At 40.4% G+C, this 57,671-nt stretch carries 52 protein-coding genes, 2 tRNA genes and 2 pseudogenes; 20 read left to right on the forward strand and 36 right to left on the reverse strand.

Annotation, left to right across the window (positions count from 1 at the left end):
• Nucleotides 1–220: pseudogene (locus tag N518_RS0108865) on the forward strand (IS4 family transposase); the annotation flags it as partial.
• 768 nt (nucleotides 221–988) lie between these two features.
• Here N518_RS0108865 and N518_RS0108880 read toward each other — a convergent pair.
• On the reverse strand, nucleotides 989–1,276 hold the full coding sequence (locus N518_RS0108880) for a DUF2798 domain-containing protein (RefSeq protein ID WP_005017339.1): 288 nt from the start codon (nucleotides 1,274–1,276) through the stop codon (nucleotides 989–991).
• Nucleotides 1,277–1,468: 192 nt separating this feature from the next.
• Between N518_RS0108880 and argS the strand changes: the two genes are divergently transcribed.
• Nucleotides 1,469–3,259: an arginine--tRNA ligase gene (gene argS / locus N518_RS0108885; RefSeq protein WP_005023692.1), complete on the forward strand. Its 1,791-nt coding sequence runs from the start codon at nucleotides 1,469–1,471 to the stop codon at nucleotides 3,257–3,259.
• Between the two features lie 21 nt (nucleotides 3,260–3,280).
• Nucleotides 3,281–3,904, forward strand: coding sequence for an SPOR domain-containing protein (locus tag N518_RS0108890; protein ID WP_026444154.1), 624 nt, complete (start codon nucleotides 3,281–3,283; stop codon nucleotides 3,902–3,904).
• Nucleotides 3,905–3,972: 68 nt separating this feature from the next.
• On the opposite strand, the gene N518_RS0108895 is transcribed toward N518_RS0108890, so the two are convergent.
• The 3 genes and pseudogenes from N518_RS0108895 to guaA form a co-directional block, all read right to left on the reverse strand.
• Nucleotides 3,973–4,626, reverse strand: coding sequence for a glutathione S-transferase (locus tag N518_RS0108895; RefSeq protein ID WP_005017346.1), 654 nt, complete (start codon nucleotides 4,624–4,626; stop codon nucleotides 3,973–3,975).
• 99 nt (nucleotides 4,627–4,725) lie between these two features.
• Nucleotides 4,726–5,607, reverse strand: a pseudogene (locus N518_RS0108900) (pirin family protein); the annotation flags it as partial.
• Between the two features lie 253 nt (nucleotides 5,608–5,860).
• The gene (guaA, locus tag N518_RS0108905) at nucleotides 5,861–7,429 is read right to left on the reverse strand and encodes a glutamine-hydrolyzing GMP synthase (RefSeq protein ID WP_005017353.1); all 1,569 of its coding nucleotides are present in this window, start codon (nucleotides 7,427–7,429) and stop codon (nucleotides 5,861–5,863) included.
• Between the two features lie 308 nt (nucleotides 7,430–7,737).
• On the opposite strand from guaA, the gene N518_RS0108910 reads away from it, so the two are divergent.
• A complete protein-coding gene (locus N518_RS0108910; RefSeq protein ID WP_005023700.1) occupies nucleotides 7,738–8,388 on the forward strand; it encodes a DedA family protein in 651 nt (216 codons plus the stop codon).
• Between the two features lie 395 nt (nucleotides 8,389–8,783).
• Here N518_RS0108910 and N518_RS0108915 read toward each other — a convergent pair whose 3' ends face one another.
• The 3 genes from N518_RS0108915 to N518_RS0108925 all read right to left on the reverse strand — a co-directional run bounded on the left by N518_RS0108915 (nucleotide 8,784) and on the right by N518_RS0108925 (nucleotide 10,094).
• Nucleotides 8,784–9,176 carry a hypothetical protein gene (locus N518_RS0108915; RefSeq protein WP_005017358.1) on the reverse strand — a complete coding sequence of 131 codons (393 nt, stop codon included), beginning with the start codon at nucleotides 9,174–9,176 and terminating at the stop codon, nucleotides 8,784–8,786.
• Between the two features lie 201 nt (nucleotides 9,177–9,377).
• Nucleotides 9,378–9,767: a SirB2 family protein gene (locus tag N518_RS0108920; RefSeq protein ID WP_005017360.1), complete on the reverse strand. Its 390-nt coding sequence runs from the start codon at nucleotides 9,765–9,767 to the stop codon at nucleotides 9,378–9,380.
• 18 nt (nucleotides 9,768–9,785) lie between these two features.
• The gene (locus N518_RS0108925; RefSeq protein ID WP_005017362.1) at nucleotides 9,786–10,094 is read right to left on the reverse strand and encodes a BolA family protein; all 309 of its coding nucleotides are present in this window, start codon (nucleotides 10,092–10,094) and stop codon (nucleotides 9,786–9,788) included.
• Nucleotides 10,095–10,365: 271 nt separating this feature from the next.
• On the opposite strand from N518_RS0108925, the gene N518_RS0108930 reads away from it, so the two are divergent.
• From N518_RS0108930 to N518_RS0108940, 3 genes are all read left to right on the forward strand, one after another.
• A tRNA-Gly gene (locus tag N518_RS0108930) sits at nucleotides 10,366–10,441 on the forward strand.
• A 39-nt stretch (nucleotides 10,442–10,480) separates the two neighbouring features.
• Nucleotides 10,481–10,556 (forward strand) — tRNA-Gly (locus tag N518_RS0108935).
• Between the two features lie 492 nt (nucleotides 10,557–11,048).
• Nucleotides 11,049–12,422 (forward strand): phosphomannomutase/phosphoglucomutase, encoded by a 1,374-nt coding sequence (locus N518_RS0108940; protein WP_026444156.1) that lies wholly within the window; start codon nucleotides 11,049–11,051, stop codon nucleotides 12,420–12,422.
• A 46-nt stretch (nucleotides 12,423–12,468) separates the two neighbouring features.
• Here N518_RS0108940 and galE read toward each other — a convergent pair whose 3' ends face one another.
• From galE to tviB, 20 genes are all read right to left on the reverse strand, one after another.
• Nucleotides 12,469–13,488, reverse strand: a complete 1,020-nt coding sequence (gene galE, locus N518_RS0108945) for a UDP-glucose 4-epimerase GalE (protein ID WP_026444157.1) — start codon at nucleotides 13,486–13,488, stop codon at nucleotides 12,469–12,471.
• Nucleotides 13,481–15,157, reverse strand: coding sequence for a glucose-6-phosphate isomerase (gene pgi / locus N518_RS0108950; RefSeq protein ID WP_005017370.1), 1,677 nt, complete (start codon nucleotides 15,155–15,157; stop codon nucleotides 13,481–13,483). The genes galE and pgi overlap by 8 nt, the downstream gene beginning before the upstream one ends.
• Nucleotides 15,154–16,419 (reverse strand): UDP binding domain-containing protein, encoded by a 1,266-nt coding sequence (locus N518_RS0108955; protein ID WP_005017373.1) that lies wholly within the window; start codon nucleotides 16,417–16,419, stop codon nucleotides 15,154–15,156. Before N518_RS0108955 ends, pgi begins: the two co-directional genes overlap by 4 nt.
• A gap of 13 nt (nucleotides 16,420–16,432) precedes the next feature.
• On the reverse strand, nucleotides 16,433–17,311 hold the full coding sequence (gene galU / locus N518_RS0108960) for a UTP--glucose-1-phosphate uridylyltransferase GalU (protein ID WP_005017376.1): 879 nt from the start codon (nucleotides 17,309–17,311) through the stop codon (nucleotides 16,433–16,435).
• Between the two features lie 14 nt (nucleotides 17,312–17,325).
• Nucleotides 17,326–19,200: a polysaccharide biosynthesis protein gene (locus N518_RS0108965; RefSeq protein WP_005017380.1), complete on the reverse strand. Its 1,875-nt coding sequence runs from the start codon at nucleotides 19,198–19,200 to the stop codon at nucleotides 17,326–17,328.
• A 160-nt stretch (nucleotides 19,201–19,360) separates the two neighbouring features.
• Complete coding sequence (locus N518_RS0108970) at nucleotides 19,361–20,536, reverse strand: DegT/DnrJ/EryC1/StrS family aminotransferase (RefSeq protein ID WP_026444158.1); 1,176 nt, start codon at nucleotides 20,534–20,536, stop codon at nucleotides 19,361–19,363.
• 30 nt (nucleotides 20,537–20,566) lie between these two features.
• Entirely contained in the window at nucleotides 20,567–21,220 is a 654-nt protein-coding gene (locus N518_RS0108975; RefSeq protein ID WP_026444159.1) for an acetyltransferase, read from the reverse strand.
• Entirely contained in the window at nucleotides 21,220–21,828 is a 609-nt protein-coding gene (locus tag N518_RS0108980) for a sugar transferase (RefSeq protein ID WP_026444160.1), read from the reverse strand. The genes N518_RS0108975 and N518_RS0108980 overlap by 1 nt, the downstream gene beginning before the upstream one ends.
• The gene (locus N518_RS0108985) at nucleotides 21,829–22,971 is read right to left on the reverse strand and encodes a glycosyltransferase family 4 protein (protein ID WP_026444161.1); all 1,143 of its coding nucleotides are present in this window, start codon (nucleotides 22,969–22,971) and stop codon (nucleotides 21,829–21,831) included.
• Nucleotides 22,968–24,107: a hypothetical protein gene (locus tag N518_RS0108990; RefSeq protein WP_026444162.1), complete on the reverse strand. Its 1,140-nt coding sequence runs from the start codon at nucleotides 24,105–24,107 to the stop codon at nucleotides 22,968–22,970. The genes N518_RS0108985 and N518_RS0108990 overlap by 4 nt, the downstream gene beginning before the upstream one ends.
• A gap of 2 nt (nucleotides 24,108–24,109) precedes the next feature.
• Nucleotides 24,110–25,459: a phenylacetate--CoA ligase family protein gene (locus N518_RS0108995; protein WP_026444163.1), complete on the reverse strand. Its 1,350-nt coding sequence runs from the start codon at nucleotides 25,457–25,459 to the stop codon at nucleotides 24,110–24,112.
• Nucleotides 25,460–25,470: 11 nt separating this feature from the next.
• The gene (locus tag N518_RS0109000; protein WP_026444164.1) at nucleotides 25,471–26,601 is read right to left on the reverse strand and encodes a glycosyltransferase; all 1,131 of its coding nucleotides are present in this window, start codon (nucleotides 26,599–26,601) and stop codon (nucleotides 25,471–25,473) included.
• A 34-nt stretch (nucleotides 26,602–26,635) separates the two neighbouring features.
• Complete coding sequence (locus N518_RS0109005) at nucleotides 26,636–27,667, reverse strand: NAD-dependent epimerase (RefSeq protein ID WP_026444165.1); 1,032 nt, start codon at nucleotides 27,665–27,667, stop codon at nucleotides 26,636–26,638.
• Nucleotides 27,664–28,833: a nucleotide sugar dehydrogenase gene (locus N518_RS0109010; RefSeq protein WP_026444166.1), complete on the reverse strand. Its 1,170-nt coding sequence runs from the start codon at nucleotides 28,831–28,833 to the stop codon at nucleotides 27,664–27,666. The genes N518_RS0109005 and N518_RS0109010 overlap by 4 nt, the downstream gene beginning before the upstream one ends.
• 1 nt (nucleotide 28,834) lies before the next feature.
• A complete protein-coding gene (locus N518_RS0109015; RefSeq protein ID WP_026444167.1) occupies nucleotides 28,835–29,959 on the reverse strand; it encodes an ATP-grasp domain-containing protein in 1,125 nt (374 codons plus the stop codon).
• 14 nt (nucleotides 29,960–29,973) lie between these two features.
• Nucleotides 29,974–31,053, reverse strand: a complete 1,080-nt coding sequence (locus N518_RS0109020; RefSeq protein ID WP_026444168.1) for an NAD/NADP octopine/nopaline dehydrogenase family protein — start codon at nucleotides 31,051–31,053, stop codon at nucleotides 29,974–29,976.
• Nucleotides 31,050–32,192: a CapA family protein gene (locus N518_RS16175; protein ID WP_051531896.1), complete on the reverse strand. Its 1,143-nt coding sequence runs from the start codon at nucleotides 32,190–32,192 to the stop codon at nucleotides 31,050–31,052. The genes N518_RS0109020 and N518_RS16175 overlap by 4 nt, the downstream gene beginning before the upstream one ends.
• Before the next feature lie 2 nt (nucleotides 32,193–32,194).
• Nucleotides 32,195–33,430, reverse strand: a complete 1,236-nt coding sequence (locus tag N518_RS0109030) for an oligosaccharide flippase family protein (RefSeq protein ID WP_026444169.1) — start codon at nucleotides 33,428–33,430, stop codon at nucleotides 32,195–32,197.
• Nucleotides 33,427–34,455 carry an NAD-dependent epimerase/dehydratase family protein gene (locus N518_RS0109035; protein WP_026444170.1) on the reverse strand — a complete coding sequence of 343 codons (1,029 nt, stop codon included), beginning with the start codon at nucleotides 34,453–34,455 and terminating at the stop codon, nucleotides 33,427–33,429. Before N518_RS0109035 ends, N518_RS0109030 begins: the two co-directional genes overlap by 4 nt.
• An 18-nt stretch (nucleotides 34,456–34,473) precedes the next feature.
• Nucleotides 34,474–35,751, reverse strand: coding sequence for a Vi polysaccharide biosynthesis UDP-N-acetylglucosamine C-6 dehydrogenase TviB (tviB, locus tag N518_RS0109040; protein WP_034593857.1), 1,278 nt, complete (start codon nucleotides 35,749–35,751; stop codon nucleotides 34,474–34,476).
• A gap of 362 nt (nucleotides 35,752–36,113) precedes the next feature.
• Here tviB and N518_RS0109045 point away from each other — a divergent pair, with 362 nt between their 5' ends.
• The 5 genes from N518_RS0109045 to N518_RS0109065 all read left to right on the forward strand — a co-directional run bounded on the left by N518_RS0109045 (nucleotide 36,114) and on the right by N518_RS0109065 (nucleotide 41,474).
• Nucleotides 36,114–37,193 carry a polysaccharide biosynthesis/export family protein gene (locus tag N518_RS0109045; protein ID WP_026444172.1) on the forward strand — a complete coding sequence of 360 codons (1,080 nt, stop codon included), beginning with the start codon at nucleotides 36,114–36,116 and terminating at the stop codon, nucleotides 37,191–37,193.
• 2 nt (nucleotides 37,194–37,195) lie between these two features.
• The gene (locus tag N518_RS0109050) at nucleotides 37,196–37,624 is read left to right on the forward strand and encodes a low molecular weight protein-tyrosine-phosphatase (RefSeq protein ID WP_017401310.1); all 429 of its coding nucleotides are present in this window, start codon (nucleotides 37,196–37,198) and stop codon (nucleotides 37,622–37,624) included.
• Between the two features lie 17 nt (nucleotides 37,625–37,641).
• A complete protein-coding gene (locus N518_RS0109055) occupies nucleotides 37,642–39,825 on the forward strand; it encodes a polysaccharide biosynthesis tyrosine autokinase (RefSeq protein ID WP_026444173.1) in 2,184 nt (727 codons plus the stop codon).
• A gap of 208 nt (nucleotides 39,826–40,033) precedes the next feature.
• Nucleotides 40,034–40,738 carry an FKBP-type peptidyl-prolyl cis-trans isomerase gene (locus N518_RS0109060; RefSeq protein WP_005023763.1) on the forward strand — a complete coding sequence of 235 codons (705 nt, stop codon included), beginning with the start codon at nucleotides 40,034–40,036 and terminating at the stop codon, nucleotides 40,736–40,738.
• A 46-nt stretch (nucleotides 40,739–40,784) separates the two neighbouring features.
• Complete coding sequence (locus tag N518_RS0109065; protein ID WP_005017411.1) at nucleotides 40,785–41,474, forward strand: FKBP-type peptidyl-prolyl cis-trans isomerase; 690 nt, start codon at nucleotides 40,785–40,787, stop codon at nucleotides 41,472–41,474.
• Here the strand turns inward: N518_RS0109065 and N518_RS16180 are convergent.
• Entirely contained in the window at nucleotides 41,466–42,560 is a 1,095-nt protein-coding gene (locus N518_RS16180; protein ID WP_005023766.1) for an RNA-guided endonuclease InsQ/TnpB family protein, read from the reverse strand. The two genes, N518_RS0109065 and N518_RS16180, sit on opposite strands and share 9 nt — an antisense overlap.
• Nucleotides 42,561–42,580: 20 nt before the next feature.
• Between N518_RS16180 and tnpA the strand changes: the two genes are divergently transcribed.
• A complete protein-coding gene (tnpA, locus tag N518_RS0109075) occupies nucleotides 42,581–42,994 on the forward strand; it encodes an IS200/IS605 family transposase (RefSeq protein WP_005023768.1) in 414 nt (137 codons plus the stop codon).
• 142 nt (nucleotides 42,995–43,136) lie between these two features.
• Here tnpA and murJ read toward each other — a convergent pair whose 3' ends face one another.
• Together murJ and ampD are read right to left on the reverse strand one after the other, a co-directional pair.
• A complete protein-coding gene (murJ, locus tag N518_RS0109080; RefSeq protein WP_026444174.1) occupies nucleotides 43,137–44,678 on the reverse strand; it encodes a murein biosynthesis integral membrane protein MurJ in 1,542 nt (513 codons plus the stop codon).
• A gap of 69 nt (nucleotides 44,679–44,747) precedes the next feature.
• The gene (gene ampD, locus N518_RS0109085; RefSeq protein WP_026444175.1) at nucleotides 44,748–45,326 is read right to left on the reverse strand and encodes a 1,6-anhydro-N-acetylmuramyl-L-alanine amidase AmpD; all 579 of its coding nucleotides are present in this window, start codon (nucleotides 45,324–45,326) and stop codon (nucleotides 44,748–44,750) included.
• A gap of 145 nt (nucleotides 45,327–45,471) precedes the next feature.
• On the opposite strand from ampD, the gene nadC reads away from it, so the two are divergent.
• Nucleotides 45,472–46,317 carry a carboxylating nicotinate-nucleotide diphosphorylase gene (gene nadC / locus N518_RS0109090; RefSeq protein WP_026444176.1) on the forward strand — a complete coding sequence of 282 codons (846 nt, stop codon included), beginning with the start codon at nucleotides 45,472–45,474 and terminating at the stop codon, nucleotides 46,315–46,317.
• Between the two features lie 8 nt (nucleotides 46,318–46,325).
• Here nadC and N518_RS17220 read toward each other — a convergent pair whose 3' ends face one another.
• The 5 genes from N518_RS17220 to N518_RS0109115 form a co-directional block, all read right to left on the reverse strand.
• Nucleotides 46,326–46,469, reverse strand: coding sequence for a hypothetical protein (locus N518_RS17220; RefSeq protein WP_016801140.1), 144 nt, complete (start codon nucleotides 46,467–46,469; stop codon nucleotides 46,326–46,328).
• 356 nt (nucleotides 46,470–46,825) lie between these two features.
• The gene (locus tag N518_RS0109100; RefSeq protein WP_026444177.1) at nucleotides 46,826–48,988 is read right to left on the reverse strand and encodes a phosphocholine-specific phospholipase C; all 2,163 of its coding nucleotides are present in this window, start codon (nucleotides 48,986–48,988) and stop codon (nucleotides 46,826–46,828) included.
• Between the two features lie 284 nt (nucleotides 48,989–49,272).
• Complete coding sequence (gene rph / locus N518_RS0109105; protein WP_005017425.1) at nucleotides 49,273–49,989, reverse strand: ribonuclease PH; 717 nt, start codon at nucleotides 49,987–49,989, stop codon at nucleotides 49,273–49,275.
• Between the two features lie 69 nt (nucleotides 49,990–50,058).
• Complete coding sequence (locus N518_RS0109110) at nucleotides 50,059–51,231, reverse strand: fatty acid desaturase family protein (protein WP_026444178.1); 1,173 nt, start codon at nucleotides 51,229–51,231, stop codon at nucleotides 50,059–50,061.
• Between the two features lie 32 nt (nucleotides 51,232–51,263).
• Nucleotides 51,264–52,283 (reverse strand): flavin reductase family protein, encoded by a 1,020-nt coding sequence (locus N518_RS0109115; RefSeq protein ID WP_005023781.1) that lies wholly within the window; start codon nucleotides 52,281–52,283, stop codon nucleotides 51,264–51,266.
• 173 nt (nucleotides 52,284–52,456) lie between these two features.
• Here N518_RS0109115 and N518_RS0109120 point away from each other — a divergent pair, with 173 nt between their 5' ends.
• Nucleotides 52,457–53,092, forward strand: coding sequence for a TetR family transcriptional regulator (locus tag N518_RS0109120; RefSeq protein ID WP_026444179.1), 636 nt, complete (start codon nucleotides 52,457–52,459; stop codon nucleotides 53,090–53,092).
• A gap of 136 nt (nucleotides 53,093–53,228) precedes the next feature.
• Nucleotides 53,229–53,864 (forward strand): TetR/AcrR family transcriptional regulator, encoded by a 636-nt coding sequence (locus N518_RS0109125; protein ID WP_005017430.1) that lies wholly within the window; start codon nucleotides 53,229–53,231, stop codon nucleotides 53,862–53,864.
• 79 nt (nucleotides 53,865–53,943) lie between these two features.
• On the opposite strand, the gene N518_RS0109130 is transcribed toward N518_RS0109125, so the two are convergent.
• Nucleotides 53,944–54,561 carry a thiol:disulfide interchange protein DsbA/DsbL gene (locus N518_RS0109130; protein WP_005023783.1) on the reverse strand — a complete coding sequence of 206 codons (618 nt, stop codon included), beginning with the start codon at nucleotides 54,559–54,561 and terminating at the stop codon, nucleotides 53,944–53,946.
• A gap of 182 nt (nucleotides 54,562–54,743) precedes the next feature.
• On the opposite strand from N518_RS0109130, the gene ubiG reads away from it, so the two are divergent.
• From ubiG to N518_RS0109150, 4 genes are all read left to right on the forward strand, one after another.
• On the forward strand, nucleotides 54,744–55,463 hold the full coding sequence (gene ubiG, locus N518_RS0109135; RefSeq protein ID WP_005023784.1) for a bifunctional 2-polyprenyl-6-hydroxyphenol methylase/3-demethylubiquinol 3-O-methyltransferase UbiG: 720 nt from the start codon (nucleotides 54,744–54,746) through the stop codon (nucleotides 55,461–55,463).
• Nucleotides 55,460–56,155: an HAD family hydrolase gene (locus N518_RS0109140; RefSeq protein WP_005017436.1), complete on the forward strand. Its 696-nt coding sequence runs from the start codon at nucleotides 55,460–55,462 to the stop codon at nucleotides 56,153–56,155. Before ubiG ends, N518_RS0109140 begins: the two co-directional genes overlap by 4 nt.
• 29 nt (nucleotides 56,156–56,184) lie before the next feature.
• Nucleotides 56,185–56,931, forward strand: a complete 747-nt coding sequence (locus N518_RS0109145; protein ID WP_005017438.1) for a YciK family oxidoreductase — start codon at nucleotides 56,185–56,187, stop codon at nucleotides 56,929–56,931.
• Between the two features lie 339 nt (nucleotides 56,932–57,270).
• Complete coding sequence (locus N518_RS0109150) at nucleotides 57,271–57,648, forward strand: RcnB family protein (RefSeq protein WP_005023793.1); 378 nt, start codon at nucleotides 57,271–57,273, stop codon at nucleotides 57,646–57,648.
• The last annotated feature ends 23 nt before the right edge of the window (nucleotides 57,649–57,671 follow it).

A 57,671-nucleotide genomic window follows, 5' to 3' on the forward strand; every position in this document is an offset into this window, starting at 1 on the left:
CTTCTGTTGGTGTTACTTAACGGGTGAATGGCAACATGATCAAAAAAAAGCGATAAAAATAAAGAAGCATGGACGACTCTCAATGAGTTTATTTCGCTATGGTTTAGACTATGTTCAAATGGCGATTCAGCGTTTAATTGGTTTTGGGAAAAAAGAAGAGTTTAAGGAAATTTTGGCAATTTTAAGAAGGCAGAACCCTGATAGGATAAGGGTTCTGTGAAATTTGTCGTGTACAGAGGCGTTTTTTATATAAAATGGGTATTTCGAACAGTGATACTGATATTGAGAGTATTTACATAGAGAATAAGAAAGTTGTCGAAGACTGGATCTGGTTTTATATTGTCCTGAACAGGATTCTGATGAAACTTTATTTTGTTATACTTCTGTGCTATTTAACTCTCTGAAAATAATAGTGACTAATAATAAAGCTCTACTTTTTGATTTTATTGATGATTAGTGTTTTTCTGGCTGCAGATGGCAACTATTGAGCCATTTCAAAAATAAGGGAAGATTTAAGCTCTGTTTTGATATAAAAGAATTATTAAATTTTGCCCCAAAGGCATAAGAGATATTCATAAAATTACTCTCAATCCATTGGGGCAGCTCAGTGACACATTCTGAAGAATCCAGCAGGTTTATATAAAAAAGAGAAAGTTTAAATTCTTCAAAACAAACCTGAGCAAAATTATATTTTATCTTTTGAGTTCAATGGTCAGATAGCTTATCAAAAGCTGGTTTTCTATTTGTATGAGCAGCAGTGAATAAGTCTAGACTAATAAACTAGAGACTAGACAGATCCGGCTCTTCTCTTACCCGACAATAAAAACTGCCAATCCCTTTGCGCTTTATCATCTTCCAGAAGCGGAATATGTTCAAACAAAAGTCCAAAATAATAAAAATTAATAAAGTCTACTATTCCCGCAACCTTTATACCTTTCATCTTAACCACGCTGAACTGCTAGAAAAACCACTGACCGCACGGAATTAATTAACGCTGAGGTGGAGATGGCGGGGTCATATCAACTAACAGGCCGGCTATACGGCGTACCAGTGGCAATAGGATCAGTACCGCTGGAAATGCAGCCAGCCAAGATAACATCCAGGCACTAAACCAGAGATGAAAGAAATTTTCGACCCAACCTAAACTGCGTAAAAGATTAATCATGGAAATTATTCCACTCATCAGACAGGATAAAATAAGAGGTATTATCCAGGCAGCGCATGCTGCCGGTAGCTTCGGGATACTGCCGATAATGGTCGCACGCGTTTGGTTCATGGCATAACTCTAGGTTTTTAATATAAATTTATAAAATATTTTCCAGATTTCTTGAGGAAAATAAGCAGCATTATAGCATTTCCTGTAATGAAACGGCCAAAGCGCTTTTAATCCCTGTAAATGCACTCCCCCAAGCTGCTGGAAATTTGTTATATTTGCTCTCTTTCCGCGATACTTATTTTTCGACTGATTATGAATACGGCAATACAAGCAGCTCTTGATCATGCAGTACAATCCCTTCAGAACCAAGGGGTACTCCCCACTGAGTGGACCAACAGCAGTAGCCTGACCCGAACCAAAGACCGCAGTCATGGCGATTTCGCATCTAATATTGCCATGATCGGGGCAAAAGCTGCTGGTATGAAGCCGCGTGATCTGGCTGAAAAAATTCTGGCAAACCTGCCTGAAGTGGCTGACATTAGCAAAGCTGAAATTGCTGGTCCGGGCTTTATCAATTTCTTTTTAAATGCTGACCAGCGCTTTGCGGTACTCGACCAGATTCAGGCTCAAAAAGACCAATATGGTCGCACGCAGGTTAATGCTGCGAAAAAAATTCAGGTTGAGTTTGTCTCTGCCAATCCGACATCTAGCCTGCATGTAGGTCATGGCCGTGGTGCTGCTTATGGCATGACCGTCGCCACTTTGCTTGAGGCGACAGGTGCAAAGGTTGATCGCGAATATTATGTCAATGATGCAGGCCGTCAAATGGATATTCTGGCGACCTCTACTTACCTGCGTTATCTTGAACTGTTAGGACAAGATTTAGTTTTTCCTAAAAATGCCTACCAAGGTGACTATGTCAAGGAAATCGCACAGGGCATTATCGACCTGAAAGGTAAAACTTATGTACACCCTGTCGCTGATGTCTATAAAGATGTTCCGGAAGATGTTCAATATGCTGCTGAGCCAGACAGTGAAGGTAATAAAGTCGTTCTCTCTGGTGATAAAGAAAAGCATATTGATGGCCTGATTTTTAATGCCCAGCACTTACTGGGTGAAGGTTATCGAGTGTTTCACCAGGCAGCGCTTAAAGCCATTCTAGATGATATTAAAGATGATCTGGGCGAGTTCGGTGTAACGTTTAATGAATGGTTTAGTGAAGCTTCGCTCACTGAAAAAATTGATGAAGCCCTACAAACCTTGGATCAACGTGGCTTTTTATATGAAAAAGATGGCAACATCTGGTTTAAATCAACCGAATTTGGTGATGAAAAAGACCGTGTGGTAAAACGCCGTAATGGCCAGACCACTTATTTTGCCTCGGATATTGCCTATCATCTCAATAAACTGCAACGCGGTTATACCGACCTGATTGATATCTGGGGTTCAGATCACCATGGTTATATCTCGCGGGTAAAAGCTGCAATTGAGGCAATGGGCTATGACTCAAAGAAACTGACTGTTTTACTGGTACAGTTTGTGAGTTTATGGCGTAGTGGTGAAATGGTTCAGATGTCTTCGCGTTCCGGACAGTTTGTAACCTTGCGTGACCTGCGTAAAGAAGTTGGCAATGACGCAGCACGTTTTTATTATGTAATGCGTAAATCTGAACAGCATATTGACTTTGACCTTGACCTTGCAGTCTCGCAAAGTAAAGATAATGCCGTATATTATATCCAGTATGCGCATGCACGTATCTGCCGTATGCTAGAAAAAGCCGCGAGTAATGGTATTGTTTTGAATGTCTCTACAGCACGTAGCCATGCACCGCGCCTGGAACTTGATGCAGAAACCGAACTGCTGGCCAAGCTGGCGGCTTACCCGGATATTGTGATTCGTGCAGCCAATGTTTATGAGCCGCATCAGGTCGGTAACTACCTGAAGGAATTGGCAGCGCTTTTCCACGGTTGGTATAATGAACATAAAGTACTTGGTGATGATGCTGAACTGACTCAGGCCCGTCTACTACTTTCTGTAAATGTTCAGCAAGTACTTCGTAATGGCCTGGAACTGCTCGGTGTGTCTGCACCGACTACCATGTAAAATAACAAGAGAGGTTTCCACGTGTTTGGAAAAACGCAACGCGGTGTATCTGAACGGTCAACTAAGCCAAAGCAGCCCCTGATTCCGAAATGGTTGGGGACGCTGGTCGCTATATTGGCTGTACTCTGCCTGGCAGTTATATTGATGCTCTGGAAACCGTGGGAACCGGTTAAACCGAAAAACCAGATTACCTCCGAGCACTACCAGGAAGAAACCAACAAGGATTACCGTTTCTATGACTTGCTGCCACAACAGCAGGTTACACCAATTCCTGAACAGGCTATTCCTGAGACCACTAAAGATACTGCACCTGTAGTAATCGTAGAAGCACCTGAACCAGTACAACCTGCCACGCTGGCAGATGCAGTACCAGCAGATGGTAGCCTGGATGTGACTGAAGCGCCTGTACCACGTCAGCCATCGTTTATTTTACAGGTACGCAGTTTTCCAGATCCTGACAGTGCTGATGCACGCCGTGCCGAAATTATCTTGAATGGTCTTTCTGCTGATGTCATCAAAACCACTGAAAATGGCCAAACCTGGTATCGGGTCATTTCTGGGCCGTATGACTCACAGGAAGCTGCTGTCATTGCACAGCAGACTTTACAACATAGTGGTATTGATTCAATTGTGGTAAAACGTTAGACCTGAAAAAATAGAAAAGGATGCGGTCGCATCCTTTTTTATTTATAGCTGATAAATAATAAATACAGTTATACTTGAGCCTGTTCCGGGTCCCGTGCCTTAGCCTGCTGATAAGCGGGACGCACATGAATTCGGGCTAAATATTTCTGTATATTGGGATAATGTCCTTGTAGGCGTGTTGCCATAGCTTCAAGCGGAAAACTCATCTGGATATCAGCAAAACTGAATTGACCCGCGACATACTCATGCTGGCCCAGATACTGCTCCAGAAAAGCAATATGATCTTTTAAGCGTGGCTGAACAAATCCGGCCCGGATACCATCCGTAATCTTATTGGCAAGCGGACGAATCAGAAAAGGGACCCGCTCTCCTACTTTTGAAATCACCAGTTGAAACACCAGTAAAGGCATTAGTGAACCTTCGGCATAATGCATCCAGTAAATATAATCACGCAGAGAAGCAGGATCGGTTGGCTTAAAATGTGATTCTTGATCATACTGGCTTTGCAGGTATTCCAAGATTGCACCAGACTCAGCCAGTACATGACCTTCATCTGTTAAGATAGGGGCTTTACCCAATGGATGAATGGCCTTTAAACTATCTGGGCCGGTATAATCTGGCTGACGGCGATAAAATTCAATCTGATAATCTAGACCTAACTCTTCTAGAGCCCAAAGAATACGGAACGAACGGGATTGTTCCAGATGGTGTAGAGTTAGCATGGTTTTATTCCTGAGTTTATTGTGTTTATAAAAATTAAGTTATCAAAACAACAGCAGTTAGCCTATTATTTTATATACTATTACCAGTCATTAGGGGACTTATTTGGCAGGACGCATTTGTCCGGGAACAGGAGGCGCTTCAAGTCGCGGTCCAGCATGACCCTCAACGTTTCCAAAACGGTGATCATGTTTCTCCCATTGCTCACGCGCCTGTCTTATTTCTTCAGAAGTTCGTGCAACCAGATTCCACCACAGGACTATTGGCGTTTCAAATGGTGCGCCGCCTATCAATAAAAGACGGGCATCTTTATTTAATTCAAGTTCAATCTCTTCCAGACCAGGATGCAATACCAGCATATTTTGATTATGTAATTCATGGCCGTTCACTTGTGCACTGCCTTCCAGAACAAGAAAACCATATTCAAATTGTGGATTTAAAGTAAAAACCTGCCGACTATCTTCTCTAGCTTTTAAATCAACACCGAGCAATGGACTATAAACCTGTACCGGAGAAGACTGTCCTAAAAATTCACCGACCAGTACAGTACATTGTAGCTGATCCTTTTCCACAACTGGCAACTGAGAATAATGTTCAAATTTAGGTAACATGTTGCGCTGCTCATCAGGTAAGGCAATCCAGAGCTGAGCAGCATGCATTCTGGTCTCTGACTCAGGAGAAACTTCGGTATGGGTAATTCCATATCCTGCTGTCATCAGATTGACCTGTCCCGGCTCAATGAGCTGTTCAGAGCCGACACTATCCCGGTGCATTACCGTTCCTTCAATCATCCAGGTAAAAGTTTGCAGTCCGATATGAGGATGCGGCCCCACCTTCATGCCCTGCCCCGGTTTAAATGTGGCTGGTCCCGCATGATCCAAGAAACACCACGCACCAATCATACGTTTATAACGGCTGGGCAGGGCCCGCTGAATTACAGTGCCCTGTCCAATTTCAGCGGTACGGGTAGGTATTTCCTGTAATTGAGTTGCATGCGGCAGTATATGCTCTGCTGGCTCTATAGTTCCGGTCCCTGATTGATTCATCTTTATACTCTTATCATGTTTTATATAAAATCTGCTTGATCTGATTCGGTTATAACGTAAATTTTCTGCATAAAAAAGGACGCTTTCGCGTCCTTTTTTATAAGGGATATTTTAAGCCAGCTAACTAGAGCATTTTAAAACTGATTCATAGAAAACCCTAATAAAATACTTCAACCTGTAAATAGCCTGTTTATTCCCATTCAATCGTAGCAGGTGGTTTAGATGACACATCATATACCACACGTGATACATCTTTAATTTCATTCATGATACGGGTAGATATACGGTCTACCAGGTCATAAGGCAAATGAGCGAAACGTGCTGTCATAAAGTCAACTGTCTCCACAGCACGCAGTGCAATCACCCATGCATAACGACGGCCATCCCCCACTACACCCACAGATTTGACAGGCTGGAATACAGCAAATGCTTGGGCAGTCTTGTCATACCAGCCACTGGCACGTAATTCCTGCATGAAAATATCATCAGCAAGACGCAGAATATCAGCATATTCCTTTTTCACTTCACCCAGAATACGCACACCAAGGCCCGGGCCCGGGAATGGATGACGATAGATCATGCTATGTGGCAAGCCTAAGGTCGTACCCAGTTTACGTACTTCATCCTTAAACAGGTCACGTAACGGTTCAACTAGTTCAAAAGCCAGGTCATCTGGTAAACCGCCTACATTATGATGCGATTTAATCACATGGGCCTTGCCCTGTTTGCTGGCAGCAGATTCAATCACATCTGGATAAATCGTACCTTGTGCCAGGAATTTTACACCGTCGAGCTTACGAGCTTCTTCAGCAAAAACTTCAATAAACTCGCGGCCGATAATTTTACGTTTTTTCTCTGGATCAACTTCGCCTGCCAATGCGCCAAGGAAGCGCTCTTCAGCAGCAGCACGGATTACACGGATTCCCATATTCTGCGCAAACATCTGCATAACCTGATCGCCTTCATTCAGACGTAAAAGGCCATTGTCGACAAATACGCAAGTTAGCTGGTCTCCAATCGCTTTATGCAACAATGCTGCTACAACAGATGAATCTACGCCACCTGAAAGTCCCAGCAATACTTTTTCATTACCAATCTGTTCACGTAACTGTTCTACACGTAAATCAATAATATGTTCTGGAGTCCATAGGCCACGACAGCCACAGATCTGATGTACAAAATTGGAAAGTAACTCTGCACCTTTAGAGGTATGTGTTACTTCTGGATGAAACTGGATGCCATAGAAGCGGCGTTCTTCATCAGAAACCATAGCAATTGGACAGCTTGGCGTACTGGCAGTCACACTAAAACCGGCTGGTAGCTGACTCACTTTGTCACCATGACTCATCCAGACATGCAGCTGGTTTTCACGGTCTTGTAGCTGTCCGATCAGACCATCGCGAATCAGGATATCTACTTCGGCATAACCGAATTCATGCACCACACCAGGCTCTACCTTGCCACCCAGCTGTTCGCACATGGTTTGTAGACCATAGCAGATTCCCAGTACCGGCACCCCTAGCTCAAAAACCAGTTGTGGTGCACGCGGACTACCTTCTACGTGGACACTTTCAGGACCACCAGACAGAATAATTCCGTTCGGGTTAAAAGCACGAATGTCTTCTTCAGACATGTCATAAGCATACATTTCAGAATATACGCCTGCTTCACGAACACGGCGTGCAATGAGCTGGCTATATTGAGAACCGAAATCCAGAATCAGAATACGGTCTTCAGTAATTTGGGTATTGGTAGTCATGACAAACAACTATGAAAGGCAATCGAAGTAAGCGCGCTATTCTAGCATTTTTTGATGTATTAAGCACATTATTCAGACATATCAATTTTTTAAAATTTTTTGATGATGGGCTTTTTTCATAGCGGAAAAAACAGAAAATAGTCCTTAATCTGTTTTTCAAGGATTGATAATGAATGACTCTTCTCTTTCCTCAAGAGTTTATTGATATTTTTGAACTCCCTATATAAATGTATTTTTTTATATTTTGCTGCTGACTTTCAGCATAGGCACTGCTAGGATTTGGTCACCCCGTATGCTTGTTTTTTCCCATGGAACTCCTCGATTTTATCTTACACGTTGACCAGCATTTACTCGAATTTGTCCGCGATTATGGCATATGGATTTATGCAATTTTATTCCTGATTATTTTTGTCGAAACAGGTCTGGTCGTCATGCCCTTCCTACCCGGAGATAGCCTATTATTTGCAGCCGGTGCAATTGCTGCTTCTACCGGCATGATGGATCCATGGGTGCTGGGTATCTTGTTATTTATTGCTGCTGTACTGGGCGATACACTTAATTATCATATTGGTCGGTTGGTGGGCCCCAAAGTCTTTGAAATCAACTCACGTTTTATCAATAAAGAACATCTGTTTAAAACCCAGCGTTTCTTTGAGCGGCATGGCGGTAAAACTGTAATCTTTGCGCGTTTTATTCCTTTTGCCCGGACTTTTGCACCCTTTGTAGCAGGGGCCGGTAGCATGAACTATAAATATTTTCTAAGTTATAATATTGTTGGGGCCTTTTGCTGGGTTGGATCTTTTATTGCACTAGGTTATCTGTTCGGTAACATGCCTATTGTTAAAGATAATTTTACCCATCTGATTTTCGGTATTATTATTTTAAGTATTCTGCCTGGTATTATTGGTTTTATCCGGCAAAAAATTATAAATAAACGAACAGTGGCTGAAAAAAGTTAAGTGCTATTACAACTTTTCTATCATCATTTATACCGTATAAATATAGCCGATTTTTTAAAATGATCGGCTATATTAGTTTCAAGAACACATCTGCTTTAATTCAGAAAGTTAACATTAACAAGGTATTCAAAAAAAATTATAACGGCTCTATAGTATAATATCCGCCATACATCTTTAGAAGATAGACAACTCTATAACAAGAACCTGAGCTGGATAAATATATCTAAATTATGACCGATCATAATATTGAGGATCTATCGCTTTCTGCTTCAAAATAGCGAGACCCTAAATTTGATATATAGCCGATAATTTATAACAGCCATAGAGGCACAGTCAGTTATAACCTTTTTCTCCAATACCCATACTCAAAAGTAGAGTTATATAAATATTTTAGCTTAAGTGGTAGCACGTTTAACCAGCCGGATCGGACAGTTTTTAAACTGGGCAGCTTGTGCAATAGCTTCTTGTTCACCCAAAAGACGTGCGGTTTCAGTCCGCTTTGTATTTGAGGACTCCCCCATATTTACCGAAACAGATGGCCCGATTCCCCAGCCGCCACGGCTGCCCCAACCACCTCCAATTCCTACACCTAAACCTACACCTGTACGTGTAGCAGGTGTTACGCCCTGATCGAGATATTGTTGAATACGGTTATATTCACTCTGCAATTGCTGGCAGTTTAATGCCTGATATTGAGTGGGAGAAACATAGCTGGGTTTTACAGGGGTTGCACAGGCACTTAATAACAAAGCCGATACAGCAGCCACAGATAAATAGATTCTTTTCATTGAGAATTCCGGACTCAAAGCTTGTCTCTTTATTAAACAATCTGTCTACCAACCAGGTCAAATCATATTCAGTAAGAAATTCGTGATGAGATGGGATGGCATATATACGTGCTGATTTAATTACAAAGAAAATCTCTGAAATGAGCTCCTTTAACCGGTCTATAAATTAACCACACCGCTGCTCAAGCTGTATATGACGTGCTAAAAGTTTGGCTTAATGGTCACGAGTAAAATAATGGCAATAAAAGCAAATAAACCAATGGCCAAACCGGCTCGACGCTGTACTAATAACATAGAATCGTCCTTGCGAAAAGCCTTCATCAGCGAGGAAAACAGAACGATAAACAGAATAATCTTGGCATAAAACCAAGGCTGTACCATAAACTGATTCATCACTAATAAAATAATACCTGTTAAAATGATCAGGCTAAAGGATAAGTGCTGTAGTGCGACCAGTATCTTACGTCCGATGGGGTTTGGCTGGTTGCCCTGTGTTCCGATAAATAGGGTCAGGCCACGCAGCACAAAAACAATTAGAGCTAGTGTGGCACTGCTCATATGTATAATTTTTAAGAACAGATGAGTATCCATGTATAATTTATACTCTTGTTAAACTTTAGGTGCATGGGCGCATTCAGGACTTGCAGGTGCAATCCCCGGCCATTCAGTCGGTAAATAAGCATGAATAGCCAAGGCATGGATATTGCCAGGACTCATCAAATCTGCTGTCAGAGCATAAATTTTCTGATGACGCTGTACCAATCGTAGGCCAATAAAAGACTCACTGACAATAATAACTTTAAAGTGTGTTTCTTTACCCGGGAAATAACCGCCATGACTTGAAGATTCATTAACTACCTCAAGATGAGTAGGTGACAAAGTCTGTAATCGTTCAATCAGTTGCTGTTCTAGGCTCATAACTAGTCCTCTGAGTGATTATTGGAGTGGAATTGAAGTATACGTGTTCCTCAGCCAGCTTACCTTAGTAAAATCTTTATGTTTTACATCTTTTTATAGTTATACCTCGATATAAAACCAACTACCTTGTGCTGAATGACAAGGCAAACAGGCTAAAAGATGATAAAAGTTGAATTTAAATAGCTTAAAATGATTTTATTTTATGCAATCAGTTCAATATTCTGTAGAAAAATGTTGACCGGTATCTTCCATAATGTATTATAAGCGGCACGCGGGAATAGCTCAGTTGGTAGAGCACAACCTTGCCAAGGTTGGGGTCGCGAGTTCGAGTCTCGTTTCCCGCTCCAGATTTTTTAGTTCAAGTTTTTATAAAAACTGCTCAATATGCGGGAATAGCTCAGTTGGTAGAGCACAACCTTGCCAAGGTTGGGGTCGCGAGTTCGAGTCTCGTTTCCCGCTCCAGATTCTAAAAAGCCTCAAGTTGAACTTGGGGCTTTTTTAATTTATTGAGGCTAATTTAAAATCCCTGTTTTTAAAATCAAAAAGCTAAAGCAAAATTTATAATTTTAAAAATAAGACTATCTTTAAAATCGTATTTTTAATAAAGTCATATATTTGTGGGTATAGAATCATATCAGTCATAAGAACATTTTAGCCAAGGAAGCCGTGCTACTGGTAAAATGAGTAATGTTCACCACCCCTATAATAAATATAAAGACTTACCAAAAAATAAGAATATAGCTGCAGCAGGTAAAACTACCTGAATTATGGATAAGTAAGATCTTTAATTTTTATATAATGCTGTTTTGATTTAACTGCTAAAGACAGATTATATATTCAAGTTTAATTTACTTTTATGTTCTTTATTTTTTGTAAGCGTAAGTGATTGATACTTAGAATAACTTTTTGAAGGTCTATAATAAGATCCATCTTTATAAAAATTGATCATCACTCATGACTGTACTTACCTGCTTTAAAGCTTATGACATCCGTGGCAAGCTCGGAACAGAGCTGAATGAAGAGATCGCTTATAAAATTGGCCGCGCCTATGGACAGATTTATCAGCCTCAGACTGTGGTGGTGGGGTGCGATATTCGTCTTAGCAGTGAATCTCTAAAACAGGCCACTATTCGCGGCCTAAATGATGCCGGCGTTAATATACTGGATCTGGGTATGACTGGAACCGAAGAAGTTTACTTTGGGGCTTTCCATCTAAATGTACAAGGTGGAATCGAGATTACTGCCAGTCATAATCCGATGGATTATAACGGTATGAAACTGGTCCGTGAAAATGCACGCCCCATCAGTGCAGATACGGGTTTAAAAGATATTCAGGCTTTAGCTGAGAGTGAAAACTTTACACAGGTACAAAAACCAGGAACTACCCAGTCTTATAATATTCTGCCAGAGTTTGTTGAACACCTGATGAATTATATTGAACCCGGCAAGATTCGCCCGCTTAAACTGGTCGTTAATGCCGGAAACGGTGCGGCCGGACATGTAATTGATGCTATTGAGACTAAATTCCGGACCTTAGATATACCGGTAGAGTTTATTAAAATTCATCATGAGGCCAATGGGCATTTTCCGAATGGTATTCCCAATCCGATTCTGGTTGAAAATCGTGATGTTACCCGCCAAGCGGTACTGCAACATCAGGCAGACCTGGGTATTGCTTGGGATGGCGACTTTGACCGCTGCTTCCTGTTTGATGAAAAAGGGCAGTTTATTGAAGGATATTATATTGTCGGATTGCTGGCACAAGCATTTTTGATTAAACAGTCGGGTGAAAAAATTGTGCATGATCCGCGTCTGGTATGGAATACCCTAGATATTGTCGAGCAGTACCATGGTGTTGCAGTCCAGTCCAAGTCTGGTCATGCTTTTATTAAAGATGTTATGCGGGAACACAATGCTGTGTATGGCGGTGAAATGAGTGCTCACCATTATTTTCGTGATTTTGCCTACTGTGATAGTGGAATGATTCCATGGTTACTCATTATTGCCCTTCTGTCAGAAACCGGCCAAACACTCTCGAGCCTGGTTGAGCGTATGATTGAAAAATTCCCTTGTAGTGGTGAGATCAATTTTAAGGTTGAAGATACTCAAAAGACGATTGAGAATATCTTGGCACATTATCAATCACAACAACCGCAAATTGATAAGACTGACGGGATCAGCCTGAACTTTAGAGATTGGCGTTTCAATGTTCGTGCTTCAAATACTGAACCTTTGCTACGCCTGAATATTGAAATTCAGGCTGAACGGACTGCGCGACCAATGCTGCACTATATTGATGAACTGACCGCACTTATTCAGGGAAGTTAATATAAAAGATTATAAAAAAACGGAGTATTGACTCCGTTTTTTCTTTTCAGGAATGATAACCTTGCGGATTTTGCTGTTGCCATTTCCAGCTATCTTTTAACATATCTTCCAAGGTATATCGTGGCTGCCAGCCCAATTCAGCCATTGCACGCGAATTATCTGCAAAGGATATTGCAACATCACCTGTACGGCGAGGAACAAACTCAAATGGAATCTTGACTTGATTCACTGCTTCAAATGCATTTTTTACCTGTAATACCGAAGATCCTTGACCAGTACCAATATTCCAGGCACGACATCCCTGTGAATTTAAACGGTTATTTAAGGCACATAAATGGGCATTTGCCAAGTCAACCACATGTATATAATCACGGATACCCGTGCCATCTACCGTGTCATAATCACTTCCATAGATCGACAATTTTTCACGGCGACCCACTGCTACCTGGGTAATATATGGCATTAAATTGTTTGGAATACCTTGTGGATCCTCACCAATCTGACCACTTTGATGGGCCCCAACCGGATTAAAATATCTTAATAACGCAATAGACCACCGCTCATCCGCTATAGAAAGTTTCTCTAAGATCTGCTCAACCATTAGCTTGGTGTAGCCATAGTTATTGCTTGGCATACCTGTTGGCATTTCTTCTTTTAAAGGAGAAATATTGGCTTCGTCATAGACTGTAGCAGACGAGCTAAATACCAGCCGATATACCTGAGCTTTCTGCATCGCCTGAACCAGAGCTATACTGCCTGCAATATTGTTAACAAAATACACCAGCGGCACCTGCTGGCTTTCCCCAACTGCTTTCAGCCCAGCAAAATGAATAACGGCATCAATTTTATATTCATCAAATATCTGCTCAAGCACCTGATGGTCTCGTATGTCACCCTGAATAAAAACCAGTGACTTTTGTGTGAGCTGTTGTACCCGATGCAAAGCCTCTTCTGAACTGTTACTTAAATTATCAAGCACAATTACTTCATGTCCGGCTTGGAGTAACTCTATACAGGTATGCGAGCCAATATAGCCTGCTCCACCTGTGACTAAAACTTTAGCCATAATATTGACCTAATAACACTTTAATTAAACCTTGGGTAGAAGCATCCAGCTGAGAAATATTTTCCTGCTGACGATTCAGTATGGGGAGCAGTTCGTTGGCAATCTGCTTACCCTTTTCCACTCCCCATTGATCGAATGGGTTAATATTCCAGATAACTGACTGTACAAAAACTTTATGTTCATAGAGTGCAATCAGCATTCCCAGACTAAATGGATTAAGTTCTTGTAACAGCAGGGTACTGCTTGGCTGATTACCTTCATACTGCTTATAGATCGGCAGTTGTGCGGACTCTTCCTGATTCAGGGCTGCATTGCCAAATGCCAGCAAACGCGACTGCGCCAGACAGTTAGACAAAGCGAGATGATGCTGTTCTACCAAAGCTTCAGCATTCTGGATATAGGTAAACTGGTTAGCATTATAACGCTTGACTGGAGCAATAAAATCACAGCTTACCGCTTGTGTTCCCTGATGCAGCAACTGGTAAAACGCATGTTGTGCATTTGGGCCTACCTCACCCCAGATGATAGGACAGGTATTATAATTTACCCGTTCGCTATTGCGCTGTACAGATTTGCCATTTGACTCCATTTCCAGCTGCTGCAAATAAGAGGCAAAATATTTCAGGCGGCCATCATAAGGCAAAATGGCATGGGTCTGTATTTCCAGAAAATTACTGTTCCATACCCCGAGTAAAGCCATCAGTACGGGAATATTTTTATGTAGTGGAGCTTCCTGGAAATGCCGGTCTACTGTGTAAGCACCGCCCAAAAATTGTTTGAAGCCTTCAACTCCAATGGTTAGGGCAATCGGTAGACCAATACAGGACCAGAGTGAATAGCGTCCACCGACCCATTCCCATAACAGTAACTGGTTTTCAGGTACGATTCCCCATTCTGTCATTTTTTCAGGCTTGGTAGAGACTCCAATAAAATGACTTTTTAAAATATGGGGATGCTGGCCGAGTTCTTTTTCTAGCCATTGCCGTGCAGTCTGGGCATTTGACAGGGTATCGATGGTACTAAAAGATTTTGATGAAATAATAAAGAGGGTGGTTTCAGGACGTAACTGATGCAGCAGATCTGATAGCTGACTACCATCAATTGTGGAAACAAAGTGGACCCCCAGAGATCTGCGGCTCTGAACCTTGAAATCACCTAATGCATAAGTGGTCATCAGAGGACCAAGATCTGATCCACCTACTCCAATATTTACAACATCCCGTATTACTTCACCAGTCGCGCCGCGGAACTGTCCAGCATGGATTTTCTCGACCAACCCATACATACGTTGTAACTGTTCATGGACCTGTGCTGCCAGATCAGCATGTTTTACTTCATTTTCAGGCAACCGCAAGGCCCAGTGCATAGCTGCACGCTGCTCGGTGTAATTAATTTCCTGCTCAGAAAATAATGCATGAATCCATTCTGGTAACTTCTGCTGTTCAGCCAATGCTACCAGCTGTCCTATGACATCCTGATTTACCCGATGCTTGCTATAATCAAAGGTCAACTGTTCAATATGAATAGAATAATCATTGAAGCGGTCTGGTTCATTCTTAAATAGATCATTTAAATGCTGGGCTTTGAGTGCCTCAGCCAACTGTTCCAGCTTCTGATAGGCCGGCATATTTTTGGGAAACTCTGATGTCTGTTGTATATTCTGGTTCATATGCGCCCCACTCCTTCATAGGCAAAACCTTGGGCTCTGACATAAGCTGGGTCATAAATATTACGGCCATCCAGAATCATAGGATGTGCCATTAACTGTTTTAAACGGGAATAGTCTGGACTCCAGTAGGCTTTCCACGCTGTCATCAGACATAGGGCGTGAGCATCCTGTACTGCTTCATAAGGATTACGGCAGAGAATCAGGTCTTCACGCTTACCATAATAGTTTTCCAGATCTGGTAGAGCAGCCGGGTCATGCAGTTTTACAGTGACCTGCTGCGCCCATAAGGCTTCCAGCATGGTATGCACTGGAGAATTAATGGTACTGCTGGTATTTTCCTTAAAAGCCGCACCCCAGATTGCAACCGTTTTACCTTGCAAGTCACAGCAGTAATAATTCCATAATTTACGGAAAAGTATTTCCTTCTGCTGCTCGTTAATCTCCCAGACCTGCTGTAAAAGGCGACTGTTGGTACCACTACTCGACATAGTTTCTGACAGGGTCAGAATATCCCTGGAGAAATTATCGCCCCCGAATCCGACTCCCGGTTGTAAATAGCTTGAACCAATCCGGCTGTCAGCACCTAGGCCCAAACGTACATTTTCAATATCAATATGCAATTTTTCTGCGACCTGGGCCAAGTCATTCATATAGCTGATGCGGGTGGCGAGCATGCCAGAAATACTCAGCTTGGTAAATTCTGCATCCAGTATGGGCATGAACAGATACTGCTGGCTCAACGGAAAAAATGGTCTCAGCAGCTCACGGGTCTGGGTTTGGGCAAAATCATAATATTTTTCATCAATACCAATTACGACTTCACGTGAGTGAGTAAAACTCTCGGCCGACTTGCCCTCCTGAATCATGTCAGGCAAGTAAACCCAGGCATCTTTAGCCAGAATTTTCTGTAGTGAAGCTGTACCCTTCAAACCAAAAGTAGAACCATTGATCATTAATTTCGGGTGGATAATGGGTTGACGGCTTAAATGCTGGACAATATCTAAGGCTTCCTGAAAACAGGAGGGATTAAAGCCAAAAAAATAGACATCAATATCTTCTTTTAAACTGCTTAAACTGGTCTCTTTTAAATTCCCCAAGTGTTTTTGCCGGCTCAGAAGCTCAAGTAGCTGGGTATCCAGGGTAAGACCTGGTGCACAGGTTTCTTCAAGTCCCTGACACCAGTAAACTTGGTGGCCTGTCTCTGCCCATAAAGCACTCATTACCGCGGCTTGTAAGGTTGCGCCAAATACCGCAATTTTCATAGTGCCTCCTGCTTTAAAAATCGAGTTCCTGAATTAATGCCTTAAAGTCTGTACCCAGCTGCGGATGATTAACCCCATAATGTAACACTGCCTTGAGGTAACCCAACTTGCTACCACAATCAAAAGTCTGTCCCTGCATCCGGTAAGCTTCTACCGCCTGTCTCTGCTGTAACAGCGCAATCGCATCCGTTAACTGAATTTCATTACCGGCACCCTTGGGCGTCTGCTCAAGCAGCTGCATAATCTCTGCCGGTAAAATATAGCGGCCAATCACGGATAGATTAGAGGGCGCTGTACCAACTGCAGGTTTTTCAACAATTCCCTGCATGGCTACACTTTGCCCTGCTTCAGGTAGAAGAGAGACCTCAACAATACCGTACTGATCCACCAGCTCATCCGGTACGGCCTCTACCATGATCTGGGCAGCCTGTGCAGTCTCATAACGCTGCATCATTTGTGCCAGATCATTTATACCTTTCTCATTTTTCACCAGAACATCAGGTAACAGAACAGCAAAAGGTTCATTCCCTACTACTGCTTTGGCACAGAGCACAGCATGACCCAGCCCGAGTGGCTGTGGCTGGCGTACACTAATAACATTAATATGAGAAGGAATAATTTCAGTAATTTCTTTTAGCAGGTCAAACTTCTTTTTTTGTTCTAACGTGGTTTCGAGCTCAAAATTACGGTCAAAGTAATTTTCAATAGCTCCCTTAGACGCATGGGTTACCAGAATAATTTCTTCAATTCCAGCCTCTACTGCTTCACGTACCACATATTCAATCGCCGGGCGGTCAACAACAGTTACCATTTCTTTAGGAATAGACTTACTGGCGGGTAAAAAGCGGGTTCCCAGTCCCGCTACCGGAAGAATCGCTTTTTTAATCTGCATATTATTTCCAAAGTTTAGTTTACTGAAACAAGTCCACTGCGTTTATAACCATCAACATAATATTCAAGCTGGCCAAGTGCCCAGTCAATATCAGTCTGAATAGCTGTCATGTTATTAATACGTTCAAATACAGGTAACAGCTCGCTAAAGGTATAGTGTTTTTCAAATGACCTTAAAATACGGCTATGTTCTGTAATTTGTGTATTGTCATGATCAATCAGCAATTCTTCATATAATTTTTCACCTGGGCGCAGACCACTATAGCAAATCTCTATATCGCCTTCGGTTGTATCTTGTTCACGAACTGTTAAACCACTTAAAGATACCATCTGCCGTGCCAGATCCTGGATTCGTACCGGCTCCCCCATATCAAGTAAAAATACATCGCCACCTGTACCGAGTGCCCCGGCCTGAATCACCAGCTGCGAAGCCTCAGGAATAGTCATAAAATAACGGGTAACCTCAGGATGGGTCACAGTAATCGGACCACCTTTAGCAATCTGCTGTTTAAACAGAGGTACTACTGAACCGGATGAACCCAATACATTACCGAAGCGCACGATACTGACCTGGGTCTGGGTCTGTTCTTCTGCCATCGCCTGACAGTATAGCTCTGCCATGCGCTTGGATGCCCCCATTACATTCGTCGGGCGGACTGCCTTGTCGGTTGAGATCAGTACAAAGGTTTCTACACCCTTTTTAATGGCAGCATTCAGACTATTGGCCGTACCAATGGCATTATTTTTAAGTCCGGCAATTGGGTTACATTCGACCAATGGTACATGTTTATAGGCTGCAGCATGGTAAACCGTCTGTACTGCGTACTGCTCAATTACCCGTTCCAGTTTCTGCTGGTCGAGTACGGTCCCTAGAATTGGAATAATCTCGCATTGGGTCGCCAGACGCAGTTCTTTATCAATACTGTACAGGGCAAACTCGGTTAATTCATAAATTACCAGACGTAAAGGCTGGTTTTTAATAATCTGGCGGCATAATTCCGAGCCGATTGACCCACCTGCCCCAGTCACCATAACCACCTTATTATGAATGTTTTTAGCCAGAAGGTGATCAATTGGCGGCACAGGATCGCGGCCAAGCAGGTCAATAATATCTACTTCACGGATATCGGCGATTTTAATATCACCATCTACCAGTTTGGTCAGGCCCGGAAGCTCGGTAATTTTAAGCCGTGCCGGTTCCAGCTGTTTAATAATTTCGCTTTTACGGACCCGGTTAGCCGAAGGAATAGCAATTAAAATCTCTTCTATATGATGTTTTTTAAGAAGCTCAAGTGTCTTTTGAATAGAATAGACACACAGGCCTCCAACAATATGACCCTGCAAGTTTGCTTTATCATCTATAAAAAATACAGGTAAGTGTTCATCTGAACGAAACAATGCTGCGGCAATCTGCTGGCCAGCATAGCCAGCTCCATAAATCGCAATACGTTTACGTCCCAAACCAGATTGCAAAGCACCTTTAATGACAAAACGGATGATTGCCCGGCTAAACCATACCCAGCCAAACATCATAAAGCCGAACATAAAAGGAATAGACATCGGGATAAAAGCAGGAGAAAAATAGGCCAAGGCATAAAGTGTGCCAATCATTAACAGCATGGCAAGTGCCAGCTTGACCATAAAAAATTCATTGAAGGTACGTACAATAAAACGGTAAATACCGCAGATTGCCAGACAGATGACTCCAATAATGCTTACCAAGAAAGCGCCATGATCTAGGCCAGGTACTACCTCAACACTCAAGTCAAATTGGCGAATGGCATAACAGAGCCACAGGAGTACCGGAAAGACAATTAGATCCAGTAAGACTAGAAAACCCTGTTTAATAAGTCGGGGAGCTGATGCAAGTTTAAAAATAAGTTGTTTCACGATGATCTTCTAGTATGAATTATTTCATCAAATGCAAATCTTTATACGCCTTTGCTTTTGATAAATAAATATTTTTTACCCGAGTACTACAATAAATATGAAATATGAAAACAAAAAAGAGCCAATATGTGCGCTAATTTCATATTGGCTTCAACAATAGTCAGGTATTCATCATTTTTATGACTTTTTGAATCACTTCAACTGTTTTAACTAAACTTTCAGTGCTTAAAGTCGGATGCACTAAAAACATTAAGCTGGTCTCGCCCAACTGCTTTGCTTGTGGAAGACGTTCAGCTGGTCGCCATGGTGTATGATCAAATGCATGTTCAAGATACACTTCTGAGCATGAACCACTAAAACACGGAACGCCTAGGGTATTAATTTCCTGCATGATCCGGTCACGGTCCCAGCCTTTTGGCAGGTTTTCTGGCTCCACCTGTACATAGCATTTATAGTAAGCATGTATAAACTCAGGTGGTAGATTCGGTACAGAAAAATACTGACTTTGTGCACAGGTATCTAGAATTTTTTGAGCATGTTCAGTTCGCTTCTTGGTCCATTCTGGCATTCTTTTTAACTGGATCCGGCCAATGACTGCCTGCATTTCCATCATGCGCCAGTTGGTTCCAAATGAATCATGTACCCAGCGAAAGCCTGGTGGATGCTGCTTGTGATAAATACTGTCAAAATTCTTGCCATGATCTTTATAAGACCACATTTTTTTCCATAGCGCTTCATCATTGGTAGTGACCATACCGCCTTCACCCCCTGTGGACATAATTTTATCCTGACAGAATGACCATGCCGCAATATGACCGATTGAACCGGCCGGCCGGCCTTTATACTGTGCCCCATGTGCCTGCGCACAGTCTTCAATTACATATAGTCCTTTATCAGCAGCCAGTTGCATGATGGGGTCCATGTCACACATCCAGCCCGCCAGATGCACACAGATAATTGCTTTGGTATCTGGTGTTAGAACAGCTTCAATCGTAGCACGGGAAATATTTTGTGAATCCAGCTCGACATCGGCAAAAATAGGATTAGCACCAGCTGTGACAATTGAACTGGCAGAGGCCAGAAAAGTGCGTGAGGTAACAATCACGTCATCCCCCGGTCCGATACCTAAAGCTTTTAATGCCAGATCAAGTGCGACCGTACCATTGGCGAGTGCCACTGCATATTTGGTGCCGGTATAGTGTGCAAATTCTTTTTCAAATTCCCGGCATTCCTGGCCTGTCCAGTAATTGACTTTATTGGAGAGCAAAACTTGAGAGACGGCACTGGCTTCTTCTTGAGTAAAGCTTGGCCATGGTTCAAATGCAGTATTTAACATGATGTTTCCTGAATTTTTAAATTTAAAAACTTATTTTTTCTCTAAGATCCGTGCCGGATTGCCGACTACGGTCACACCCGGTGGAATGCTCTTGGTGACCACAGCCCCCATACCCACCACCGCACCTTTACCAATCACTAAAGGCTTGTCAGGTGTACCCTGTTTAATTATTGCACCTGTTCCAATATAGGCATGGTCTTCAATATGAATATTACCGTTACACTTCACCCCTGGTGCAAATGTAACATAGTCACCGATGATACAATCATGCGCTACATAGCTATAAATATTAGCATGAAAGAATTTTCCAATTTTGATATTAGATGTCAGACAGGTGAAAGGACAAAGTAAGCTCCCTTCACCAATATGCACCTCATCCAGAATAACTGTATTGCCTGCATGAATATCTAGATGCTGTACCTTGTCCTCATTTAAACGTTGAACCAGTTTTTCACGAACTTGACTGTTCGCGATAGCAATAGTTACAGCCTTATGGATATTTGGTGTAGCGAGAAAATCCTGATAACTTAAAACGACATAGCCATTTAAACTAGTGCCAGCTTGGCCATCATCGATAAAAACAAAATTATCTTTGGCTAAGGTTGGAAATTGCTGGCGAACCAGTGGCATAACTTCTTTACCAAAACCACTTGCACCATAAACACCAATATATAAAGCTTTCATTATGTTTCGTCCTTGTTTTGTGAGCCAGTAAAGCGTGTCATGGTGGCTTCGCCCTCGGCACTGATATCATCTTTTGCTAAAACTTTATGTACCGTTTTGAACATAATTTTAAAGTCGAGCCATATCGACTGATTTTCGACATACCAGGTATCCAGCTTGAACTTTTCTTCCCAGCTAATGGCATTACGGCCATTGACCTGTGCATGACCGGTCATGCCCGGACGTACATCATGGCGTTTGGCTTGTTCAGGGCTATAAAGTGGGAGGTATTCCATCAGTAGAGGTCGTGGGCCGACAATACTCATATCACCTTTAATCACGTTCCAGAGTTCCGGCATTTCATCGAGACTACTCGAACGTAACATTCTTCCAAAGGGTGTTAACCGTTCACTATCAGGTAATGGCTGCCCGTTTGCATCTATTGCATCCTTCATGGTGCGAAACTTGATCATTTCAAACGGCCTGCCATGTAAGCCGGGGCGAACCTGTCGAAAAAGAACAGGTGAGCCAAGATTTTTTTTCACTTTATAAGCTACAAAGGCATAAAGTGGTGAAAGCAGCATCAAGGCAATAGAAGCGATAATAATATCGAGAAAGCGTTTTGACATTTAGATTAAACCCATTTCTTGCATCATATGTGCGTTTACCTGATGTACATCGTATTTATGAAGTGCAATTTCTCGGGAACGTCTTCCCATTTGAGCGATAAGCTCTGGCTGAACAATCAGTTTCTCTATTGCTTTTACTAGACTTTGCACGGATTTTACTTCAACTAGAAAGCCGTTATCGCCATCGGTAACAGTTTCACGACAACCTGGTGCATCCGTGGTAATAATTGCCCGGCCCATTGCCATAGCCTCTAAAACGGTACGGGGTGTGCCTTCACGATACGATGGCAATACATACACCGAGCTTTCTGCAATTGCAGGACGAACATCGGATAGTTTCCCCCAGTAGTTTAATGTGTTACTGGCCACCCATTGATCCAATTCTTGCTGGCGAATGGCCGAAGGATTTTCATCAATCCAGCCTACCAGATTAAACTCTACATGCGGATATTTATGTTTGATGATTTTTGCTGCTTCGGCATATTCACGCACACCTTTATCTACCAATAAACGTGCAATCAGCAAGAAGGATATTTTAATTTTTTGATCAGTCGTTACAGGTAAAGGTAATACATTAAAATCAGCAACATTGACCCCGGAACCATTTACTACCACTGTAGGTGTTTTGGTATTTAAAAGATTTAAGTCCTGAAAAAGTTTTAAGTCATCTGGATTTTGAAAAAAAGCTTTATGACTGCGCGACAATGCCTGTTGGTATAAACCATGAACCAATTTCTGAAAAATACCCCGTTTACTTTGAGTTTCTACATTTTGAAATGCATAACCTAAACCTGTGATTAGAGCATACCGATTCGGCACTTTTGTCAGCCATGCGACTAGTGTTCCATATATAACCGGTTTGATTGTATAAGATAAGATATAATCAGGTTTAATTTTTTTTATAAGCGTATATATGCTCCTCAAGGTTTTTAAGTCTGCTACCGGGTTGGTACCTGTGCGCTGCATCGAAACTTCATGTACGAAATAACCTAAACTTAAAAGTTTTTCATGCTCGGTGAAAAAAGAAGTTAGATCAGGTGCAATAATGTGGATTTCATAGCCTTGCTGATTGATCGCTTCGAGCAACTTTCCACGGAAGTTTAAGACGGAAGGGAGAAAGCTAGAAATAATTAAGAATTTCATTTTTTAATACTAATCGCATACTGATTGTGCTTATATCGGTAAAAAGCATAAATTAATAAATAAATAAAAATAGGCATAAACATCCACTTCTGCCTTGTCGCGATACCTAAATTTGCTGTTGTAATTGCTAACATACTACATGTTAAAAAAGCATAGATTAATAGCCAAGTATTTTTACCCTCAACAAATGAATATAATCTAAATTTACTTATGAATAAGATATAAATAAATAAAAATAGTAATATTGTATTTTCAATACTAGTAAATAAAGCTAAAGTGCTATGTGCATCAAAAGGCAGAGGTCTAAAAATATAAGTAAAAATCTGCATTGGATAACTCATAGACTGTAAGTCGATAGAGGAACCACCACTTTGATTATATCCTTGACGCTGCTCTACATAACTGCTAACACTATCAATAGATGCTTCCTCCAAACCTATATATTGCTGTACAAAACTAGAAGAAAAAATAATACCTGCGACAATAATAGGTAAAGTCATTATTTTAAATAATATATGTACTTTAGACTTTATAATAAAATAAAGTATAAAAGAAACAATCATCATTAATGCAATATGAGGGCGAACCATAAACATAAGAAAAAATGAAAAAGGTATTAAAATATATTCTTTTTTACTAGTCGTAATAGTATATAAAAACAAACATATAGAAAAAAAAGAAATAGCGTCTTTACCTAAGCCCGAACTCCAAAAACTCATCGAAGGTATGAATAGTAAAAAAATCCAAATTCCAGTAAGCTTTTCAATATATTTTTTCACAGAAAGATACAGAAAAATTAAACCTAACAATCCAAATAGATTATATACTAAAGTAACATTAAAATAACTTGAATCTAACCCTACAGAAAATAAAGAAGAAAAATAATAAATAAAGGGAGAACCGGGATAAAATCTAAATGCACTATCTAATGATTTAGAATAGTAGCCTAATGCATCTGCGGTATTAGCCAAGGTAAAAAAATAGAAAAATACACTAAATAAAGTATGCCAAAAGAAGATAGAAATTATAATTATAATATCTTTCTTCTTTTTACAGCCAATAAGAAAAGATAGAAATAAGCTAACAATTAAAATTGAAATAGTTAACATATTTTGATAATAGTTAAAATCAAGCATAACTATTCACCAATTAAATTTTTAACAATTCTGAATTTCCCACTTCTCTCTTTTTCAATAGCTTCAACATATGTAATATCTAAATCAATTTCATTCCCAATTCTTTCGCGCAGAGAACAAATAAAGCTTAACTCTTGTTTTTTATCAAAATCTTTATTTGATACAATTCGAACTTCTATATGATCAATTTTGTCTTGAATTAACTGAAAACACACTATTCCTTTAGTATCTTTAGTTGAATTACTAATATTTCCTAAGTTAACCTTACCATAAGTTGGAGAAAGAATATAATCATTTGTTCTTCCCTCAATACGTTCAACTAAAGGAAAAATAGAACCACACGGGCAATTTTTCGAAGAATCAGCCAGAGTTATTGAATCTCCTATTCTATATCTTACAAGTGGTGTTCCATGTGTAGTAAAAGAAGTTACCAACATCTGTCCAGATTGAGCAGGTTTCAAATCATCATCAACAACTTCAAAAATTCCGGTTAAAGGATGAATGTGCAAATTCCCCGCATTACATTCTAATATAAATGGTGCACCTTCTGAAGAAGCGTATTGATCAACCAACTTACACCCCAGTACTTCTGAAATAACCTGACGATGTTCTGCCAATACAGTTTCTGCTGTCGGGAAAAAAACTTTTGCTTTACCTTGATATTTCAAATTTTTAGATTTAGCAATCTGACAAATCTCAAATACACTAGAGGGAAAACCAACTAAAAATTCAGGCTGAAACTCGTTTAAAGACTTCCAATAAATATCAAAATTTTTCTCATTAATTAAAAAAGTAGAATAAAATCTAATTTTATTTACAAAATCATAGTGAGAACAAATTCCTTTATCTATATCCTTTTGAGTAATTATATTCTTACCAGAAAACCATGCGGTTTTCTTGCCTAGCTCATAACCATGCTGGTGTCGAAAGTGGTCTAAAATTGCAAATCTTTCCTGCATATCTTTTTTCGTATAAATTACTTTCATAGAAGCACCTGTGGTACCTCCTGTTAAGCTAACAATACCTTCTGACTCACTTATTGTTTTTATTTCTTCTAAGTTATTAATCACATCTGTTTTTTCAAGCACACGAGCTTCATTGAAATTGTTTAAATTTTGATTTTTATACCATTTCGAATTATTTACTGTATAAGAAAAGAACTCATATCTTTTTTGTTTAATTTCCCGCTCCAATTCTTCTCGTGAAAGATTTTCAGCTCTTAGATAATATTTTCTAAAATCAGGATAAAATCCCCCATGTCTAATTCTATACTGATACACATTAAACAAGGTGACTGCTAAATTTTGAAGGAAATGAGGGCTACAGCGAACTAAGCTTTCTTTAAACGACATTACTAGATACCTTATAACTCTACAGTTTTTTTCCAAACAAAATTGTATTTTTCAATCATACTAGACAAACTAAAACTTTTTATTATATGTTTTTTAGCATCATGTTTCATATTACTCCATATACTTGCATCTGTTTTAAGCTCTATTGCCTTTAATATTGCATTTGCTAATAATTCAGGGCTATTTGGCTGCACTACCCATCCGTACTGATCTACGATAACACTAGCATCACCTACATCAGTAGAAACACATAAAGTACCACATGCCATAGCCTCAGCAATAACGTTAGGGAAACCCTCACCATATGAAGAGCTTAAAACATGCAAATCTAGAGCATTCATTATTGCTGGTATATCTTTTCTTTGATCCAAAAGAATTATATTCTCGGTTAAATTCAGTTGTTTAATTTTTTTTACAATTAATTCATTATTAATATTTAAATCACGACCTATCAATAAGAATTTAAAATTTATATTTTTTCTTACTAAGCTTAAGGCTTCTAACAATCCCAGATGATTTTTAGCAGGATCACAACGACCAACCATTCCAAGAAGGATATCATTCTCAGCAATATTTAACTCTTTTCGAATTAAAGCTCTCAATTCTATGTTTTGGTTAAATTGTTCAAAATCATAGCCATTACTAATAACTTCCATTTTATCTTTTCTGTAGCCATTATTACTATAATCTTCATAAGTTTTGTACGAACAACAAATAATTTTTTTGGGCACAGCATTACTTAAAAACATACTAAGCAAAATAATAGCTCTAGTTTTAAGGTTCGATGTAGTATGTTCAATTTTACTATGTCTGATATTCCAAACAATATTTTTAAAGCCTGTGAATCTTGCAACTATCCCCCCAATCAAATCGGCATGTGACATCCATGTTTGCACTATATCCGGTTGTTCTATCTTTAGAATTTTTTTTAAATTTATTAATGCGGATATAGAGATACTCCCTCGTCTAAGATTTAGAAAATATGTTTTTATATTTTTAACTTCTAATAAAGGGCCATATTTTCCTGCATCCATCATAGAGATAACAATATGCTCATTTTTCTTATCATTCGTTACTAAACGATAAAGTACGCCTTCTGCCCCTCCATTATTTAACCCAGTTATTATATGAACTATTTTCACAACTACCTCTGATTTTTAAATTACTTGTAATCTTTTAAATTATATTAGATTTGTAAAATGCTTGATACCAGTCCACAAATTGCTTCACGCCATCTTCTACTGAAATTGAAGGTTTGTATCCAACACTTTTCTCAAGTGCTGAACTATCGGCAAAGGTATCTGGTACATCACCTGGTTGCAGTGGCAACAGATCTAAAATGGCTTCTTTACCCACTGCTTTTTCAATGGCGCGGATATATTCAATCAGTTTGACTGGTGAATTATTTCCGATATTAAAAATACGGAACGGGGCATTGCTGGTTGATGGGTCTGGATGATTGCTATCCCAGTCTGGATTTGGTGCGGCAATCTGGTCACTGGAACGGATCACGCCTTCTGCAATATCGCCAACAAAGGTAAAGTCACGGGTATGGTTGCCGTGGTTAAAAACAGGAATAGATTTGCCTTCAATAATATTTTTGGTAAATTTAAACAGCGCCATATCCGGACGGCCCCAAGGGCCATATACGGTAAAGAAGCGCAAGCCCGTCGTTGGTAGTTTAAATAAGTGGCTGTAACTATGCGCCATCAATTCATTGGCACGTTTTGTTGCTGCATAGAACTGGATCGGATGATCAACGCCATATTTTTCGCTAAATGGCATGGTGGTGTTGGCGCCATAGACACTGCTGGTGCTAGCATAAGTCAGATGTGGTGTCTTGGCATATCGGCAGGCTTCAATAATATTGGTAAAACCAATAATATTACTTTCCACATAGCTCATCGGATTTTCAAGCGAATAACGTACACCGGCCTGCGCAGCTAGATGGATTACGCGATCAAATTGATGTTCTTGAAAACACCGATCTACAGCAGCTTTATCTGCAAGATTGGCATGAATAAAGTGAAATTGCCCTACATGCTGTTCGGCAGTCTTAAACAACAGATCTACACGAGCCTGTTTTAAAGCCGGATCATAATAGTCATTCATGTTGTCAAAACCGATAACATCATCACCACGTTCCAAAAGTTTTTTGGAGACATGAAATCCAATAAAACCTGCAGCACCTGTTACCAGAATTTTCATTCATCACCTCCAAAAATATCACGAGTATACACTTTATCTTCTACATCACAGAGAACCTTGGATCTACGGTTAGCTATGATCACATCTGCTTGCTGTTTGAATTTCTCAAGATCATTAATGACTTTAGACTTAAAGAACTCGGGCTCTTTTAATGCAGGCTCATACACAATGACTTCAATACCTTTAGCCTTCAAACGCTTCATTACGCCCTGGATGGCTGAGGCACGGAAATTGTCTGAACCGCTTTTCATTACAAGCCGGTAGATCCCTACTACAGATGGATTTCTAGCTAGAATAGAATCTGCGATAAAATCTTTACGAGTACGATTAGAATCTACAATGGCTTGAATCAGATTACTTGGCACCTGGCTGTAATTCGCTAAGAGCTGTTTAGTATCTTTTGGTAGACAATAACCGCCGTAACCAAATGATGGATTGTTGTAGTGGCTACCAATACGTTGATCAAGACATACACCCTCAATGATTTGACGAGTGTCTAAACCGAAGGTTTGTGCATAAATATCTAATTCGTTGAAAAATGCAACACGCATAGCTAAATATGTATTCGCAAATAATTTGATTGCTTCAGCTTCTGTCGAGTCAGTAAACAAAACAGGACTATCTTTTTTGATTGCCCCTTCAATTAGCATATTTGCAAATTGCTGGGCACGCTCTGACTTCTCACCTACAATAATACGCGATGGATAAAGGTTATCATGCAGTGCTTTTCCTTCACGCAAAAACTCAGGGGAGAAAATAATATTTTCTGTATTAAATTTTTCTTTAATCGATTTCGTAAAACCTACAGGTACCGTAGATTTAATGACCATCACAGCTTGAGGGTTAATCTCAGTTACATTCTGGATTACGCTTTCAACACTCTGAGTATTAAAGTAATTGGTTTTGGGATCATAATCCGTTGGTGTAGCAATAATGACAAAATCTGCGTTCTTATAAGCATCAAATCTGTCAGTTGTTGCACGAAAGTTGAGTGGTTTTTCACTTAAAAATAATGAAATATCAGAATCCTGAATTGGAGAAATCTTCTGATTCAACATTTCAACTTTATTGTCGATAATATCTAATGCCACGACTTCATGATGTTGTGAGAAAATCATGGCATTGGAAAGGCCGACGTAACCGGTGCCTGCAACTGCTATTTTCATATTAAAAATTCTGCTCAATAAAATTTTTCAAAGTTAGCTCTTGTACCCAAAACTTCCCTGGTTCAAAGGTGTATTTATTCGTCTCATAGCGTTTATAGCGCCCTGCAACTCCGTTAATTGAAAGTTGTTCACAGGTATCTACACCTATAAAAATAGAAGATTCAATGATTAAAAACTTACTATGCTTCGTACTATATAGCAGGTCAGTTGCTAAAAAAGTTGTGCCGAATTTCTCTTTAACATTATATGCTAGTTCTAATGCCTCTACTGGGATCTCTTTCTTTTCATAATTACCAGCTCCAGATGCTCTAAAATCTCCTTTATTAGGATAACGATAATAACCAAACAAGCTATTACCGACACACATTATTCTTAAATCGTAAGTAGCATCATCAATAAAATCCTGAAAATAAACATAATCTTTTTGATTTATATAATCAAAATAAGTTTTTTTCCCTTTATAAGAGAAAACCTGATTAACTATTTTTTTTGCTTCACTAAAATTTTCAATTTTATCTACTCCATAAGACGAAGAACCTGTAGATATTTTAGAAATAATAGGATAGCTAGCGCCTTTCAAATAAGACAAGGTATCTTTCTTTGAATGACTAATAAAAGTTGGTATTGAAGGGAAATTATATAATTCATATAAATAACTTGCTCTAATCTTATCTTCATAAGACCAAACTTCATCATAACTTGGAAAACATTTTTTTCCCATTTTTTCTAAAATGTAGATTTTACTCTCAGCAATTGACTGTGCTGAAGGAGTAGAATCCGTACGCCAAATAACTAGATCAAATTGTTTAGCCTTCTCCATCCAATCTGAAGTGTAGGGGTCGTAATATTCATAAGAAATATTATTTTCTTTTAAAAATCTCTCATATTTGGGGAAAGATGCTCTTTCTTTAATTAAGCCTTCATCAGCATAATTATCCCCATCTTTAACCAGTCCGACATGTATATCGACAAACTGTTTTAAAAGAACTTTTTCCGCTTCATTCAAATATTTATCTAATTGCACCGCATTCATTAAATCATTTTCAGATTTACTACGTCGTTTTAAATAAATCTTCTTTAACCAAGGAGTAGATAAAACCAATTCACGAATATACATTTTTGACATAACAGACTTCATATTTAATTAAAAAAATCAATAAGTTGATCTTTATTCAAGTGACCTAATCCTAAACTTTCCAAAGTCCGTGATTTTTTTAAAAAATCATATTGAACCAACGATGAAGCAAGAGTTATTAATGAGTTTGTTATTGGCGTATCTATGTTTAGAACTTTCCCCAGCATACTTAATAGACATAAACCATTTGCCACATCTTCATGTAAATATCTTGTTGATAAAGAGTCAGGTCCCTTTGGCCCCCCTGTTTCTGCATACCCTTTAAAAACTTCATAAGAATTCATATTCAAATCATCAGCGTTACGAAACTTACAAGCGTCGAGATAAGATAATTCCTCACCTTTGAAAGCTTCAATTATTTTATTTTTTTCAGAATCTAAATCATGAATAAGGTTCCAGATAGCAGGTGAAAATGACTCTTTATACATCCAGAATTCACCCTTCATCATTTCAATACGGCTCGCAGACATAATTACACCTATCGTATGAACAACCAGATTAGGGTTATGCAAAGCTGATTCTACTAAGTTTTGTCTTTTAAACTTATAGGTATCAACTAGAGTAGAAATATACTCAAGACCTTCATCTGCTCTTGATTTTGGTAAAAATGAAACAGCATTACGTCTATTTTTGAATAATATTTTCACTACCCCAGGTTTCTCTAATCTTGCATCATAAGGTGTTGATTCACCTTCAGCATAGATAACTTTATTACCTATTTTTTTATATAAATATAATGATCCTAAATTACCAGGAATCGTAAAAATAATTTTACAAGAATCTGGAATAAAATGAGCTATTTTTTCAGCAACACTTTCATGATGAACGCTCTGGGTTAAAATTATAATCATTTCAGCATGCTGTAAACCATCTTTTATATTTCTTGTTATTTTAGAAATTTTTATAAAATTTTGACTATTATCTAAATCATGCAACCAAATACCTTGTTGTTGATTAATTACATCAAAATTTTCTTCATGTAAAGATTTAGATGTTTTAATTAAACTAACAATATGACCTTGTTGGGTAAACTTTGCAGCTAATGCACAGCCAGCATTACCCGTCCCTAAAATAGCTACTTTCATTTTAAATCCTTAGAATCTAATTGCATTTTTAATGATGCCATATAAAGATCTCGATGAGCTTCACACCTAATCATATTTAATTGACTTAACATTTTAGGTTTACTCAATAAACTTGGTAATATCCCTTTCCGATATGCCCCACTTAAAAGGTAACCAGGATATGGCTGTAAAGCAGATAAATAACTTCTTAAACGTTCGCCAGTGAATCGGGAAAATTCAGTATTTAATTTATTATCATCCTGAATTATCTTATTTAATAACTCCAAATCGTCAAAGAAATTTAATTTTTCCTGTTCTTTCAATAAAGTTAGAGTTACAGATTTACTAGATTGACTATAAGGATGAATATCAATTTTATTAATTACTGTATCAATCTCAATAAAGCAACCATAATTCCAAGGCTTATCATAAATTGAGGGCCAGTCAAAAATAAAATTTCCCAAACCATAGTATATATTTTTATTTTTATAAACTTCATAACCACTATGACAGTGAGCATGATGACAAACTACTAAATCCGCGCCAACATCAACAAAGTATCTAAATATCTTTTTCATTCTTGGGCTAGGATATTTATAACCTTCATGTCCACCATGATATATTACAATTACATAATCACTCTTATCTTTTGCACTTTTAATATCATAATAATTGTTGACCAAATCTAATGGATTCGCTCCAGGAGAACAATCATGAGTTGTTGAAAACTCATTTTCCGTAATATTAATAATAGCAACTTTCTGATTCAGATCTGAAATAAATAGCGGTTCCCTTGCTTGCTCAAGACTTTCACCAGCACCTACATATTTTATAGAAGCATCTTGACATCCTTTTATACTACTAACTAATCCTTCAGCACCATAATCCATAATATGATTATTACTTAAAGTAACTATATTTACATTTAAGTAATTAAGAAAATTTAAGGCTTTACTAGTTGTTTTTATTGAAGGACCGACTTTATCTATATTTGAATTTACAGATTCAACAACAGGGCATTCTAAATTAACAATGTTGTAGTCCATTTTAAAAAACAAATCCACAACTTCTTTAGAAATGATTTCTTCAAATTTATTTTCTTCAAGAAGATTTTGAACTCTATTATATGGACAAAAATCACCAGCAATTATTAGTTTCATAGTCAAGCTCCCATTTTTTTAGCAAAAAACATGGTTAAAAATCCTCTTATTGCCCATACCAATGTAATACTATAAGCAGCACCGACATACCCCCAGAAATATATAAAAATAGCAGTAACTAATGCTCCAACTAACGAGCAAAATATAATTATTTTCATTAATATGCTTTCTTTATTTTTTAGCACCAGAAAATTAGTGCCATATATATTCATCAAACTAATAAAAATTGGAGAAATTGACATAATTTTAATAACCTCTGATGCTTGCTCATACCCTTCACCAAACATAATAGAAACAATTATATCGGAAAATAAGAAAAGAATACTAGATGACACCAAAGCTAAAGCTAAATTTAATTTAATATAAAAATTATGAAAATTAATTTTCCTAGATAAAAGTGGGAAAAAAGCTCGAGATAACACTGAACTTAATGTTTGAGAAATTCCATTTATCTTATAACCAGCATCAAATATACCAGTTGCGAACTTACCATAAAATTGACTTAACCATATAAATGATATATTTGTATATAAATTTGGTATAAACAAACTTATAAACATATTAAAACCTGATTTTAGGTAGGTTATTAACTCTACAATAGGTATTACAACAAATTTTAAATTCAATTTACTTACAATTAAATAAAGAGAGATCATACCTGTTATCAATATGGATATCGCATTAATAACTGGAACTAGATAAAAATCCTCTGATTTTTTTATTAATAAAAAAATAGCGATAGTATACAAAACTTTTGAAATCAAAGATAAAAATGCTAACAGATGCATTTTTTCCAATGCTTGAAAAAGCCATTCCTGATAAAACACTGTTGAAAAAACTGAAAAAAAACTTAAATACAAAATTAGTGCATTTTTTTGGAAAAGTGGTACAAAAAAAACCAGTAATGAAAAAATTAAAAATGATATCAAGAACAAAATAATCTTTGAGTAGAAAACAGTTGATAAAATTTTTGAAAAAGCTATTTTATCTTCTTTAACTCGCGCCCCATCTCTAACAGCTGTATAATTAAACCCATAATCGACAACTGTAAGAAAAAAGACAATAATAGCTGAAGAGAAAGCCAATATACCAAAGTTTTCTACTCCAACTACTCGTGCAATATAAGGTAACGTTATAAAGGGTAGAATTAAGTTAATTAATTGCAATAAAGATAAAGAAATTAAGTTTTTAAAAACAACTAGAATATCTTTCTCTTTAAAAACTTTTCTTAAATTCATTGAGATAAATTCTCTACATACCAACTCATTGCAAATGCAATGCCTTTTGATATTTTATATTCAGCTTTATATCCTAAATTATTTTCAATTTTAGCTATACTGGCCTGTGAATGCCGAACATCCCCTGCACGGAAATCACGATATACAGGCTCTTTCGTATAAGTCACATCATTTTCATTTAATGCAGCTTTAATGGCATTAAACAAATCATTTAGAGTCGTACGATCCCCTACTGCCACATTATAAACCTGATTTTTGGCTTCATCATTTTGAGTGGTAGCAGCTAAAATATTGGCCTGAACCGTGTTTTCAATAAAGCAGAAATCACGACTGGTTTCACCATCCCCATTAATGAATACATCATCACCCGCAATCATGGCTGCAGTCCATTTTGGAATAACTGCGGCATAAGCCCCATTAGGGTCTTGGCGCTTACCAAAAACATTAAAGTAACGTAGGCCAATGGCTTTAAACCCATAAGTCCGTGCAAAAACTTCTGCATATAGCTCATTTACATATTTGGTGACAGCATAAGGCGAAAGCGGCTTGCCGATATTTTCTTCGACTTTAGGCAGTGCCGGATGGTCACCATAAGTTGAACTGCTAGCAGCATAGGTAAAGCTTTTCACTTCTGCATCACGTGCAGCCGTCAGCATATTTAAAAAGCCGGTAATATTGGCTGCATTGGTGGTAATCGGGTCAACAATCGAACGGGGTACAGAACCTAAAGCGGCCTGATGCAACACATAGTCCACTCCTGCACATGCTATCTGACAATCTTCAAAATTACGGATATCACCTTCATAAAGCTTGAAGTTTGCCCACTGTTCAGGCTTGACCAAACTTTGCACTTCATTCAGATTATGCTGATGACCTGTAGCAAAATTATCCAGACCCACCACATTCTGGTTCAGCTTTAACAGGGTTTCCAGTAAATTTGAGCCAATAAAGCCTGCCACACCGGTAATTAACCAGGTTTTTGGTGCTTGTTGTAATTGCTCGCATACAGTTTGATATTGGCTCATTTTTATGGTCCCTATAAATTACAGACGAAGGTCAGATTCAGATTGATCCAGTACATATTTCAGGTCATATAAAATATGTACTGACTTACCCAAGGCACGTAACGCATCTACACCCATAGCTTTAAACTGATCATGGGCAACGGCCAGAATCACAGCATCATACTGATCCTGTTCCAGATTTGCGACTGGAGTAATTCCGTATTCATGTTGAGCTTCGCTTGCATCTACCCATGGATCATACACATCGGCAGCAATATTGTATTCTGTCAGTTCATTGATAATATCAATAATTTTAGTATTCCGAATATCTGGACAGTTTTCTTTAAAACTTAAACCGAGTACCAATACTTTTGAGCCTTCAACCTGTATTTTCTTTCTGATCATTTGTTTGACCAGCTGCGTCACCACATATGCACCCATTGCATCATTTAAACGGCGGCCTGCCAAAATAATTTCAGGATGATAGCCAATAGACTGTGCTTTATGGGTTAAATAGTACGGATCAACACCAATACAATGCCCACCAACCAGGCCTGGGCGAAAAGGCAGAAAGTTCCATTTGGTACCGGCAGCCTTTAATACATCTTCAGTATCAATACCCATTTTATTAAAAATCAGCGCCAGCTCATTAATCAGTGCAATATTGACATCACGCTGGGTATTTTCAATGACTTTTGCCGCTTCAGCCACTTTAATACTTGGTGCTTTATGAGTACCCGCTTCAATAATCAGGTTATAGACCTGATCTACAAATTCAGCAACTTGTGGTGTAGAGCCCGAAGTAATTTTTAGAATATTAGTAACTCGGTGCTGCTTATCGCCCGGGTTAATACGTTCTGGACTATAACCTGCAAAAAAATCCTGGTTAAACTTGAGTCCGGATACTTGCTCCAGTACTGGAATACAAGCTTCTTCAGTCGCACCCGGGTATACGGTTGACTCGTATACAACGATATCGCCTTTTTTGAGCACCTGGCCAATACTGGTGGAAGCTTTAATTAGAGGAGTTAAATCAGGCTGTTTAAAGTCATCGATTGGGGTAGGTACTGTGACAATATAAAAATTACATTCTTTTAAATCTTCAAGTTGTGCAGTATAAGTAAGTCGGGTCGCTTGCTTAAGCTCTTCCGCGGAGACCTCTAAAGTATGGTCTTGCCCTGCTTTTAACTCATCAATACGTCTCTGGTGAATATCAAAACCAGTTACTGGTACTTTTTTACCAAACTCTACCGCCAAAGGTAAACCCACGTAGCCTAGGCCTATAATTGCTATTTTTAATTCAGGGAGTTGCAACATAGAACAGCCTTTATCCTTATATGTTAAAATCAACAATTTCTGTAATAGAAAAACTTAGCAAGTCATTAAGGGACAGTAATATAACAGAAAAATTTCAATAGAATTTCTTCATTAAAAGTCATTTTGTTTATTTCTGTTATCTTTTGTTTTATATAAAAAATTTAAAAATAAATATATTTATATATAAAATTTTTAAATTACATTATTCTGACAAGTACACAAATTTATACAAACTATACAAACCAAGAAATTCTTCTAGTGTATTCCATGTTTTTTTCAGTTAAGATTTCTGCGCATTGAGTATCAATTTTATATTGTTCATTGAATTAAACAAATTAGAGATAAATATATAAGGGTCAAGCGTGAAATTTTACCAAGCTCTTTTTTTATTGGGTTTCGGCCTCGGTTCTACAGGATGTGCGATTACTTCAGGTTTTCAAACTTATAATTTGCCAGAAGAAGGGGTGTATCAGACTGAGCTTGGTACACCATTAAATATTGTAAAAATTACACAAGATAATTTATCTGCCATTCAACCAGCTACGGTCAATTTTCAGCGTGACTATGCTCACTTGTTTCAAAATAGTCCACATACCTATTTATTAAGTCCAGGAGATGTTCTTTCCATACAACTGTGGGCTTATCCAGAAATTAGCGGGAACAGTACCGATCCCGCAAATGGTTATCAGATTGATCAAAGTGGATATATACATTTTCCCATGATTGGACGCTATAAAGCCGCAGGTAAAAGTTTAGTCAAAGTTAACCAAGAACTTCGTTCTCAGCTTTCTCGTTACTTAAAAAATCCTGATGTCATTGCACGTGTAATATCTTACCAAGGAAAACATATTTCAATTTTTGGGAATGTTGAAAAGTCTGGACAAATCAACTTAAATGATCAACCCATGACGCTGTATAATGCCTTAAGTATGTCAGGTGGGGCCGCAGAAAACACCAGTAATACCTACGTGCAGCTTATTCGTAATGGTATGACATATGACTTAAATATTATTGAGTTAGAACGTGCAGGAATGTCACTACATAATTTAATTCTGCAACCTAATGATACCATCTACGTCAGTACTCGAGAAAATCAAAAAATATATGTGATGGGAGAAGCCAGTAAAAATCAGGCATTATCTATACGTGACCAGGGTATGAGCTTAGGTGATGTGCTAGGTGAAAGTCAGGGCATTAATCCACTTTCAGCAAGTGCAGGGCGTATTTATGTTTTACGTACGAATCTTAATGATCGAAGTACAGAGCTTTATCATCTTGATTTAAGTAATATAGGTGATTTCGGACTAGCCAATCAGTTTAAAATGCGTAATAACGATGTCGTCTATATTGACTCGACTGGCTTAACTCGCTGGCAACGTGTCATTGGACAGATTGTTCCATTCTCTAATGCTATTTATAGTTTTGATCGTTTAGGTAACTAATAATGGCCATTAAGAATATTCTGGTTGTGTGTATCGGAAATATCTGCCGCAGTCCAATGGCGGAGTATTTTTTAAAGCAAGAATTTCCAGAGCTTCATATTGAATCAGCTGGAATTTCGGGTTTAACAGGTCATACAGCAGATGAGAAAGCTCAGCTTTGTATGCAGCGATTAGGTATGGATATGCAATCGCATATTGCCAAAAAATTAAATGCCGAGTTAATTAAAAAAGCTGATCTTGTACTGGTCATGAGTCAGAATCAGCAAAAACATATTGAACAGAGTTGGTCTTTTGCTAAAGGAAAAACCTTTCGGCTGGGCCACTGGCAGAATAAAAATGTACCAGATCCTTATCAGCATGATCAGCAGGTATTTGATGAAACCTGTGAACTGATTCAAAGCTGTATTGCGGACTGGAAAAAATATATTTAACTTTTGAACCAAGAATTATGAGCCAAAATACCACCACTGAAGATACCATTGACCTAAAGGAACTGTTTTTTTCCTTGATTGCGCAGTGGAAGTTAATTGCCCTCTGTACGATTTTAAGCCTAGTTTGTGCTTTACTTTACCTCAGGACTACACCGAATATTTATCAAGTTGATGCCATAGTGCAAGTAGAAGATAAAAAAGGGGCTTCTGCAGCATTATTAGGCGATCTGTCTGAGATGGTTGAACAAAAGTCTCCAGCACAGGCAGAAATCGAAATTTTAAAATCTCGCTTAATTCTCGGTAATGTTATCCATTCTTTAAATCTTGATGTGCAGATTTCAAGCACTGAAGACAGTTTTATACAACGTTTACTTCATAAGCCTGAATATCAAACTAAATATTCTAACCAATCAGTTGTTTTTAAAGACGGGAACAAGTCTTTTAGTCTCCGTCAATTTGATGTACCCTCTTATTACTTAGACAGAAATCTACAGCTAACTTTTGAGAATAATAATTTTATTTTAACTGATACGATAACGCATGAGCCAATCTTTAAAGGTATGCTCAACCGTAGCAATCAGTTTAATTCCCAATACGGTCTATGGAAAGTTGCTATATATAGTAAGGACCAGTTAGCAGATACCTATAATATTAAAAAACTTTCCTTACCAGCCGCAGTAAATACTATTTCAGCCCCTTTCTCTGTAGCAGAAAAGGGCAAACAGTCTGGTATTCTAGGATTGAATTATGAAGGTACAGATAAGCAGTATATTACACAGGTCCTAAATGCGATATTAACGGCGTATAGTCAACAAAATATTGAGCGGCGTACAGCAGAGACAGCTCAAACTTTAAAATTCCTAGATGAACAGCTTCCACAATTAAAACAGCAGCTTGATAAGTCTGAACGTGAATTTAACAATTTCCGTGAGCGTTTTAATACAGTTGATGTCACTAAAGAGTCTGAATTATATTTAACTCAGAGCATTACATTAGAAACCCAAAAAATAGAGCTGCAGCAGAAACAGGCAGAGATGGCAGCTAAATATACTGCTGAACATCCACAAATGCGTGAAATTAATGCCCAGCTTGGTGCAGTAAACAATAAAATCAATGAACTGAATGGTACATTAAAACGACTACCTGAATTACAACGTCAATACTTACAGTTATTTCGTGAAGTTGAAGTAAACCAGCAGCTTTATACCGCCCTGCTCAACTCTTACCAACAGCTTCGAGTTGTCAAAGCAGGAGAGATCGGTAATGTGCGTATTATTGATACTGCAGTTGAACCATTAGGACCAATCAAACCTAAAAAATTACAAATTATTATACTTTCTCTATTTTTAGGTGCCTTTCTTGGTACATTGCTAGCCTTATTACGTAACATTCTGCGCTCAGGCGTAAAAGATTCAAGTCAAATCGAAAACGAATTAGACTTACCTGTTTACGCAACTGTTCCTCGTTCTCCTGTACAAGAGAGCCGTATTAAGCTTCTTAAAAAGAAAAAACATATTCCTATCCTTGCAGTTAAGAATAGTGATGACATTGCCATTGAAAGCCTGCGCAGCTTGCGTACTGCCGTCAACTTTGCCTTGGCCAATGCCAAAAATAATATCATCATGATCGCAGGACCTGCACCGGAAGTGGGGAAATCCTTTATTTCTACGAATTTGTCAGTGATCTTTGCACAGAGCCACAAGCGTGTTCTGCTGATTGATGCAGATATGCGCCGTGGCTATCTGCATAAGTATTTTAATGTAAATACACAGCCAGGACTGTCTGAATATCTAAATGGGCAAAATAATCTATCTGATGCAATTCATGAGACTGAAATTAAGAATTTATATATGATGAGTCGGGGGAAAAGTCCGGCTAATCCTTCTGAATTATTAAGCTCTGCAGCTTTTGGTACAATGCTAGAGCAACTTTCCAGTCAGTATGATCATATTATTATTGATACTCCACCGGTACTGGCCGTGACTGATGGAATTATTATTTCTCAATATAGTGGTGTAAACCTGATTATTGCCCGCCATGCTAAAACACAAATGAAAGAGCTGGAGATTACAGTGAACCGCTTTGAGCAGGCAGGCGTAAAAGTTAATGGCTTTATACTGAACGATATTCAGCGTACTGCAGCAGGTTATGGTTATGGTTATAACTATGCTTATGCTTATCAGGCAAAAAAAGATGATTAAATCAGTTTTGAAATAATTTAAAAGCCGGAGTTTATTCCGGCTTTTTATTTTACGGTAGTAGATAGATTGTTATACAAGTTTAAAGTAGGATTTTAATGCACAGAAAAAACATATTGTTTGATTGCAAAATATTCTATGCTAAAAGAGTTAGATGACCTGATTATCCCATGGTCTATGTTAAAAGATAAAATGAACTGGAACGCCCTTTATGAGTAAAGCCTTACCTATTGCTGTTGCTGTTATCCTCGGCGGTGCTGCCCTGATCCCTGTTTACTATGCCAGCCAGCATCCTGTGACGCATACCGGTAATGTTAGCAAAGATGCCTCTTCAATCCAGAAAATCAGTTATGCGCTGGGCTATGAAGTTGCACATCAAACTCCACCAGAACTTGATGTTGACAGTTTTGTAACTGGTATCCGTCAGGGACACGCCCGTGCCAAGCCAGCTTATACTGAAGAAGAGCTACAGGCAGCGTATGTGCAGTTCCAGCAAGATATGCAGAAAAAACAGCTTGAACAGGCTCAAAAAGCTGAATCTGACAGTAACAGCTTTTTGACTGAAAATGCCAAAAAAGCTGGTGTACAGACTACAGCTTCAGGGTTGCAATATAAAATCATTAAAGAGGGTACAGGCAAGCAGCCTACTGCTACTTCCCGTGTGACAGTTCACTATAAAGGCCAGCTGACAGATGGAAAAGTATTTGACAGCTCTTATGACCGTGGCGAGCCAGTCGAGTTCCCTTTAAACCAGGTCATTCCGGGATGGACAGAAGGCTTACAATTACTGAAAGAAGGCGGCAAGGCTACCTTGTATATACCTGCTAAACTTGGTTATGGTGAACAAGGCGTACCTGGTACGATTCCACCAAACAGTACTCTAATTTTTGATGTAGAGCTGCTTAAAGTACAATAATAATGCACAGGAGGGTCTGATTGCCCTCCACCCTTCAGGATTTTTTATGAAAAAAACACTGCTCGCTTCTATTTTAATCTCGGCCAGCTTCTCTGTCTGGGCGTTACCTGTGACCAATAAAAGTCCACAAAAAGACCAGCTGGGTTATAGCTATGGCTATGTCATGGGTCGTACCAATGCAGATACCTTGAAAGACCTTAATCTGGAAGCTTTTATTCAGGGTCTAAAGGAAGGTTCTGAAGGCAAGTCTGCCCGTTTGACTGAAGAGGAAATGGCCCGAGCCTTAACTCAATATAAAAAGCAGGCGGAAGCTGAACAGCTGATTGAATTTCAGAAGATGGCTGCCAAAAATGGGCAGGCCGGTGCAGTATTCTTAGCAGAAAATATGAAAAAGCCTGGTATTATTAGCACCAAATCTGGCCTGCAATATCAAATTATTCGAGCGGGGCAGGGAAAAACTCCCAAGCCAACCTCACAGGTCAAAGTACATTATGAAGGCCGTTTACTAGATGGTACCGTGTTTGACAGTTCAATTGCACGTAGCCAACCGGTAGATTTTCAGCTGAACCAGGTCATTGAAGGTTGGTCTGAGGGTTTACAGACCATGAAAGAAGGCGGTAAAAGCCGTTTCTTTATTCCAGCCAAGCTGGCTTATGGCGAAATTGGTTCCGGTGACGCTATTCCACCGAATAGTACCTTAATTTTTGATGTAGAGCTTTTGCAGATTTTACCTTAATTTCTGTTCTTTGACATCCTCCCCGACCTTTAGGACAGGGATTCCTCCTACGAGACGCTCATGTCCGAGCGCAAGAATGTTGAGTGCTGAGTTTATATCTCTATCGTGGAATGTACCGCATTCCACACACTGCCATTCTCTTATTCCAAGCCCTGCTCTACCTTTCGGACTACTGGAGCGTGAACCACAGCACGAACAAGTCTGGGTGGTATATGCCTCGTTGACTTCTTCATACCATACTCCTGCGTTCTCGCATTTATACTTGAGCATGGATCGAAGTGTTGTCCAACCTGCATCTAGCACAGACTTGGCTAGTTTGGTCTGTGCCAATGCTTTGGCATTGACATTGCCAACGAAGATTGCTGCATGTTCATTCACCAGTTTATGGCTGAATTGATGCAACATATTTTGTCGTATATTTTTAATTTTGGCATGTATCGCTTTGACACGTTTCTTATTTTTTGCACGTTGTGCAATACCAAGTCTTTGTTCGTATTGGCGATAAATTTGAGGGGCTTTGAGTTTCATCCCATTTGAACAGGTCGCTAAATCTTTTAAGCCTAAATCTATGCCTATTGATGTTTTTGCATTGGTCTTTACTTGTTGAACATTTTCAACCACTAGACATACATACCAGCGTCTACGACTGTCTTCTACAAACGAGCCTGTTTTGATATTATATTTACTTAGTCCATAACTGTCCCATAGTTTGAATTGGTGCTTGCCATATTGAATATAGCCATCAGCATATTTGATTGCTACTTTCTTGAAGGGTATCCAACCTAACGAACGCCTAGCCGATTTCTTATTACTAACACGCCATTTTAGTTTTGCTTTCTTGAATTGCTTGCGTCTTATGACTAATTCTTCTGTGACAGCCTGAATAGTTTGGCTATGCAGATTACATTCTTTAGATGCGCCTTTAGTATATTTAGCAACGTCATAAGCTGAAAAGAATTGCTGTTTTCTTTGCAGATACTTGAAACACAAATCATTGACGTAATTCCAGACAAAGTTTACCTCTAATGCTAGTTGGTCTAACTCCTTGCAATATTTGTCTTTTATGCGTAGTTTAAGTGTCTTCATCACTAAAATATATTTGGTCTATGAGTAATAGTCAAGAGATTAGGACAGGTCGCCATTGTGTTTTTAATATGCACGTTCATTTAGTCTTTGTGGCTAAATATCGTAGCGATGTTTTTACCAAAGCTATGCTTGAAACAATGCGTGATGTGTTTGAGCGTGTTTGCCTTGATTTTGAAGCAGAATTAGTAGAATTTGACGGTGAAGATGACCATGCCTATTTACTTGTAAATTATCCACCTAAAGTTGCTATTTCTAGCTTGGTCAATAGTTTAAAGGGCGCATCAAGTCGTATTTTACGCACTAAACACCCCGAAATTAAAAACAAACTATGGGGTAATGCCTTATGGTCGCCCAGTTATTTTGCAGCCAGCTGTGGTGGTGCTCCAATTTCAATCATTAAACAATATATTAAGAGCCAGCAAACACCTCATTAGTAATCCTAGCTAACCCCTACAAGGGGGACTAGCGGATTGCAGCCTTATATTACCGCCCTGAAGGGTGAGGTTTTACGGCTATCCTGATAAAAAAACCGCCTATATAGAGGCGGTTTTTTATTTATATCGTAGTAAAACTGGCTTAATGCTTGAGCTGGCGAGGATGAAAACCGCTGATCAGCAAACCAACAGCATAAGCTAGAACTCCGACTATACACAGTCCTGCCACTTCAGCCACACGTAACCACTGTGAAAGCTCGCCGTTATACCACTGTAAGCCAAACCATAAGGCAGTTGCCATTATAGTATTGGCGACCACAAATTGTATAAATAGTTTTTTCCAGTGGCTACCGAAGCGGAAAATATTACGTTTATGCAGGTAATAGTAAAGCAGACCGGCATTGGCGAGTGCAGAACCTGAAGAGGCCAATGCCAGCGCCATATGCTCTGCATGCCAGTTGATCAGTTTAAAAAATCCAATAAAGACTATATTCAATATAGCATTGGTTGCAACTGCAATCAGGCCAACACGGACTGGAGTCTTGGTATCCTGCTGGGCATAGAAGCCAGGTGCAAAGACTTTAATCAGCATAAAGGCAATTACTCCCGCACTCATACATTGCAGTGCCAGTGCTGTCATTCGGGTATCTTCCCAAGTAAACTCACCACGCTCAAATAACGCCTGAATGATCGGTGTAGAGAGCATAAACAGTGCAATACTGGCTGGAATACCAACCAGCATGATTACGCGGACTGCCCAGTCCAGCATGCCACGGAATTTGATCTGATCCTGCTCAGCATGACGGGCTGAAAGTGAAGGCAGGATCACCGTACCAATCGCAACACCAATTAGACCCAACGGCAACTCAGTCATCCGTTCGGCACTATACAGCCATGAGACCGAACCATCCTGCATAAAGGAGGCCCAGATGGTGTTCAGTAACAGGTTAATCTGGGTAACTGACACCCCGAACAGTGCTGGCAGCATCAGTTTAAGAATACGTTCTACCCCTTCATGCTTGAAATCCACTTTAGGTGGAATCAGCAGTTTTTTACGCCACAGTTCCGGTATCTGAATCGCCAGTTGTAAAATACCAGCGACAACCACAGCCCAGCCCAATGCCATGATTGGCTCAGCCATATACGGTGTCAGCCACCAAGCCCCAGCAATCATCGCCACATTAAGAAGTACGGGTGAAAAAGCTGGTGTACTAAAAGAACCATAGCTGTTCAAAATACTACTGGCAAAAGCCGTCAATGACATAAACATCAGGTAAGGAATAGTCAGGCGGAACATGTCGACTGCCAAATCAAACTTGGCCGGATCATCATGAAACCCTGGTGCATAGATATACAGAATAGCCGGTGCTGCTACCATCGCGATAAAGGTTAATAGCGTCATGACCGTCAGCAGGCAGCCAAAAACCCGGCTAATCAGGATCTGGACTTCAGCATGAGTACGACTGGTTTTGTATTCAGTTAAAACCGGAATAAAGGCCTGCGAGAATGCACCTTCAGCAAACAGACGCCTGAAAAAGTTAGGGATACGAAAGGCCACCACAAAGGTATCGAAATCCTTGCCAGCACCAAATACATTAAGCAGGACCACATCACGTACCAGTCCCAGTACCCGTGACAGCATGGTCATTGCACTTACAATAAAGGTCGATCGCCACAGCGCCATGTATCCACCCAAGCCAAAAAGAAAGACGTTATTGTAATGAAAGTGCAGTAAAATTGCGTTGTAAAATCATCAATAAGATGACTGCTTTTTCTGCTTTAATAATTCCCTGAAATGTGCCCAGTCAAAATGGGGCCCTGGATCGGTTTTTCGTTCCGGCGCAATATCGCTGTGGCCGGCAATATGCTGGCCAATTTTAGGGTAAGCCTGTTGCAAGACAATCGTCACTTCAGCCAGCACCTGATATTGAATCTCGCAAAACTCAGTATCATCACTGCCCTCAAGTTCAACCCCGATAGAATAATCATTACACTCTACCCTGCCCAGATAGCTGGAGCGACCCGCGTGCCAAGCACGATCATTGAAATTGACGAACTGCAGGACTTCACCGCTACGCAGGATCAAAAGATGGGTTGAAACCTGTATACCGCGAATGGTCTGGAAATAAGGATGCGCATTCCAGTCAAGCTGGTTCTGAAAAAACTGTTCAATATAGCCCCCTCCAAATTGTGACGGTGGCAGGCTAATGTTATGCACGACAATCAGCTGGATTTCACATGGCTCAGGACGCTGGTTAAAATTGGGAGAGCTGATCTGTCTGGCCCCTATTAATTTTCCGTCAATTACCTGAAATGTGGGAGCTGTATGCATAAATTTATCCGTTTAGAAAATCTGTAGGTGTGCCTGAACCAGTGATCTGGACGCTGAAAAACAGGATGAAAAACTGTCTCTTTCCAGTGGGACAATGCTAATATATCGCACAATTTTTATGGGTACATCACGATACGGAAATTATATGAGCATTCCTGCCTCTTTGCTTGAACAGTCGATTCAGATCAATGTCCAGCAGGCCCTGCAAGAAGATATCGGTACGGGTGACATCACGGCTTTATTGACGCCTGAAGATGAACAGGCAACTGCAACCATTATCAGTCGGGAAGATATGATACTGGCAGGACAGCCTTGGGTGAATAGCCTGATTCAGACTTATGATCCTCAGGTAGAGGTAATCTGGCTAAAAAATGATGGTGACCGGGTACAGGCGAATGAGGCTTTTCTAAAACTGGCTGGCTCTGCACGCAGTCTGCTCACTGTGGAACGCCCTGCCCTAAACTTTATTCAGACTTTATCAGCTGTCGCAACCAAAGTAGCCGACTATGTTCAGCGACTTAACGGGCTGAATACCAAGCTTCTTGATACCCGCAAGACTCTGCCTGGGCTACGTATTGCCCAGAAATATGCAGTTGCAGTGGGTGGTGGACAAAATCACCGTTTGGGTCTGTTTGATGCTTTCCTGATTAAGGAAAATCATATTATGGCAGCTGGCGGTATTGCCCAAGCTATTGCTAAAGCCCATGACATTGCACCTGGTAAACCGGTTGAAGTTGAAGTTGAAACCTGGGATGAACTTAATCAGGCCTTAAACGCTGGTGCAGATATTGTCATGCTGGATAATTTTAGCACTCAGCAAATGCAGGATGCGGTTCAACATGTAGCGGGACGCTGCAAACTGGAAGCTTCAGGTAATATCACCCTGGAAAATCTGCGAGAAGTTGCCTCGACAGGCGTAGATTATATTTCGATGGGTGCCCTGACCAAAGATATAAAAGCTGTTGATTTATCAATGCGTTTTAATGGCTAATACAGAAATTAATTAACAGTTTCCTCACTCTGGTCGGTAGTTTCGGCTGTCTGCCAGGCTGATTCAGCCGTATTTTTTTCTTGGGAGCGTGGATCACAGGCCATTAATGCGAATGTAATAAAAGAAATTAAAATAATAAACAGTTTCAGCAAAAGTATAGTTCCTTATAGGTTAGGTCATAATGAAAAGGTATAAAATACATTAACTTATTCAGATAGACTGCGACGCAGGTTTAAGCCTTTCTATGTATTTTATTGGTTATATTTTGTAGGGTTGAATAAATTGCTGCATCGCCTTGATTCAAGAAGGCTAATTTATATCATATGTGGGGTTAAAATTATAAATTTCAATAGATTATACTTTTTATTTTAGACTCTTTAGATTCTCTTTTATATCATCTGTTCTTTTGAACTCCTCTGGTTAGAGCCAAAAAGGAAGAGTGTGCTCAAGGCAGGAAAAGTACTGGCTATAACCGGTTTAAATAAACATTATAGCCAGCCAGTTAAGATTAAACCGAATAACCCATAAATGGATCAGAGTAAGAATCTTTTCCTGTTTCAATCCGTCCGGCAAAGCGGCGTTTGAATTCGGGCTCATTTTCTAGACTGACTGTAAAATCATACCAGCCGTACCATTCACTCATATCCAGTAACAGCTCGGTTTCCGCCGTGCGGGTTTCTATGTGCCAGGACTTGTTTAAATAGGCATTGGCCTGAATCACCAGCTTTGCTGTTTTCTGACCGTCACTTCTGAGTTTTAGATATATTTTTGGTTCACACTCTTCTACACATATTCGAATTTCAGGCAGACTTTCACTATAAAGTTTGCTGTGAAGATTCCCCTGAAAACTCCGGTGAAAACCATTTGGTCCCAGTACCCACAAGTCATATCTGCCGTCATGTACAGACCAGATATCGTCTAGCTGTTTCCCTGCTTCTACCATATAACGTCGCGGAATAGCTTCCAGATCAAGCTTGTTATAAACATGAAAAACTGCTGCCTGCTCGCCGGTATTGGAAAAAATTAGCTGAACCTGCTGTCGGGCCAGTTCGACCTTGGCGCTACAGTGCAAAATATAGGGTAAGGCACGTGACAGGCGTATACCAGTCTGCTGTAGTGGCATGTTCTGGTTTTTCGGTACAGCCAGCTGTGGCAATAAAGCCTGCGTTAGACGGATTGCATCTGCTTCCTGTCTGGATTTCTGCCCAGGCAGCTCAGGTAGAATGTCCAGATTAGGAGTTTTAAAATTAAAGGCGGAGGTCAAGTCACCACAGACTGCGCGGCGGTAAGGGCTGATATTGGGTTCCTGTATTCCAAAGCGCTGTTCCATAAAACGTAAAATAGAGGTATGGTCAAAAACCTGTGAGTTTACCCAGCCACCACGGCTCCAAGGTGAAAGGATATACAATGGCACACGTACGCCTGGACCATATACCCGGCCATCCGGCTTGGGTTGTGATTTGGAACCTGCCACCGCAGGGTGATTGAAATATTCATAAGAAAGCTGCTGCTCGGTTAAGGTTGTTTTGCCGTGTAACTGGCCAGTCTGATCTTTTGAGGGTGCACTTGGCGATGGTATATGGTCAAAGAAGCCATCATTTTCATCAAAATTGACCAATAATACGGTCTGGCTCCAGATGTGCGGATTTTCTGTGAGAGCATTTAAAACTTCTTGGATATACCATGCACCTTGTACCGGGCTGGAAGGCCCGGGATGTTCACTATAAGTTGCGGGCGCTACTATCCAGCTCACCTGTGGTAACTGACCCTGCTGGATATCTTCTTTAAAACTGCCGAGAAACCCGCCATCTGGCATGGTATTGGCAATACCTTTATAAAGCGGCTGATTGGCATCAATTCTGGCATCGTATGCTGGACTTTTCAAGTCACTGTGACTAACGGGCTGACCAGACTGCTCATTGGCACGGCGATACTGTTTAAAACCGGCTAACGGATTATCTGTAAAGTTATCTGGCATGTTCTGGTAGACCTTCCAGCTGACTCCCGCCTGCTGTAGACGTTCAGGATATGTACTCCATTCATAGCCTTCACTTGAAGGCCCCAGTCCATCAAATTCATTTAATACGCTGGCTACGCCTGCTCCAGTTGGGCCATTGGTACCAGTCCAGATAAATTTGCGGTTCGGATTGGTTCCTGCATGCATGGCACAGTGATAGGCATCACAGATGGTAAAAGCATCTGCCAAGGCAAACTGATATTCCAGTTCCTGTTTTTTATAATATCCCATGGATTGTGGCTGCTTGTACTTGATCCAGTCTCCCATACGGCCATGGTACCAGGCTGCTTGTCCATCTGACCAGGAATGTGGTGTACCACTGACCCGCTGGGCATTACCTTTCGTACTGTCCAGATGATAAGGCAGAACTTTGTTCTGCTGGGCATCATACTGCTCCCAGACTGAACGGCCCTCTTTCAAGGGAATGGTAAAACGGTCCCCGAAACCACGGACTCCTTTTAAAGTACTAAAATAATTGTCAAAGGAGCGGTTTTCCTGCGTCAGGATAACTACATGTTTGACGTCCTGCAGCGTACCTGTCTCTACTTTGGCATCGATTGCCAGTGCTTTTTGAATACTGAGCGGAAAACTGGCCAGAGCGGCGGTGCCAAACAAGGTTTTACTAGTGGTTAATAAGAATTCACGACGGTCCATTTTAAGTCCTGCTGTTTGTCCAGAGATTAAGGGGCACAGTGCATTTTGCATCCAGAGGGTGAAGGCACTAATGTGCCGGAGTCGGCCTCATCTTCATTACAGGCACTGAGCAGCAGGCTGCCGGTTATGATTAAAACTAAAAATAATTTATGCATTGTCCATTACCCAATAAAGAAGTAAGGACTAGAAATACTGAAAACCAATGACGTTTACGTTATATTTTGATGTCGTTTCCATGAAATAAAAAACGCATCCGAAGATGCGTTTTGAATAGAACATGCAGCTTACCAGCCCAGCGCTTCCTGCTGTTTCTTGATCAGCTCGCTAATTCCCTGTTCTGCCAGCTCCAGCATGGCATTGCATTGGGCACGGGTAAATGGCTTATCTTCTGCAGTCCCCTGAATCTCAATAAATTCACCTGCCTGAGTCATTACCACATTCAGGTCAGTCTGGCAGTTTGAATCTTCTTCATAACACAGGTCCAGTAACACCTCATCCTGATACATGCCGACAGAAATAGCCGCAACTAGCCCTTTTAAGGGATCATGTTTGATTTTTTTGCGCTCGAGCAACACATTCATGGCATCTACCAGTGCAACAGCTGCTCCAGTAATGGCTGCTGTACGCGTACCGCCATCAGCCTGGATCACGTCACAGTCGATAGTAATAGTATTTTCACCCAGTTTTTTCAGATCGACCATTGCACGCAGGCTACGGCCAATCAGGCGCTGGATTTCCTGGGTACGGCCACTCTGCTTGCCGCGTGCCGCTTCACGGTCACTGCGAGTATGGGTAGAGCGCGGTAACATGCCGTATTCAGCAGTTACCCAGCCCTGACCCTGACCTTTTAAAAAGCGAGGTACAGAATTATCGATACTGGCTGTACACAATACTTTGGTATGACCAAACTCAACCAATACTGAGCCTTCGGCATAACGTGTGTAGTTGCGGGTGATTTTGACATCACGTAATTGGTTTAGGGCACGCTGGTCAATACGCATAATCCATCCTATAGCTGGCTCAAAATTGATTGCGCGCTATTATAGCAGATGCATCTCTTTCCCGTGCAGCTACAAATTGTGCTCATTCGAAAAGCGGTTCTTCAGTAAGGTAAATGCTTCCTTCCAGCGGCCTGCCTTGACCTTTTGCAGACTACCTTCCGGTAAAGAGCATTTCGCCAGCCGGACCCATACGCTCGCAAACTGCTGCATAAAACTCGCTTCATTATAGTGAATGCCATATTCTGCACACAGAGCCTTAATTTTCGGCGCCACTTCGGCATAGCGGTTAGCCGGCATATCCGGAAACAGGTGGTGTTCAATCTGGTGACTCAGGTTACCGCTCAGAATATGCAGCCCTTCCGTGCCACTGAAATTACTTGAACCACGAATCTGGCGTAAATACCACTCTGTTCGGCTTTCACTTTCAGTATTGTCTGGCTCGAAGGTTTCGGCATCTTCAGTAAAATGGCCGTTAAAAATTACCGCGGAGGCCCACAGGCTCCGAATTATATTGGCCACCGCATTTCCGGCAAAAACTGGTAAGGCGTTCGGTCCGGCGATTAATGGAAAGAAGATATAGTCTTTAAGTACTTGACGGCGGACTTTCAGGCGCAGTTTTGCTGCATCTTGCCAGACCTGTTTCCATGTTTTGGTTTTATAGACCAGTACATCTTCCAGATGCAGGTTCTGTACACCCACATACCACTCAAAAAACACCATAAGCTGGATTGCCAGTGGAATATTAAATAGAAAGCGCGGCTCCCATTTCTGTGATTCACTGACCCGAAGCAATCCATAACCGACATCATGATCCTTACCGACAATATTGGTATAGGTATGGTGCACATAATTATGGGTATATTTCCAGTCATCTCCCGTCGAGATAGTGTCCCAGTCATAATTTGCCCCATTCAGGCTCGGGTCATTCAGCCAGTCAAACTGGCCATGCATCACGTTATGACCCAGTTCCATATTTTCAACAATTTTAGAAATACCCAGCAAGGTGGTTCCAGCCAGCCAGACTGGTGGGATCCAGCCGGCAAACATCAGCATGCCACGTGAAGCAATTTCACTATAACGGACGAAGTTGCGGATTTTATAGATATACGCTGCATCCTTTTCGCCAAGACTATCCATAACTTCACGGCGGATTGCGTCTACTTTTTCACCAAACTGCTGGATTTCTTCAGGTGTTAAATGGCGGGATTTAGAATTTAGTGGATACTGTATGGACATGTTCATGGGTGCTCTCCAATATTTTTAATTTTTTGACTCTAGAGATTAATCTCAAGCGGACTGACTGCCTGACTGATACAAAGCTTGATCTGAACGTTGTTACCATGGTCAATTTCACCGGTCAGCAGATTTCTGGTTGAGCCACTGACCTTGGTACAGGTGCAGGTATTACAGATTCCCATACGGCAACCGTGCGCAGGTCTTAAACCGGCCTGTTCTGCACTGTCCAGCAGATTACCTTTGGCCTCAAATACCTGCTGTGAACGTATGAACCTGACTGGCTGGGCTTCTAGGGTCTCATCCATGACTGGCTGGAAATACTCCTGATGTAACCAGCCCTCTGCCTGTGCCCCATGATAAATATACTGTACCGCCTGCATCATGCCTGGCGTACCACAGGCATAGCTGTGAGTATGGGCAAAATGTGGCACAATAGCCTTGAGTAAAGCCAGGTCCAGATGCTGTTTCTGCTGGGTAGTATTGATAAAATGATAGTTGAGCTGCGGATAGGCCTCTGCTAATTGCTGGATTTCATTATGCAGGACAGTATCACGGCTAAAATACAGCAGATCGATCTGTCTCACCTTTTGTGTCATGGCTTGCTGTAACAGAGCATAAATAGCTGTAATTCCGCTTCCGGAAGCAATCAGTAAAGCAGGCTCCTGACCAGCATGCAGACAGAACTCCCCCTGTGGCTGCGATATTTCAATTACCTCGCCTTTTTTCAGCTGTGACATGGCCCGGGAAACCCGTCCCTGCACCTTAACTCCTAATATCAGCGTACCGGCATCTATAGCAATAATCGAATAACTCCGCTGTAAACGTACACCTTCTACTACAACTGTGACCAGAACCGACTGCCCGGCACGATACTGTTGTGTATTAAACCGGTGGCTGGGTCTCAGTTTGATCCGGTACATGTCGGCGGCCAGAGGATAGACACTAATGACTTGTGCCTTGATCCGTTTTAAGGCCAACATCGGGTCAACCTTTTCCAGAAGAAAGTCTACAAAATCTTCACGTATCCATTGTGGCTTGTATTGCATTTGTGCGGTCATCGGTGTTCCTCTTTATGCTAGCTATTTAGTGAGTGAACAAACGTTCTTTAAGTGTACAATTGTTCACTATACGCTTTTCCATTATTCAGTCAACACCTGTACACTGATATTCGTCGTTTAAAAGTAGCTATTTTTTGCTAGACTCTTGCACAAAGTAATTTTGGGTTAGCATGATGTCGATACGTGATGAACGAAAGCAGCAGAGTCGTCAGGCCTTACTGGATGCGGCATTGCGCCTGAGTACTTCTGGTCGTTCATTTAGCAGTATCAGCCTGCGTGAAGTTGCACGTGAGGTTGGTTTAGTGCCAACTGCCTTCTATCGGCATTTTCAGGATATGGACCATTTAGGTCAGGAACTGCTTGATCAGGTCGCGCTGCATTTAAAAACAGTGTTACATCAGCTGGGTCTGGCTTATCTGTCACAGCTCGGCAGTAAATCACAGAATACCTTACAACTCTTTTTTCAGGCAGTTGACCAGAATCCTGAACCCTGGATTTTTATGATTTCTGAACGTTGGGGCGGTTCCAAGGTCGTTCGCCAGGCGATTGGCCGTGAAATTGAATTTCTAATTGATGATCTGGTCAATGACCTGCGCCGGATTGAAAGCCTCAAACATATTCAGGATGAAAATGACCTTAAGGTACTTTCTACTATTCTTACCAATCTCTCTTTTACCTGGGCCATGACCTGGATCAGTCTGTCACGCCAGAATAGTGGACTGGCCTTGAAGGAACAGCAGGAACAGTTTATGCAGCAGGCTGCGACCGAATTACGATTTATGTTCCGTGGCGTATCTAACTGGACATAGTGCCAAGCACCAATTTTTAACACAAAAATTGCTATCACCCGGCTTTTGGCTTTCTGTTATCTCAACAAATAGTTTAATTTTACAGTAAGGTAAGTACTGCTACAGTATAGCCATCGGCAAGGAACGGAAAATAGGCATGAATCCAGAGCGCCATAAACAATTTTTATTACGTAAAGAACGCATTCTTCAGGCAGCAGAGAAGCTACTACTGGAAAATAATCAGGAAATTACACTGGATGAACTGGTTGCAGAGCTGGATATTGCCAAAGGTACATTGTACAAGCACTTTAAAAGTAAAAATGAGCTATTACTGGAACTGGTAATCCAGAACGAAAGACAACTGCTGGAAATTTCCCGTGCACCTTATCGTAACTTTAGGGAATATGCACCTGCCTATATGCTGCATCACCTGCTTGCACCTGGCCGTACTATTTTACTGCACCAGCTTGAAGAGCATCTGACTATGACAGCATCGGGTCTGAATACACTCTTTGAAGAGTTGTATCAGGTACGGCAGGAACGGATTCTGGCCATTCGTGAAGTCACCGAACAATATTTAAAATCATTAAATTATGATATGTCGATCCGTGACTATCTGTCTTATATCTGGTCCCTGACTTATGGTGCAGCCCTGTTACTTAATTCTAGCTACTATCAGCGTTCTATCGGTTCACGTAAAAAACTGATTCAGCTTTATATCAATCAGGCACTTTCTTTACCAAGCCAACCGATTAATCTGGATGCTTTCGAGCTGGACAGCGAATTACTTTAAGTTCAGTTTAAATACTATCTATAAAAAAGCCGTTTCCTGCCCTGACAGAAAACGGCTTAAATAATTAAATAACTATAGACTATTTGGCTTTACGCTCTTTATTAATCAAGAAATCAAGCACCTGGGTAACTTTAGCGTCTTCACCCTGAATAATATATTTACCATTTACAACTACAGCGGGTACACCAGTTAACTGGTATTGCTGCGCCAGACGGTTAGATTGCGCCACTTTTCCGGTAATCGAGAAAGAGTTGAACATGCTGTTGAATTTACTCTCTGGTATACCGTACTTGGTAAAGAATTTTGCCTGAGCAGCCTGGTCAAAAATCTGCTGGTTGTTGACATGAATTGCATGGAATAATGGCAGATGGGTTTTTTGGCGTACACCGAGTGCCTCAGACACATAATAGCCACGTGCACCCTGTTCCCAGACTTTATTCATGGCAGCCGGAGTACGTACAAAGCGTACGTCTTTAGGTATCTTTTTAAGCCAGGCCTGCATATGCGGTTCAAGCTTAAAACAGTGCGGACAGCCATACCAGAAAAACTCACGGACTTCGATCTTGCCCGGTACTTCAACCTTAACAGGATTGGCCACTACGGTATAATCCTTGCCTGCTACGAAATTGGCTGCCATGGCACTACCTGAAAATGCCATTACAGCAGTACACAAACTACCTAAAATAAACTTTTTCATTGACGCTGAGATTCCTCTGAATTGTTATGCCGAGTTTATGAGCTCACTATAAATTAAATATGCCAGAATCGTTTTCCTTCTGTGAACTTTTTTACAGCTTTTATCGCTTTTTCTGGAATTAACGCTACACTAAGTCTGAATATTTTATTCCTGATCATTAACTGGATAATGAGGTGACTGTCATGTCGCAACTGAATGTTGATCCACAAGAAATTGCTAAATTCGAAGCACTTGCAGCCAAATGGTGGGATCAGCATTCTGAGTTCCGTCCCTTACATCAGATCAATCCCTTGCGTTTGAACTGGGTAGATGAGCTCAGTGGTGGCCTGGCTAGTAAAAAGGTACTGGACGTAGGTTGTGGTGGTGGCATTTTGACCGAAAGTATGGCGCGTCGCGGTGCGGCTGAAGTGCTGGGTGTAGATATGGGTGAAGCGCCTTTAGCAGTTGGCCGCCTGCATGCCCAGCAGGAAAATGTGCAGAATATTGAGTACCGCCAAATTCCGGTAGAACAGCTGGCTGAAGAACAAGCGGGCCAGTATGATATTGTGACCTGTATGGAAATGCTGGAACATGTACCAGATCCGGCTTCTATTATTAAAGCCTGTCAGACTCTGGTAAAACCGGGCGGCCATGTGTTTTTTTCTACCATTAACCGTAATCCGAAATCTTATCTGTTCGCTATTATTGGTGCCGAATACCTACTCCGGATGCTGCCTAAAGGTACTCATGATTATCACAAGTTTATACGCCCATCCGAGCTGGCCCATGACATCCGGGCTGCCGGGCTAGAGCTTAAACAGATGACCGGTTTACATTACAACCCGCTGACCAAACATTACTGGCTGGCACCGAATGTAGATGTCAACTATATGGTACATACTGTTAAGGAAGTCACAGAATGAAAGCTGTCCTGTTTGACCTTGATGGTACCTTGATTGATACCGCAGCTGACTTTATCCGTATTATTCAGGATATGTGCCGTGCCGAAAACTGTGAGGTTGTAGCAGCAGACCTGATCCGCACCCAGGTGTCTGAAGGTGCGCGAGCCATGGTCAAACTGGTCTATCCGCATCTTGAGGTCGATGATCCGGTATTTCTGGCACACCGTCAGCGTTTTCTGGACCTATATGGAGCAGATATTGCAGTTGAGACAGACCTGTTCGAAGGCATGTACCCTTTACTTGATGAACTGGAAGCTCGAGGTATTCCTTGGGGAATTGTGACTAATAAGCCCCGTGGCTTAAGCGAGGCTTTACTTGCTGCCCTCAACTTAACAGAACGCTGTGCAGTACTGGTCTGCCCTGAGGATGTCACCAGAACCAAACCTGATCCGGAACCGATGTATTTAGCTGCCAGACAAATCAATCTTCCGGCAGAGCAAATCATTTATGTCGGGGATCATCCGCGTGATATTGAAGCCGGTCGTAATGCAGGAATGTATACCATCTTGGCTGCTTACGGCTATTTACCGTTAAGCCACAAAGATGACTTAACGGCCTGGCAGGCAGATTGTATAGTGAATGATATTTCCGAACTGCGGCAGAAGGTATGCCAACTGCTGAAACTGGAATCAGAAAAACCCGTAGTACTTTAGACATATCATAATAATGAGGAGGTTTGCCTATGAAATACTCACAATATCAACCTCGTCCAGACTTACTGAAAAATCAGGTTATTCTGATCACGGGTGCAGGTGACGGTATTGGCCGCGCTGCTGCCTTAAGTTATGCCCTGCATGGTGCTACAGTTGTTTTGCATGGACGTACCCTGAACAAGCTTGAAGTCATCTATGATGAAATTGAAGCATTGGGGGCACCTCAACCTGCCATTTTGCCTTTACAACTGTCCAGTGCTTCTGCACAGGATTATGAACATCTGGTCAATATTCTGGATAAACAGTTCGGACGTCTAGATGGAATTTTGCATAATGCCGGTATCTTGGGTGAGCGTATCGAACTGGCCCATTATCCAGCTGAAGTCTGGGATGACGTGATGGCGGTAAATCTGCGAGCACCCTTTGTACTAACGCAGGCCCTATTGCCTCTACTGCAAAAATCTGAACACGCTTCGGTAGTTTTTGCCAGTTCAGGTGTAGGCCGGGAAGTTCGTGAGCGTTGGGGTGCATATTCTGTTTCTAAAATTGCTATTGAAGCGGTAAGCAAACTGTTTGCTGTAGAAAACCAGCATCCGAATATACGCTTTAACTGCATTAATCCGGGCGCCACCCGAACAGCCATGCGGGCTAAGGCTTTTCCAGATGAAGATCCAAAAGTGCTAGCGACACCAGAAACAATTATGCCGGCTTATTTATACCTGATGGGTGAAGACAGCCGTCATATGAATGGGCAGAGTATCGATGCTCAGGATTAGTCTCGGATTTTATTTTTGAATCACTGTTGGGCTTAAATAAAAACAGGCTATACCAAGTTAAACTACTGCTATTGCAAAAGAGGTTACAGGCATAGACGAGATCATATCTTGCTCTATGCCAAGAATGAGTAAAAGCAGAAATAAGCTTAAATATTTAAAGCAGAAATTTACCGATACATATAAAATAATAGTATGGAGAATACTTAATTTGTTTTATATTAAGTACGCATTGTCTCTGCAATTTTAAATAATTAGTTGAATTATCTTCACAGTTTCTCTGTTTTTTTTTCGTACAGTAGATGGGTAAAGAAATTTTAAGTATGAATTTGAGGATTAAACATGAAAAAGATTATGGCTGTGCTGGCATTATCTTTCTCTACCTTCATGGCAAGTGTAGCTTTTGCAGCACCTCCTCATAAAAATCAGGACCATTCGGACCGACGTGGCGGGCCACATGGCAAGATGTTCCAGCAGGACGAAGATTCTGTCCGTGAACAGCGTCGTATGCGTGAAGAACGTGGAGTCAGTCGTCTGAAACAGCACAAATGGCAAACCGGTTATATTATGCCGCAACATTACCGAGGCAACGGCTATAAGGTTGAATATGAAAATCATGACCTACCGAAACCTTCGCGTAATCAGCAATGGTATAAGGTCAATAATGATTATCTGTTAGTCGATTCAGATAAACACAGTATTATCAGGATTATGGACTGATACATATTCTTCATTATTCCGTT

It is taken from the genome of Acinetobacter sp. UNC436CL71CviS28 (genome assembly GCF_000620525.1).
GTDB classification, from domain to species: Bacteria; Pseudomonadota; Gammaproteobacteria; order Pseudomonadales; family Moraxellaceae; genus Acinetobacter; species Acinetobacter radioresistens.

What these genes read in the sequence shown, in the direction of transcription:
- N518_RS0108880 (WP_005017339.1), bottom strand. Translation starts at nt 1,276, where the DNA reads ATGAACCAAACGCGTGCGACCATTATCGGCAGTATCCCGAAGCTACCG.
- argS (WP_005023692.1), top strand. Translation starts at nt 1,469, where the DNA reads ATGAATACGGCAATACAAGCAGCTCTTGATCATGCAGTACAATCCCTT.
- N518_RS0108895 (WP_005017346.1), bottom strand. Translation starts at nt 4,626, where the DNA reads ATGCTAACTCTACACCATCTGGAACAATCCCGTTCGTTCCGTATTCTT.
- guaA (WP_005017353.1), bottom strand. Translation starts at nt 7,429, where the DNA reads ATGACTACCAATACCCAAATTACTGAAGACCGTATTCTGATTCTGGAT.
- N518_RS0108910 (WP_005023700.1), top strand. Translation starts at nt 7,738, where the DNA reads ATGGAACTCCTCGATTTTATCTTACACGTTGACCAGCATTTACTCGAA.
- N518_RS0108915 (WP_005017358.1), bottom strand. Translation starts at nt 9,176, where the DNA reads ATGAAAAGAATCTATTTATCTGTGGCTGCTGTATCGGCTTTGTTATTA.
- N518_RS0108920 (WP_005017360.1), bottom strand. Translation starts at nt 9,767, where the DNA reads ATGGATACTCATCTGTTCTTAAAAATTATACATATGAGCAGTGCCACA.
- N518_RS0108925 (WP_005017362.1), bottom strand. Translation starts at nt 10,094, where the DNA reads ATGAGCCTAGAACAGCAACTGATTGAACGATTACAGACTTTGTCACCT.
- N518_RS0108940 (WP_026444156.1), top strand. Translation starts at nt 11,049, where the DNA reads ATGACTGTACTTACCTGCTTTAAAGCTTATGACATCCGTGGCAAGCTC.
- galE (WP_026444157.1), bottom strand. Translation starts at nt 13,488, where the DNA reads ATGGCTAAAGTTTTAGTCACAGGTGGAGCAGGCTATATTGGCTCGCAT.
- pgi (WP_005017370.1), bottom strand. Translation starts at nt 15,157, where the DNA reads ATGAACCAGAATATACAACAGACATCAGAGTTTCCCAAAAATATGCCG.
- N518_RS0108955 (WP_005017373.1), bottom strand. Translation starts at nt 16,419, where the DNA reads ATGAAAATTGCGGTATTTGGCGCAACCTTACAAGCCGCGGTAATGAGT.
- galU (WP_005017376.1), bottom strand. Translation starts at nt 17,311, where the DNA reads ATGCAGATTAAAAAAGCGATTCTTCCGGTAGCGGGACTGGGAACCCGC.
- N518_RS0108970 (WP_026444158.1), bottom strand. Translation starts at nt 20,536, where the DNA reads ATGTTAAATACTGCATTTGAACCATGGCCAAGCTTTACTCAAGAAGAA.
- N518_RS0108975 (WP_026444159.1), bottom strand. Translation starts at nt 21,220, where the DNA reads ATGAAAGCTTTATATATTGGTGTTTATGGTGCAAGTGGTTTTGGTAAA.
- N518_RS0108980 (WP_026444160.1), bottom strand. Translation starts at nt 21,828, where the DNA reads ATGTCAAAACGCTTTCTCGATATTATTATCGCTTCTATTGCCTTGATG.
- N518_RS0108985 (WP_026444161.1), bottom strand. Translation starts at nt 22,971, where the DNA reads ATGAAATTCTTAATTATTTCTAGCTTTCTCCCTTCCGTCTTAAACTTC.
- N518_RS0108990 (WP_026444162.1), bottom strand. Translation starts at nt 24,107, where the DNA reads ATGCTTGATTTTAACTATTATCAAAATATGTTAACTATTTCAATTTTA.
- N518_RS0108995 (WP_026444163.1), bottom strand. Translation starts at nt 25,459, where the DNA reads ATGTCGTTTAAAGAAAGCTTAGTTCGCTGTAGCCCTCATTTCCTTCAA.
- N518_RS0109005 (WP_026444165.1), bottom strand. Translation starts at nt 27,667, where the DNA reads ATGAAAATTCTGGTAACAGGTGCTGCAGGTTTTATTGGATTTCATGTC.
- N518_RS0109010 (WP_026444166.1), bottom strand. Translation starts at nt 28,833, where the DNA reads ATGAAAATAGCAGTTGCAGGCACCGGTTACGTCGGCCTTTCCAATGCC.
- N518_RS0109015 (WP_026444167.1), bottom strand. Translation starts at nt 29,959, where the DNA reads ATGTCAAAAATGTATATTCGTGAATTGGTTTTATCTACTCCTTGGTTA.
- N518_RS0109020 (WP_026444168.1), bottom strand. Translation starts at nt 31,053, where the DNA reads ATGAAAGTAGCTATTTTAGGGACGGGTAATGCTGGCTGTGCATTAGCT.
- N518_RS16175 (WP_051531896.1), bottom strand. Translation starts at nt 32,192, where the DNA reads ATGAAACTAATAATTGCTGGTGATTTTTGTCCATATAATAGAGTTCAA.
- N518_RS0109030 (WP_026444169.1), bottom strand. Translation starts at nt 33,430, where the DNA reads ATGAATTTAAGAAAAGTTTTTAAAGAGAAAGATATTCTAGTTGTTTTT.
- N518_RS0109035 (WP_026444170.1), bottom strand. Translation starts at nt 34,455, where the DNA reads ATGAGCCAATATCAAACTGTATGCGAGCAATTACAACAAGCACCAAAA.
- tviB (WP_034593857.1), bottom strand. Translation starts at nt 35,751, where the DNA reads ATGTTGCAACTCCCTGAATTAAAAATAGCAATTATAGGCCTAGGCTAC.
- N518_RS0109050 (WP_017401310.1), top strand. Translation starts at nt 37,196, where the DNA reads ATGGCCATTAAGAATATTCTGGTTGTGTGTATCGGAAATATCTGCCGC.
- N518_RS0109055 (WP_026444173.1), top strand. Translation starts at nt 37,642, where the DNA reads ATGAGCCAAAATACCACCACTGAAGATACCATTGACCTAAAGGAACTG.
- N518_RS0109060 (WP_005023763.1), top strand. Translation starts at nt 40,034, where the DNA reads ATGAGTAAAGCCTTACCTATTGCTGTTGCTGTTATCCTCGGCGGTGCT.
- N518_RS0109065 (WP_005017411.1), top strand. Translation starts at nt 40,785, where the DNA reads ATGAAAAAAACACTGCTCGCTTCTATTTTAATCTCGGCCAGCTTCTCT.
- N518_RS16180 (WP_005023766.1), bottom strand. Translation starts at nt 42,560, where the DNA reads ATGAAGACACTTAAACTACGCATAAAAGACAAATATTGCAAGGAGTTA.
- tnpA (WP_005023768.1), top strand. Translation starts at nt 42,581, where the DNA reads ATGAGTAATAGTCAAGAGATTAGGACAGGTCGCCATTGTGTTTTTAAT.
- murJ (WP_026444174.1), bottom strand. Translation starts at nt 44,678, where the DNA reads ATGGCGCTGTGGCGATCGACCTTTATTGTAAGTGCAATGACCATGCTG.
- ampD (WP_026444175.1), bottom strand. Translation starts at nt 45,326, where the DNA reads ATGCATACAGCTCCCACATTTCAGGTAATTGACGGAAAATTAATAGGG.
- nadC (WP_026444176.1), top strand. Translation starts at nt 45,472, where the DNA reads ATGAGCATTCCTGCCTCTTTGCTTGAACAGTCGATTCAGATCAATGTC.
- N518_RS0109100 (WP_026444177.1), bottom strand. Translation starts at nt 48,988, where the DNA reads ATGGACCGTCGTGAATTCTTATTAACCACTAGTAAAACCTTGTTTGGC.
- rph (WP_005017425.1), bottom strand. Translation starts at nt 49,989, where the DNA reads ATGCGTATTGACCAGCGTGCCCTAAACCAATTACGTGATGTCAAAATC.
- N518_RS0109110 (WP_026444178.1), bottom strand. Translation starts at nt 51,231, where the DNA reads ATGAACATGTCCATACAGTATCCACTAAATTCTAAATCCCGCCATTTA.
- N518_RS0109115 (WP_005023781.1), bottom strand. Translation starts at nt 52,283, where the DNA reads ATGACCGCACAAATGCAATACAAGCCACAATGGATACGTGAAGATTTT.
- N518_RS0109120 (WP_026444179.1), top strand. Translation starts at nt 52,457, where the DNA reads ATGTCGATACGTGATGAACGAAAGCAGCAGAGTCGTCAGGCCTTACTG.
- N518_RS0109125 (WP_005017430.1), top strand. Translation starts at nt 53,229, where the DNA reads ATGAATCCAGAGCGCCATAAACAATTTTTATTACGTAAAGAACGCATT.
- N518_RS0109130 (WP_005023783.1), bottom strand. Translation starts at nt 54,561, where the DNA reads ATGAAAAAGTTTATTTTAGGTAGTTTGTGTACTGCTGTAATGGCATTT.
- ubiG (WP_005023784.1), top strand. Translation starts at nt 54,744, where the DNA reads ATGTCGCAACTGAATGTTGATCCACAAGAAATTGCTAAATTCGAAGCA.
- N518_RS0109140 (WP_005017436.1), top strand. Translation starts at nt 55,460, where the DNA reads ATGAAAGCTGTCCTGTTTGACCTTGATGGTACCTTGATTGATACCGCA.
- N518_RS0109145 (WP_005017438.1), top strand. Translation starts at nt 56,185, where the DNA reads ATGAAATACTCACAATATCAACCTCGTCCAGACTTACTGAAAAATCAG.
- N518_RS0109150 (WP_005023793.1), top strand. Translation starts at nt 57,271, where the DNA reads ATGAAAAAGATTATGGCTGTGCTGGCATTATCTTTCTCTACCTTCATG.